The organism is Colwellia sp. 75C3 (assembly GCF_002836255.1).
In the GTDB taxonomy this organism is placed as follows: Bacteria; Pseudomonadota; Gammaproteobacteria; order Enterobacterales; family Alteromonadaceae; genus Colwellia.
This window is the reverse complement of the sequence record NZ_PJAU01000061.1, coordinates 172,066-229,736: the sequence shown is the minus strand read 5'-3', so window position 1 is coordinate 229,736 and position 57,671 is coordinate 172,066. Positions and strand designations below refer to the sequence as shown.

The window sequence follows — 57,671 nt, the reverse complement described above, 5'->3', positions numbered from 1 at the left end:
ATGCCTTAGTGGAGGGTTCTTTAGCTGTTACCGCCTTGCTTAACTTTGATAAGCAATAGCGAATGTCTCCCCAGGAAATGGTATCGCAGCTTTCTCTTAAACGGCCAGTAGAACCTCCATTATCTGTGGTACTCACAATGCCAGCTAAATTTACAAAATCAAAATCATTGATAATTTCCAATAGATGCCCTAAACCGTGGCCTCCACCAATACAAGTCACATTAATATCTGTCATAGATTTATCCTGGTATCTAGTAGTTTACTGTCCACGTCCTAACACCATAATGAGTATAGTTTTGAAAATAATCTTTAAATCCATTAACAACCACCTATGTAGTTTAGTAAGTGATAGCGAGTATGCAAAGTCATAGGCTATTTTAGCTTTAACATCATCAATGCAGGTATCATATCCCTGGTTTACTTGTGCTAAACCGGTAATGCCGGGAGTCATATCGTAAGTACGCTCAGAATAAAATGGGATGGCTTTGTCTAGTTCTATCACTATTTCTGGCCTTTCAGGACGAGGTCCGATAAGTGACATATCACCTTTAATCACGTTGATAAATTGAGGTAGTTCATCAAGGCGAACTTTTCTAAGTAACTTACCGATAGAGGTAAGCCTATTATCGTTACTCGTTGCCCAAACTGCACCAGAGCTGGCTTCGGCATTTGTCACCATAGTACGAAACTTGATCATATTGAAATGTACCACTTTGCCCGCTTTCATTTTACCCACCCTTAATTGACAATAAAAAATGTCTCCTTGTGATGAAAATTTTATCATCAGTGCTATTACCACAAATAAAGGCAGTGTTAATAACAGGCAGCCGATTGAGAAGACTAAATCAATAACTCTTTTAAGTAATGCAATGCCTGGGTGTACGAAACTAATGTGTTTCATAAGTTCTCCTAAGTATCATGCTAAATATAAAACTAAATATTAAGTTAAGTTTTAGTCCAAATTTTTTCTTGTAAACCAAATATGTATTTTAAAGATCCTTTCAAGGCAACCCAGTAACCATTGACTAAATAACAAATCACTCTTAATACATTCAATTTCGGTGAAATATTAAATATATTAATGAGCATAACAAGGCTATATAAGCTAACTTGGCAAGCCAAAATTGATAAGAAAAAATAGTGAGTGGGCACAAGGTATATATTACTAATAAAAATAAATACGAATATAAAAGGCATTACGGCTCTTAAGGCTTTGCCTGAAGCAAAATTTACCGCATTCCAACCATACTTAGGTGATAATAAAGGTAATAAGTAAACAAGTTGTTGAAAATTACCTGCCGCTATTCTTAAACGTCTACGCATATCTTGCTCTAAATTAACGTGCTCAAGCTCAATGGCAACGACTCTTGGTTCATAGATCACCCGATAACCTTGTTTAATGACATTCATTGGGATCAAAAAGTCGTCATTAATGGTATCTACGGGGACTTCTTCATAACATGACTTACGAAGTGCATAAAATGCACCGTGGGCGCCTAATACACTCGCTAAAGTGCTTTCTCTTGATTTAACCATCGACTGATATTGCCAGTAACATTGTTCGCCGGCCGTTCCTTTTTCAATAAACTTATATCCTCCTGATACAGCGCCAACCTTAGGGTTTTTAAAGTGACTGTCTAACATCAATAAGCTGTTTACAGGTAATAATGCCGATACATCGCTAAAAACAATATTGTCATATTTTGCTTTGGCGACACCTTCTTTAAGTGCTGCGACTTTACCGCGGTTATCTTTAAAGTTAATTAATTGCACCTGTAAATCATGGCAAGCGAGTTCAGCCAATGTTTGAACGGCAATATTATGTGTATCATCTTGGCAACCATCACACAGTAAAATCAATTCATAGCGGTCACTTGGGTAGTCAATAAAACTTAAATTTCTAATTTTTTCGGCAATAAATTTAGCTTCATTAAACGCCGGGATAATAATCGAAAAACGGTTTAGTTTTTCGTCTTCGGTACTAAACATATAACGACGTTTTTTAATGACAGTGTTAAGCCTATTTTTATTCTTAGTCATGATCTTAAGCATTAATGGATATATAGCATGATGGTAAACCACTAAAAACAGTGCCACCGCAAAGAGAGTTATCATTATTAGCTCTAACATAGTTTCCACCTTAGTTCAGATTGAGTTAATGAAACGTATTGATTAATCATCTTATCGAGTGAACGTTGTTTTTCTACAAATACTCTAGGTGATTGATTCGTTTTTTGATTGAGTGAGCGTAGAAGTGCTTGTGATAACAATGTCGGATTATTAGCTTCAACAATAATACCTGTTTCACTACATACGGCTTCCTTACAACCGCCAACATTGGTTAATACTGCTGGTATTCCACAGGCTTGAGCTTCCAAGGGCGATAAAGGTAAACCCTCGTTATGTGAAGCAAGACAGAAAACATCAAGTAACGGATAAAATGTGGTCATATCATCAATGTGGCCTAAAAAGAAAACCCTTTGTTGTAAATTTAGTTTAATGACCAACGCTTTTAATTCTTGCTCTAAACTGCCTGTTCCAGCGAGTAATAAGCCGATGTCACTCGGTAAATGGTGTAATGCTTTAATTAGTACATCATGGGCTTTCACTGATTCTAATCTGGCAGCACAACCAATGAACTTTAGGTCTGTAGGTAAGTTCACCTTTGCGCGTAACTTTTTTTTACTGAACTCTGAGGGGGTAAACTTATTGGTATCGATGCCATTAGTAATGACAATCGGATGTAACGATGGCATTAAACGATTAACTTGCTCAGCAACGAAATTAGCGTCAGCAACATAAATAGGCTGAATCAAAGCGATAAATAGTTTTTGTAATAAGCGTGGTTTAGCTTTCGCTAGGTGCCATGCATCATGCTCGGTATGTATAATATGTTTAACGTTGGCGAGTCTTGCTGAAACACCGCCATAGACTAGTGGACCTATATGATGGGTATGAACATACATAGGATTAACCGCTTTAAAAAAGTGTGTTAATTGAGTGAAAATGTTCGCTTGCCAACCGGGCTTTTTGTTTAAACCATGGATAAATTCTTTAACACCATCAATGTTATTCCAATAATATTGGACGTTGTGCTTTTCTAGCGAAATGATGTGAACATCAAAAAATGGCTGAGCAGCTCGTTGAAACTCTAATGCTAAACTTTCTATACCACCGGGTTTTAAGTGTTGTACAACATGAACGATGACTGGTTTCATACGTCTTCTCCTAAAGTTTTCAAACTGTCAAAAGGTTGTGCGCCAATTCTTGGTAATCGGGTTATTACCGGTGTTGAAGTGATTAATTCGAGCTGATATCTTGCGCGGATTGATGTATCTGCTAATTCGGCAAATAAAGCTAAACCGCCACCTAAAAATAGTCCGCCAATAATGCCTGCTAATAAAAATATTGAAAGAGGGGAGTTAGTCGGTGAACTCGGTTTATAGGGTTGATCGATTATTTTGATTCGTTCAGGTTGTTCAAAACGACCAAGTGCACCGGTAATTTTGGCTTTTTCATAGCGGTATAATAAATCACTGTATAAATCTCGTTGAACTTTAAGATCTCTTTCTAGCTCTAATAATTGTCTTTCCATTTCACCGGTTCCGGCCAGTGAACTTTTTAGTGCTCTTGTTTGTTTTTCTATGGAATTAATTTCTTCTCTGATCTTTTCTACCTGACTGTCTGCTAGTTGTAATTCTTGTAATTGCGAAACTAATAATAAGTTTTGATTAGTATCAACTTCACCATCTTGCATGCTACTCGCCACTTCCCATAAACGATTTAAATCTATTTCCGTTATTTTGTATGATGTTTTACTCTGGGATTCACGCTCGTCTTCAAGCTGGGATAATTTTCTAAGGGATGTCTCTACTCGGCTATGCTGGTCAGTGTAGCGAGAGCGTAAAATGGCTAACTCACTTTTAGTTGTTACAATGCTCTGTTCAATCTCACTCATTACCGGATCAACTTGAGCTAGCCGAGTACGAATCGTTTTTTTAGCGGCAATAGCACCAGACAATTCAATTTTACGTTGTTCGAGTAACATACTTAATTGACTAAAACGGTTACTGTTTGCGCTGTAAAGACGAGGTAATTGCTCGGCATTGCTTTGTTTGAAACTTGCTAATCTTAACTCGGCTTTTTGTAAGTCAGCGGTTTTTAAAGTTAACTGGGATGTTAAAAAGGATTCAGAGGCATCAATGGCTGATAACTCGGGCGCTAATAGTTTTTCTAAAAACCGTGCTCTAACTGCAAGCAGAACATCGACGATGTTTTCCGGTGAGTCTGCTTGGTAAACAAGTTTTACCAAGTCTTTACCGATTAATTTAACTTTAAGGGCCGCAGATAATTCTTTAACTAATTGATCCTTTTGAAAGTCAGTGGATTTATCATCGATTAGTGCTAAATCTTGAGCAACGTTAATGAGTGTATGTCGACTATGAAGTAAGGTATCCAACGTGGTCATTCTGTTTTCTAAATCAGTTGCTACTGATAAGTCTTCTAGAAAAGGATTCATTTTGGCGCTTTCTTGTACCAACACAGTGGTATGGGCTTGCCAAGTTCTTGGGGCGATAAAACAAACTATTACTGCGATAACGGGTAATGTGAATGCTGGAAATAGTATTAAATATCTATGACGCCAAATCGCTGACAAAATAAGATGAATATTGATAATTATTGATGTAGTCATCTTAAGCACCAATAACTAAGTTTATAGTGTCAGTGGATAGTTTAGGGGCAAATTTGATGGTTACTTTGTTATTAAAGTGACTAATATACAGACGTAAAACTTCAGCACGCGCCATTGAAAGTGCTAATTGGTCGAGAGTGTTTGTGCCTTTAGCTGGCGCAATGTTAATAATAAAGGTTTGATTCTTGTTAACTACCAGGCTGACAATTCTAATTTTATCATCGTAATCTAACTCTTTATTATGTAATTCATAAACAAAGGTGTAACTTTGGCGATCACTTTTCGGATCAAATTTAGAGTCTGTTAAAGTATCTTGTGGCTCGATTATTTTTTGTGAGTTACGTAATGCTTGAATACTGGTTAAAACACTTTTATTACTTGTTCGGTAATTCTCTGAGTTAGCTTCACGTTCGATTAACGCTACAGAGTCACTTATTGAGGAAGAAACACAACCTGTACAGGAAAGCACGGTAATGACAAAAATAGAGTTTAATGAAAGTTGTTTCATCTGGTGTGTCCTGAGTTAATGATAGTTACGCTTATCATTAGTAATTCATATTACGTGCCACAATGTTTGTTATTGTTATATAAGGGTTTTATCTGATATTGACTCTAGGTAAATGGGTTTTGTCGTACTTTTCGCGTTATGCATTTTAATATGCGACATACATTGATAGATAGAAGAGAGAACGCTCGGGCGAGTTTAGCTAGGGGAGGTTGATAGGGGGCATTAAAAGACAAACTACCTTATTAATATCAATATCGATTAATAAGGTAGTTTGTAACAGGTAGGGCTTAGATTGCTATTTTCCAACGGTTACCGGATTCAGCGATATTCCAGTAAATTGTTACTGGTAGAGCTGCTTCTTCAATAGGCCAAATTTGAGCGACTAGCGCTGATTCTGCATTACTCATCGATAGTGTGAATGGCTGCTCCAAAGTGGACAGTATTGTTCTTAGCTTGCAACTATCATAATTAATTTTTACCTTTTCATTTTCCTCATAAAAATCCGTACATATATTAATAAAGTAACTGACAGTGGTTGATGGTGATGCCGGTAATGTAACGACCAGCTCAGTACTAGAGATAAAATCAAAGTCAGGCTCACTTATTAATTCGCTAGTGGTGATTGTTGGTTTAGTCACTTCTGGTGTTGCTTCTGGTATTAAAACGGGTGCTGGTGGTGATTCAACGGTTTCAATCGGACCACTATCTTCTTCTCCACCTCCACAGCCAGCTAAAGTTATGCCTATGGTTATATTTAATATTATGAGTGTAATTAAATGACTTTTCATTATGTGTATTCCTATTATCCGGCGTTAGGCATTAATAAAGTTTTGAATTAATTGCATTACTTTGAGAAAACCAACTGGTTTCTTTGCTGCCATTACTTTCTACAAAAATTTTAAAATTTGGATAGGCTTGTAACATATCGACTCTTTCGATAGGGTGCTTCCATTCCTCAATTGAACCTGGGTTTATCGCTAATGCCCAGGGCAAGCCAGCGCTTGTTTGGTAGTAATAATTACTGGCAGCTTGTGTTGCATCCTCAGCAACCCCAAACCTACTGACATCGGCTTTAGAGGTGGGTATTTTGTTTTTTAAATGAATCTCTAAGCCTCTACCAGGATGGAAAAACAGATCACCATGATAGGTGGCATCTTGAGCAAATATAAATGGGTTATAAGGGGCTTGTGGAAAATCATTCAAGGCAATAGGAGTGATAAAAGGGACGGTAACGCTGAAGGTCATTAAGGATGAATTAGTACAATCTTTTTCTGTTCTATAATATTTACAGGTTTGAGTTAATTGAATATGTCTACGTAAATCATCAGTAATTTTAATGACTAAATAGTCAGTACCTTCTTCAATGGCACTTAGCTCTTGTAAAACACCATTAATTTCAAAGCGGACTAGGCTGGTGTTTACGTTACTAGGCAAGATATTATCTAATTGAATGGCAAAACCATTGTGATAAGAGGCACCCAATGCCTTTAATTCGCCTTGAAATTCTATTTGTTTAACGTCATATGAATCGGTTAATAATATTGAAGAGTTCTGCAGCATTACCACGTCATTCATATCGTAATCACCCTGTTCAGGCCAGCTGTCTTCAAAGGCAATGTAGTAAGGGGTATCTTGGATTTGGCTATTACCTGCATTGGTTACCAGTACTCTATAGTCTTCCACTTCACCATCTGAAACACCGCCGCTGGCGACGATAGACGTTATTGAAGTGAATCTAACTCGAGTCCAAGTAAAACCATTTAATGCGCTTGCCGGCGTATTGACAAGGAATACCTCAGTTACGTTATCCATATACTTATCGGAGATTAACTTTTCGTTTTCTGAAAATAGACCATCACGATTCCAGTCACCCCAAATATTGAGATAACCAGCCCCTGTTGCTTTGACTTCAATAAGGCTATCACTTCCTGCTAATAAAGGCGTTAGAAAAGTAATGCCATCATCTTCATCTGTTTTGGGATATACATTGGCGTTATGTTCAGTTGTTATCGTGTTACCCAAATAAATATTACTAATACCGTGCCTTGCACCATTACTAAACAGTGTGGTGCCATAACTGTCTGGGGCATCACCATAATCAGTTGTCGCTGCGATTGACTCATCAATAACAGGCGCTACAGCACAACGGGCACCATCGTTTTGTGACGCGCTAGGGCCATAGGCAAAAAATGTAGCTTGTGGGCTTTGATCTTCGATATCGATAATGAAAACAAAACCATCACTGTTACGGCTGATATAAAAATTACCGTCAACATCAAAATAAACGGCACCAAAGGTACCCGTTTCACCAATATTACCTAAGTTAACTAAGTCGCCATTAGTGACGTTGATTTGATAAAGTTGACCATTATTATCGACAGTGTAAGCAAAAGCATTATCAGGGTGAAAAGCGAAGTCAAAAATTGATACCGATAAATTTTGACCATTAATTATTTTGATAACTTGCAGATATTCACTCGACTGTTCATCTAATGACACTTTATATAAGCCATAATCTACCCCTTTTTTATAAAAATAATAGCTATTTTCATTAAGGGCAACATCACCTACAAAAAAGTTGACTCCAGGATTGTTTTCTAGGGTAATGGGCGTAGCTTGGTAGTCATCTCCAATGCGAACTAAAGTGCCCCATTCATATCCCCAGCCATAAATGTAGTTATCATGAAAATTAAATCCAATGGCATTAATTTTATTGGTGGTGCCTAAGTCACTCGATAATAATGAGTAATCACCCGTCACTAGGTTTACACCATAAAGTTTCGCGACAGATTGTTGCATTAAAAATGCGTTTGAAGGGCAACTCTCAAACGGCGCCGCATGTGTTGAACCTTGGAAAATCAACAAACAAGCGAAAAAACAACATTGAATATTTTTTGAAGGTAACATAAAAATAACTCCCAACCCAACTATTAATTTCATAACTAATTACTTGGGTTGCAAGGAGTATTCCATTATTTATTGTACTATTTATCAGGTGGTTAGCTTTAGTGGTTCGCTTCGCTCGCATAATGCAAAGCAATGTATCGCTGTACTACTCCAAAATGCGAACGTCATTTTAGGTTTGTATTTTGAACAGTAAATTATAGATTTCAGCAGGGGGGGAATATTTCCCATTAGCTTAACTTGGTAGGGATATATACAGAGAAGCAACTACCTTTACCTTCTTCGGATGTTACCTCTATTCGGCCATCATGTTGTTTGATTATTCCGTGACTGATGGACAAACCCAGGCCAGTACCTTCGCCTACGGGCTTAGACGTAAAGAAAGGGGTGAAAATATGGGGTAACACGTCTGGAGAAATGCCACTGCCGTTATCTTTAATCTCTATGACGATATCGGAATCGAGTTGAAAGGTTCGAACAAAAATATCACCACTATCAGATATTGACTGACCTGCATTGATGAGTAGGTTCATAAACACTTGATTCAATTTACTTGGGTAAGCATAAATTATAGGCAAGGGGTCTAGTTCAACATGTACTTCACAATTATATTTGAGTTCATTGTTAACCATGTTAAGTGTTGCGGTTAAACCTTCGTTTATATCTGTTTTACTTTTAGTCGTCTCTTCTATGCGTGCAAATGTTTTCAAACTTTGCACGATTTCAGTGATTTTTTCAATACCGCCAATACTACTGGTTAATAAAGCGGGAATATCCTCAAAAATGAATTCAATATCATATTTTGTAGCTAACGCTGCTTGCCACTCTTGTGATGTTTCTTTGGTCAGGTGCTCATTAGTTTCTTGATTGTGTTTTTTAATGTCGGTTAAATATTCATCTAGAACATCGAGATTACTTTTTACAAACCCAAGCGGGTTATTGATTTCATGTGCGACGCCTGCCGCTAATACACCAATACTGGCCATTTTTTCTGATTGAATCAGCTGAGATTCACTCAGAATCAATTCTTCATTAACTTTTGATAGTTTGTCGTAACTGAGCTTTAAAGAACGCTCTCTTTCATGCACTGTATTGGTCATGACGTTGAACTTGGTAAATAAATCTGACAATTCTCTTATTCTAATATTGTCCTGTAGTAACTCAAATTCACTACCTTTATGTAATTCACTTGCTGCTTGAGACAATAATAGCAGGGGTTTAACAAAGTAACGGTAACCAAAAATGTAGGCAAGTAAGCTCGTCGCAAAAAGGGCTAATAAAATTAAGCTACTTAACTTGATTATTGCATCATTTAATTCTTCATTATTAGCGCTGTCGTCGAAAGTAAAACTAAAAACAAGACCAATAGTTGGCCAGTCAATCAAGTGTTTTTTACCGTGTTTCTCTTTGCCAAAAGAGCCTAACTCTTTTCCGTTCCGGGTTATTTTTATCATTAAAACATCGAGTCTATCCTGCAATATATCTTGCTCACCTATATCTTCAAGTGGTATTAATGCCGTTAATATCCCTTCAACATTATTGTTATAAATAATGTTTACCGCTATACACCAAAAGTAGTTGTTATTGAGTTTTTGAATGGCAATATGGCTAGTCACTTTGTTATTAAGTAAATCAGCCAACCAAGGTTCATTCTGATAATTTGGAGATTCTTTATCTTGCTTTGAGAAAATAATATTACCTTCAAAATCCAACAAGTTTTGCTGATAATGATGGCCTAAAATAGTAAGGTCAGCCATAAAATCTTGTAACTTGCCACTATTGGCTGCGGGCTGCATCAAAGCTTGAACCATGATTGGGTAATTTGCCTGATCGGTTAGTAACGTAAGCCTATGTTTGAGGAATAAACGATAACCATTAGAGATTGCCGTTGTTTCCCTTTTAATCAACTGTTCTTGTTGCTGTTGAGCAGAATCTACCACATAGTTAATAACTAAAACGGTTGAAATAAGTGCTAGTGCAAAGCAGCTCAGAAAGACAAAACGGGCTAAAGCAAAAGAAAGACTAGTTTTTTTCATTCAGTACCTTAGTCAAAGAAATGCGAGGTAATAACGTTACACTATTATCAGCTTGGTAATAACCCATAGCATAATCATTTTCATCAAGGGCTTCATGTGCATTAGGGTTAGCTAACGTATAAGTAGAGAAGGGCGTTTGATAATCTTTAATGAGTCCTCGAACTGGTTTTTGTAATTGTTCAAGCGCTGATTTTATCGTGTTGCTATCATGAGCTTTATCACCCGTTAAACCTGACTGCTTAATCGCTGCGATGAGTAGCTTTGTTAGATCGTAAGCATGAACAAAACCTGTTGCCGCTTTAATGTCATTGGCGTTTTTAATTTCTGGGTACATAACTATTGCTTTCGAAAGAACTTGTTGCCCTAATAAAGATTGTGGTTGTGTGAGAAAAGAAAATTGAGTTTGAATAAATTGGAGATCAAGCTTTGCTCTTTTCTCTCTATTGATCACTTCGGGAAAGTCGCCACCGGTAATGCCCCAGTGACTTCTTATCGGCAATTGTAGCGCTGGTTCAAGTGCTAACATAGCTTTGGCAAAGGTTTTTCCTTCATTAGCATTACCGACAAAAAATATTACATCGGCGCCAGATGACTTTGCATTTCTTAACAATATTTTAGCGTGATTTATACCAAGGCCCCAATTAAACCATGTTATGCCCTTTGGTTTAATGTCATTGACAGCCAAGGCTTTCGTCATGGTATTGTTGTTTGAACGACCCCAACCAGTATCTTCTAATAATAAAAAGGGCTTTTTAAAGCCTTCTTTGAGAGCATGTTTACTGATAAAGCTTCCCGCATTACTGTCATCAATAGACAGTCTGAAAATCCAGTTGTTTTTATCTGCGGCCCGGGTAATGGGTCCAGCGGCAGCCCATGGGTTCAAGACAAGAATTTGATTATTATTTATAAACTTTTTGTGTGCTAGTAAAGGTGGTGAATGTAGTCCAGAAAAGATAAGTAGTGCATTACTATCAACAAGAAAAGCTTCTAGGTTTCTCTTACTACGTAGGGAGCTTCCTCTGTGATCTTTGGTAATAACGTCGAACTGATAGCCATTGATGAGGTGATTTTCCTCAGCTAATGCGACATTGATACCTTGTAGTATTGAAATACTGGCGATTTTTGTTCCGGTAAAGTCGGCATCAAGGTAGATGCTATAGCGGTTATTAGCACTTACAGGCAGCGAAACAGCTAAAGCCAGGAATAAAGTAACTAATACCATGACTATATTTTTATTTGTTTGATAGCGGTATTTGTCCATTTTATCTATTCCATTATATAGAGAGAGGTTAGGTAAGTACGAAACATCACTTTTACTATAACAATATAAATAAGTTATAGTAAAAATAAATACATTTTGCGTATATCACATTGGTTTTTCGATGATATTTTATTGGACATTATGTTAATTGAATCTGCTATGGCACATAGCTCTTATTCTGCCATCACCCTTTAATATTATTAAAAATGAATATCACTAAAGCTTGACCTGTGTCTTAGACGTAGGTGTAAACTTGAGGTAGAAAGAGAGTTTATTGCTCTAAACTTTAATTAGGAGGCATGGGATGAAAGTAACAGAATTTGCCAATACGATGAATACTACACCAGATACGGTCCGTTACTATACCCGAATTGGTCTGTTGACACCGACTAAAAGTATCGAAAATGGCTACAAAGTCTTTGGCAAACTAGAAAGGACAAGATTAAAGTTTATACTTAGTGCAAGGCAATTAGGCTTTTCTGTCGAAGATATCACTGACATTCTGACTCAAGCAGATAAAGGTCATAGTGCTTGTCCCTTGGTAAGAGACATTATTGAACAAAGATTGGTTGCCACTGAAAAGCAGTTTCAAGAAGCAATGCTATTGAGAGAAAGGTTAACAAAAGCGATAAATAATTGGCAAGACAAACCAGACAATGCACCGACAAGTAACATGATTTGCCATCTTATTGAAGGAGAAGACGATGAATGAGCTAAAAGACAAAATAGCCAGTGCTAAAACAGCAGGGTCTTGTCACCCTGATAAAAGTCACCTTTCTACTTTTAATCAAGAGCTTACAATCGAAGGGGCAGGTTGCGCAAGTTGTGTCGGTAAAATTGAAAAAGCCTTAATGACAGTGCCTGGGGTTAAACAGGCAACAATGAATTTTGTTTTACGAACTGTAACAGTTACCGGCAATGTTGACACAATTGCATTAATCAAAGCCGTCGAAAGCATCGGATATAACGCAAAATCCACTTCAGATGCCGGTGATGCACAACTACTTGATGAAAAAGAACAAGCGGAACAAAAATATTACCAACGGTTAATGCGCCAAATGTGGATTGCATTGGGTCTAGGAATACCTTTGATGCTTTACAGTATTGCAGGTGGTCCTATGACAGTCGCAACGATATTTGAACGCGGCGTTTGGTTTGTTGTCGGGGTATTTTGCGCTGCCATTATGTACTTTTCAGGTAAACATTTTTATGTCGGCGCTTGGAAATCATTTGTTAATCATTCCGCCAATATGGATACGCTTATTGCCTTAGGTACAGGGACTGCCTGGCTATATTCAATGGTGGTGGTTTTCTTTCCTTTGGCATTACCAGAAATGGCCAGACATGTTTATTTTGAAGCGACAGCAATGATTATTGGTTTAATTAATTTAGGTCTGGCGTTAGAAGTTAAAGCACGGGGCCGTACTAGTGAAGCAATTAAAAGACTGATAGGACTACAGGCAAAAACGGCGCGTGTTGTACGCGACAATAAAGAAATTGATATTGCCATTGAACAGGTGTTGCTCAATGATATTGTGCGTATTCGCCCCGGCGAAAAAATACCCGTTGATGGTATCGTGACACAAGGTCATACCTCAATTGATGAATCCATGTTAACGGGGGAGCCTATGCCCGTTGAGAAGAAAGAAGGGCATGAGGTTGTCACAGGAACACTCAATAAATCAGGGTCGATATTATTTAAAGCGACCCGTATTGGTAAAGATACAGCCCTAGCGCAAATTATCAATATGGTAAAACGTGCTCAAAACTCAAAGCCTCCCATTGGTCGTTTAGCTGATGCGATTGCGGCTTACTTTGTCCCTGTTATCATGATTATCGCTATTGTCAGTGCCTTAGCTTGGCTTAACTTTGGTCCCGATCCAGCCATCGCGTTTGCTGTGATATCGGCCACGACAGTGTTAATTATTGCATGCCCATGTGCACTGGGATTAGCGACGCCAATGTCGGTTATGGTTGGCATAGGTAAAGCAGCAGAAGCCGGTGTACTGATTCGTAACGGCGAAGCATTACAAACCGCGTCCAAGATCACTGCCATGATATTAGATAAAACAGGCACCATTACTGAGGGAGCCCCTAAAGTGACGGACTTTATCATTGTAGATAAAACCTATACTGAAAATACTATTTTAGCGGCGGTTGCCAGCTTAGAAAGAGGCTCTGAACACCCTTTAGCACAAGCCATTGTTGAATCTGCCATTGAACGTGGCCTTAACTTAGATAAAGTTAATGATTTTCAAGCCATTACTGGACATGGAGTATCAGCGACATTCAAAACTCAACAGTTACTTTTTGGCAATCAAAAGTTGATGTTACAAAATGGTATTGCCCTTAACGACTTTATTGAACCAGCTCAAGCACTTGCTGACGAAGCGAAAACGCCAATGTACTTCGCTATAGATAACAAGTTGGTTGCTATTATTGCGGTATCAGATCCAATCAAAAAGGACTCTATATCTGCGATTAAACGTCTGAAAAATAATGGCATTCGCGTCGTGATGATCACCGGAGACAATAATGCGACTGCACTAGCCGTCGCTAAAAAGGTTGGTATCACTGAAGTGTTTGCTGAAGTATTACCACAAGACAAATCTAGAAAGGTTGCCGAATTACAAGCACAAGATGAAATTGTTGGAATGACGGGTGATGGCATAAATGATGCGCCAGCTTTGGCATTAGCTAATGTCGGCTTTGCTATTGGTACAGGTACGGATGTTGCGATAGAAAGTGCTGATATCACCTTGATGCGAGGCTCATTACACGGGCTTGCTGATGCAATTGCCATAAGCAAGGCTACGCTGCGAAATATCAAACAAAATCTTTTTGGAGCCTTTATTTATAACGTTGCGGGGGTGCCATTTGCTGCGGGCGTATTATATCCATTTTTTGGCCTTTTATTAAATCCAGTTATTGCTGGCGCAGCGATGGCTTTTTCATCATTAACCGTGGTGAGTAATGCCAACCGATTACGCTTTTTCAAAGCGAAGGATCATTAGGAGATTCGTTATGATGATGATTAATATTGCAGGATTAGTACTTATTTCATTAATTATTTGGTGGTTCTGGTTGTATAAACCAAAGGAAGTAGAAGTGAGTAGTACTAATGACATTAAGATTGTAGTGAATAATGGCGTTTATCAACCCGCAAGGATAAAAATTAAAGCAGGGCAGCAAACTGTTATTCAATTTATTCGCAAAGACAGCAGTCCTTGTGCGTCTATGGTGTTATTTCCAGATGTTGAAATAACACAAGAGTTACCCTTTAATGGTAACAAGTCTGTATTACTTCCGCCGATGAAGTCTGGAGAGTATCCTTTTCATTGTCAGATGCAAATGTATAAAGGCATACTAATAGTTGAATAAGCCCATTCATTAAGTGATGTTATAACGGATAAATATCACTTTTGAGGAGAATAACATGACTGATTTTGATCACAGAGTAGGTGTTAAAGAAGCAAACTTAGTTATTAGAAATTTACGATTAACCAATGTTGTTGATGCTAACAGAAATGCGTTGATGGAAGATATTGACCATCAATTTGGTATTGATGAGATATCGTATAATAGCACTGACGCTTGTCTTTACCTTGCCTATGATGCGACTAATATTAATCTTGAGGGTATTGAAGACATTATTAAAAAGCATGGCGCTGACATTCACAATGATTGGTGGACACATACTAAAGAGCAGTATTACAAATTCGTTGACCAAAATGTTAAAGATAACGCAAAACATGTGCCTTGGAGTTGTCACAAGCCTCCTTCAGGCGCAGTTAAAAAGCACAAAGAGTGAGTGCATCGTTATAAATAAATAAAGTTAGCCAGAATGTTTCGATTAGATTAAAATACTTTTAATATTTATCCCCTAAGTTACTCAATATATTAGTCTAATTGTTATGTTATGTTATTTGATTGATTTTCGGCTATTATGATTGGTACGATTATATATTCACTTATATTATCAAGTCTTTAAGTCAAATTTTTTGATAAAACCTCTACGTTTCATTCAGGGGAATGAGTAAAATTAATTAAGTTATTAAGATAAACCTTCAACAAAAGGTAGTAGTAAAACTATGGATTACTTTGAACAGTTAGGTGTGAGTAGAGATGCGTCGACCATCGAGATCAAAAAAGCCTATCGAAAACTCGCTAATAAATATCACCCAGATAAAAATAGTGGCAGTGAAGTTGAAGAAAAATTTCAATTAATTAAAAAGGCTTATGATGCAATTTCGGATCCGAAAAAGCGTTCTTTGTATTTGAAAAGTAACTATACCGTCATAACAGATCCCCGAGAGGTTGCTGATTCATTTTGGCACAACGCATTGAGCTAAACGCTAATCAATACACTCTATTAACATCACATTATGCTTAATTTGAAAATACGCAATTAAGGAACACTCTTTGCAATCTGACAAAAACATACCTGATTATTTAACGGATGATTTTTCTATGTACTTAGAAAATATGACCTCGTTAACTGATCCTGAAAACCCTGAATTATTATCCATTTATTTATCGAGCTTATTTGACCAGTTAAAAACGACCCCCTTGTTGTTTACCGGTATGGTTGATCAATTAGCCATGGCTATCACTACAAAAATTAGAATTGATAGTAAAAATTTGGCGTTAGTTGATTTAAGCGTAGAGCCTACATGGGCTGATGTAAAAGCATTCGTTGGCGTGCATGCGGATGCCAGAGATTGTATTACTGAAATGATGAACCATGCAGAGCAAGATTTAAAAACTGCCGTGTTACTCATTCATTATTATAATCGCTATGATGCAACACCAGTAAAACCGGTAGAAGATGATTTTGATCAAGTCGATGATTATGCATCAGATGATTTTGATGAAAACTATTAGCTTTTGAACTTTTATCGCGTTAAACAATAGTTTTCAAAGAACTTTCGTTTTTGAAATATGGATGGCCTTAATTGATAGGATTAGGGCGTCTAATGAACAGTATAAATACCTCTAAGGAATAACCGTGACAAAAAACGCACTCATTCTAGCCACCGATATTATTGAAATCGCTCAACAAAGCGGTAGACGCGCAGGCACTTCTTTAGAGGCAATAGCTTCTGAACAGGGTGATGAAACCATGTTGGCCGTACTAACCGAGATGGATATTTTAACCGTGGCTAAAATTGTTAGAGAACACGATGCCACTATTCCTTCTATCGCCACCTGGTTAATGGATGCTGAGTCAATTAAGCAATTATTAAATGTTGAACCGTCATATTGGCAAAACATTGATGAAGACCACGTGTTTTGTGCTCAAACGGAAGCGCATAGTTTATTGTCACAAATTTTTCTTTCGAGTGATGATGAAGAAAAACAGTTAGAAGTATTAAAAGCCATTGTAGAAGATGATTTTGGCCTTTTATACTTGTCTCTACCGTTTGTCGGTCATGATTTTTCTGAAATTGAAGAAGACGAAGAGCAAACATCAGGCAGTATTGAAGAACTGTTAATGAAAATTAAAACATTAGATGAAGATGCCTACCGTGAAGTCATGGTAGTAAGTACCAATGGTTCGTTAGACAGTGTTGAAAAAGCGTTGAAAGATAATGCTAATAAACAACGCGTTACCTCGGTAGCAATAGATACCGATGACATGTTTGCACCCCTTTAAAATATCATTAAACATCTATTACCATAGTGGTTATGAACAGTTTTATATAAGTAGGATTCATTAATGAGAATTGCAGAATTAAGAAACCATCCGTTTCTACTGTTGGTTTTAAAAGATGGGGAAAGTGAAGGCTATTTTTCCCCTGAATTAGTGCATAAAATTAAACAACAATTAGTCGATATGTCATTGAGAATTGCCTCTGACAATTTATCTATCATTTATGCGGATCAAATCAACAAAGGCTGTGAAATTGTTCTAGGCATTACCAACTTAGGCTTATTAGACCTATGTGATAACGATGCGGATAAAGCCAAAGAGATTATAAAAACCCAAGGCATTGTTTATTGCTTTAGAGCGGGTTGGGCTAAATATGCGCAACTGAAGAAGATATCTCCTTCATACTTTGAAAGTATCTCAATCACCACTTATGCCTTAGCAATCAGCGATACCTCGGATATTAGAGTTTTACATGCCAGCTTAATGAAAGAAGGCTATAAAAGTGCAAAACTTTTAGATGTTTATAAAAACATCGCCGCGAGCTATTGTGCAAGCACTATACTGGTTGATAATGATGAAGATGTGTTGTTGTATGAATTACAACGGTTCCTTAATACGGCTATGGCTTTATTATTGATTGATTCTGATAGAAAAATGTTTACTAGTTCATTATATCAAGAATTTAATACTTATCTTATCAGCACTGATAAAGACGTTTTGCTTGAAAAAATAGAAACTTGTATTGTAAAACTCACCGGGCAATTGTCGGTACTTACTAAAAGCTACTTACAAGAAATAGCATTATTAGATTTTTCGGAATTTAAAAATATCATAGCTCAACAAATTGATGTCGCTATTCATATTCAAGAAATATTAGAACTTCCTATAACTATTGCTAATGAATTACATGATGATTTTGAAGGTGGTTATGATTTTCATGCAGACGATGAAGATGACCTCGCTTATTTAATGCCAGACGATAGGTAAATACGCAAAATAACTATATTAGTTGTATAGCGATATATCGACATTAAAAAAGCCCGTTACGAAAGTGTCGGGCTTTTTTATTTTGTCAGTAGAGTGATTAGTGCCAATCAAACTTGAACTTACAGTTTCTAACGTTTCAATCACACTTACTAAACAGTAAAGCCCATCTACTCGTTTCATAATAACGCCAGAATTTATCAATACATGTCATAAGTAGGTAGGCGCACATGCCAATAAAAATGAAAAGTATTCTTGGGCTGAGTTTTTTACTTGTTGGCGGATGCAGTCAACTTCATCATGTTCATATTGGTGATATAGACCAGTCACAAGGGTCGTTAACCCCATTTACTATTACGGTAAATGAACTAGGCTTTGATGCAGCTAAAGCAGCAGAGATAGGGGCAGGGGCTGCAAAATCAGCTTCAACTAGTGAAGACTTGGAATTAGTCGCTTTTATTCTGGCTATTAGTAATTTTGGTCCTAAAACAGGTAACCCCGTATATAACGATGCTTATGCCGATGAAGTTCTTTCAGAAGTTATCAAAGCATGTCCAAGTAAAAAAATGACCGGATTAACCTCAATACGTGAAGCAACCAATGTAGGACCTGTAAGTGGTGAAGTTGTTCGTATCAAAGGTTTCTGTATTAACTTAATTTAGGGAAGTTCCATGTTAAAGAACACATTATTATTATCAGTATTAGCATTATCACTTACCGGTTGTGTTGGTTTGAATACCGTATCGATGACACAGGTTCCTGCAAAAAGAGATAACATAATCACTACCAAGGCAGCTAGTTGGAATCTATTAGGAATAAACTTTAGTAATGCTTTTGTTGATGAAGCCATTGATGGACTTAAGTCTCAATGCCCTACAGGTAAAATTGAAGGTGTTTATACTAAGCACCAAACTACCGGCTATGTGCTTATGTTTAAAAGAGAAGTTTTTGTATCTGCATACTGTAATGAGGTGTAGTAATGAAAAAGCTATTCGTATTACTTAACGTTGTGATGCTTAGTGCATGTACTAGCAGTGTACATATGTCGCAAGTGGACGTTGGCAACAATGCCTATAACGAAAATGATATTGGTAAAATTATTGAAATCGAAAAATCTCAAAAAAATATCTTAGGTTTTGTTTACAACACAAATTATGTTGATCAAGCTTACAAAAACCTTTTACGTCAATGTCCTAATGGCACCTCAATGATTAATGTTGAGTATTTAACTAACCATGGTTTTCTTAGTTGGACAGATAAAATTCGCATTAAAGCTATTTGCCGCTAACTAACCAAGCGATACTAAAAAACCGTTAACTAAAAAGTTAACGGTTTTTTTTTTTTGGCTTTTTCGGTTTATAATATTAGTTACATACAAACTAAAAGCCTGTTGGTTGTATGTAACTAAAATCAAGTTTTAAATTAGTATGATGTACTGCAAAAAGTTATTTAAAAAATATAAGAATATAAATAACCTGCACCAACAGCCATTGATAATATTACCGTTAAAAATGCAATTATCATTGGATTTTTGAAGATAGATTTAAGTAATATAACTTCTGTTAAACTGGCACCAGCGCTACCTATAATTAATGCCATTACCGCACCAAGTCCCATACCTTTTGCTGCTAATGCTGCACTTAATGGTATTACTGCTTCTGCTCGGATATAGAGTGGAATACCAATTACTGCTGCAATAGGAACGGCAAAAGGGTTGTTTTCACTTGCCACGCTGGCGACAAACTCTGTTGGCATAAAACCGTAAATCATTGAACCTAAGGCGATACCACCAATTAAATAAGGTAATACTTTTTTAAAGTCTGCCCAAGTACTGTGCCAAATCTTAGTCCATTGACTAACTGGCTTACCATTTTTACCACAACTACTCGCACAGCCTTTAGTTTCAGGGGTAATGTAAGCTTCAGGTTTGATGTACTTTTCAAAACCTAACTTCTCTAATAAATATCCTGCCGTGATTGAAACACCCATGGCAACAGTAAAATAGAATGCAGTCACTTTTAAGCCAAAGGTAACGGCAAATAATCCAATGATAATAGGATTAAGTAACGGGCTAGCAAATAAGAAAACCATCATAGTGCCAAAACCTGCTTTTGCTCTTAATAACCCTTTTAAAAAAGGGATAGTTGAGCAAGAGCAAAAAGGTGTGATTGCACCCAGAAAAGCGGCAATGATATAACCTTTGCCATTTTTACTACTTAATATGCTTTGAATTTTACTGGGCGGAATGTATACCTGAAGAACACCTACGAGGTAACTAATCAGTAAAAAAAGTATGGTTAATTCTACTGCTAAAAAAGCAAACATGTTTAAGGTATCAAATACCATTTGTTGTGTAATTTTCATAATAAAACTCTTTATGTAATATGATTCGTTGTTTCTAGATTCGTCGAATTATAAAGAAATAACTTTTAGTGTCAATATATTTCTAGTAATATCGAATTATAAGTTGAATGAAACTATTAGAAGAGAATATTATGGAAATAGAAGTTATTGCCAAAGCTTTAAAAGAATTAGGTCACCCGACGCGGTTAGCAATATTTAAACGCTTAGTAAAATCAGGAGAGCAGGGTATTGCTGTGGGTGAGGTACAAGCAGAATTAAAGATACCAGGTTCAACATTATCCCACCACATATCTAGTTTGGCTTCTGCTGGATTAATTAAACAGCGACGAGAAGGTCGAGTACTTTATTGCGTGGTTGAATATGAAAAACTACTTTCTGTGATTGCCTTTCTTCAAGATGAATGTTGTGTAGATGAACAATTGTCCTGAAAACTTTTTAAGAAGCCATTTTAGTCATTAATTTCTTACCTTAAGCGCTTTAATTATCACTGAGCGGGTAATAACTGAATAGATTTAGTATTTAGTCTGTTATTGCTCTATAAAGCTCAGCTATAACAGCGTAGGATCAATCTACTTTAGATAAAACTTAGGTTTGCACTTATACCAATAGGTATTAGGCGCACTAACATTAAAAATTATGCAATTAACAGCAAAAGCATCACTTACTAACGCTTTACTTATTTCTATTTGTACGCCTGACTTTAAAGGTGATGAGGCAACAGAGTCACTTGCTGAGCTAGCACGTTTAGTGACTACACTCGGTTTTAAAGTGGTCGGCACCCAGTCGCAAAAGCAAAGTTCGACTAAAAAAGTTAATGTACTAGGTTTAGGTAAATTGGCCGAAATTGCGCATCTTACCGGTAACCAAGGTGTCGTTGAAGGCGAAGAAGATGAAGATCAATTTGAAGAAATGGTTGATGAATCAGACTTCTTAATTAACCGTTCAGATATCCCATCAGACAATCTTCCGTTTGCTTGTGCTGATGTGGTGGTCTTTGATTGTGATCTAAGCCCATCTCAGTTGCGTAATGTTGAAAATCAATTAGGCGTAGAGGTGTTTGACCGTACCGGCATTATTATTGAAATATTTAGTCGCCATGCCCGTACTAAAACAGCGAAATTACAAGTAGAAATTGCTCGCCTAAATTATGTAGCGCCAAGACTTCGCGAAACATCATGTGGTGATAAAGAACGTCAAATGGGTAAAGGCGCCGGTGAAACAACGCTAGAGCTAAATCGCCGAGCCGTACGTGACCAATTAGCAGAACTTAAGCGTGAATTGGCAAGTGTTCAGCATGAAATGAAAGGCCGACGTACCCAACGTTCTGAGCTGTTTTGTGTCGCTTTAGTTGGTTATACCAATGCAGGTAAGTCATCGATGATGCGCGCGATCACCGGTAGTGACGTTGAAGGTGAAAACAAACTTTTTGCTACACTTGATACCACAGTACGTGCTTTGTTCCCTATCACTCAACCGAGAATATTAGTGTCAGACACGGTTGGTTTTATTAAAAAGCTACCCCATGATTTAGTTGCCTCATTTCATTCAACTTTAGCAGAAGCACAGGATGCTTCATTACTATTATATGTAGTAGATGCTTCTGATCCGTCGTTTCGTGCGCAACTCGACGTAGTACACGAAGTACTGAATGAAGTTGGTGTTGAAGACAGTAAAAAATTACTGGTACTGAACAAATCAGATCAACTTAGCATTGAACAACAACAAGCATTAATGGAAGAGTTTCCAGATGCCATGATCACATCCGCGCGTAATCCGGCTGACGTGAGTAAATTGCATAAATATATCGTTCAAATTGCTCAGGAAGAGATGATTGAAGAAGAGATTATTGTTCCTTACACCGCTAAAGGTATTATGGGCGAGATTCGATCAAGCATGAGTGTCACTAAGGAAGATTATGAGTACGAACATATTAAGGTCACGGTACGTTCAAATGCGATTGATTTAGCAAGATTGAAAAAGCGTATGTTGAGTATTTAATAATAGCAATGATATAAGTTTGAAATAGTGTACTTTTCAAAATATTAGGCCTAGTTATCTTACGATAACAGGCCTATTTTTTTAGTGGTATAAGTGAATATATTGCTATTATTTGGCTGTGCAGACGATAGTAACTTTTGTACTCATATCATAATAAAGCTAACATTTCAGCGGTCAGCACGTAACATGTAATACGCAACGCGTTACTTGTAATACGGTATTATTTCGGCTTTTTCCACTGCTTTAACGTGACGCCTAAACGGTCTACCCACCAATTGATGGCATCTTTTGCATCGTCTAAGGAATCAATCATTGTACTCAGATCTTTATTGCCCGCTTGGCGGTCTATAGCTGCCATGAAAGGTTTATCTGTCATCGAATCACTGATTAAAAGCTCGATGGTGGCACTACCAACATTAGTATGTTCACCCGTTGCAATTTTCACTATGGTAGAAATCCCTAAGCCGATTGGTAATATACTGCTGGTCATCGCAAGAATGGGATTGGGTGTTTCGACATTACTGATCGCAATTCTCAATCGAAGTGTTTTATCACTTGGTTCACTTACTATTTTTTTAGTTTGTGAAATTTTATCTTTTAAACGAGCCACCATATATTCTGAGAGCTCATTGATTTCATCATCTTCTAATTTTGTGTCTGATTCGTTGACCAAAACATAGACCCGGTCAATAATGACACTGTCATACTCATCAAACTTTGCTTTTATTCTTTCAGGGCTTCTCAAGCCAATACGAGCCCATACTAAATCTACTCCACCTTCAGGACCTGTTTGAAAGTCTTCAAATGAAGTGAATTTAGTTGCATGGTGTAATTTTCCGTTCGCACAACCAAACATCAACATCGCAGTAAACGAGATGATTATTAGTCGTAAAAATTTAACAGTCATAAATTTTCCTATCAGCGTGATTTTATAGCGTATTGTAAATATAACCAAAACAGATGGAGATATATACTACCGTGGGAGTTGTTTACTTTTTTTATACCAAGGAAAGCGTTAATACTTCTGTATCTCAAATACATGCGGGTCAAAAATGAATTTTAATTCCTATTTGATAATTAATGCCATCTTCCCCTTGCGCAACAAGACTACTAGACTGCGTCGAGATATCGGGATTTAAAATTTCTGCATCCAAAAGATTACGCACTACGGCATATAACTCAACAGTCGATAGTCGAGCGGTATAATTAATATTAACAATACTATAGCCGTCTAAATTGTGACGCGCTCCTATATATGAAATATCTCCACCTATGCTATGTATATCCCAAATGTCAGTACTTGCACCAATACTCAGGGTGAGTTTAGGTGTGTTTAAAGCGGTTGGATCATCAGGTAAAATTTTATTGCCTTCTTTTTGATAAGCTAAATTGATAAATAATTTACTGTCAAGACTGGCCATTTGAAAATCAATTTCAGCACCTTGTCGTTTAAAACTGCCTTCATTAAAAAATGAAACGGCACCATCAGGTTCGCTAAATCTTCTTTCTATGAAGTCTTGCGCTTCTAAAGAATAAATATTTGCTACAAATAATAGGTTCGATCTTGAATAGGAATAGGCAAGATCAAAAGTACTTACTATTTCAGCGGTTAGTGCTTCGTTTCCCACGACATTACCAGGTGCATTGATACTCGTTTGCGTTGGATTAGGGGAATTAAAACCTGTCGAGTAGAGTGTTTTCAATGATTGGTACTCATCAAATTTATAGACAATACCCGCTCTCGGTGTTGTTTTTATTCCGCTTAATTCGTTATCGGTAAATCTGCCGCCAATAAGAAAGCGCCACTTTTCTAAACTGTAGTCTACTTGAGCATATGCAGAAAACTCATCAACTTTACCTTGTTCAAGTGATGTAGCGAGTGGCGTACTCGGATCGTCTAATAGATAGACGCGATAATTGCCCATTGACCGTGTTTCTTGCTCAACACCTACCACCATATCGAGTGATTCATCCAAAGTGTAAGCAAAACTTCCCCCAACCCTAAATCGATAGTCGTTTTTACCGTTATTATCTTTTTTACCCAATAAACCGACTCCAGGAGCAAATAAATTGTCTATCTGTATGTCAAAGGTGTAGTGGTTATAGTCGGTAAAGATAGTCGTTTTGCTATTATCGCTACTCCAACTATTCTTGATATGAATTAATTCACCCTTGGTGTCTAACGTTAAGGGTTGTAATGTATTTTCCCCTGTTACACCATCGTTAATACCAACGGTAGTGTCGGAAAAAGCTTGTAGAAGAAGATTAAATTCGTTGTTGGTATAGCGTAATAATCCCGATTGTCTTTCTAAATAACGTTCGACATCGTCTGTTACCAATCCTACGGTGGGGAATACCTCATTGTACGTGGCAGTATAGCCATCCTCGACTCTGTATTCTGCCGCAATATAGATGGCTGATTCATCCCCGAGCGCTAAATTATAATAGGCACTACCTTCTTTTAGGCCATTTGAACCTAACTTTAATGATGCGGTACTATCACCTATCTCTTTTCTGGTGATGACATTAAATACACCAGCCGATGCTTGTGTTCCATAAAAGACAGCCCCTGGGCCCCGTATTACTTCTACATGGGAAATTGACTCCCACGGGACCCCCTCCATTGGAATGAGTGAGTGTGAAGGTTGGTGATAAGGAATGCCATCTAGCAGGAAAAGTACTTTTTGATTAAACGCTTCATCTATGCCCCTAATTTGAACGGAGGCCCAGCCAGGAAGGGAGTCCTGCACAATAACGCCAGGAATAAAATTAAACATTTCTCTTAACGTTGTAATACCCATCTTTTCTAAATCGGTGCGATTGTATCGAGAAACGATGGCAGGTGTTTCAATAACTGTTTCGGTTTTTATAGAGGCAACAGAAACTTCTACATTGAGTAGTTCTTTCAACGATAGGTCAAATACCTCATCTGATTCATCTGTCTTAGCAGAAGCGTTGAATAACACAAAGTATAAAATTGAGACTAGAATATTTATTTTTACATTCATATTTCGGCTCTCACTATTCCTATGCACTTATAACTTAGGCACTAGCCATGTCATTACTTATTCCTACTACGCTTTATTCGAACTAATTATAAGCAATTAGTTCGGTGGCATTAGGAACTTCTACTACCAATATTCAGGGTATTAAATGGTATCGTTTGACCTCACAAGTGTTAACTAGCAAGGTTATTATTAATTGTAGCTGAAAATTTTTTAGCAAATATATATATAACTAAAATCAAGTGGAATTACTAAAAATCCCTGCAATACTTAAGTCAGATTTATACTGGGATTATACGTATATAGTGTGTATTGATGTCAAATTTATGCTCTCATTACACTGATAAATATAATAAAACTCAGGGAATACAATGTCCGAAAATAATATGAAATTTATTGAAAGTTTAAAAGGTCGTATTTTACTTTATTTAACGCTGCCTACTATTGTCATCATTGTCACCCTGGTAGGAATTATCGCGAACGCTTCTTATTCATCTGAACGTCTTCAAGCTGAGTTTTCGTTAAAGCAAGCAGAACAACTTGTTTATTTAGAAATAGAGCGCCGCAATGCCAGTGCTGTTAGAACGGCAAAATGGTAGCAAGATCGGTTGAAGAGCAGAGTATTACCAGTGAAAAAATCAACCGAAATATTATCGTTATAAAAGATTCTACCAGCGATTTTGCCTCTTTTGCGACAGCTGATTAATTATCATTATAAAAAGACAAATGTACTGATGTAAATATCGAGTGATCTAATATGAAACAAGCTAATTCCGATGTGATTAATGAGTTTGGCATCAAAAACTTAGATGAAGATCATCAAGCTATTTTCCACTATATTGAGCAGTTACAAGACCTTGTTAACGAGCCTAAAAATCAAGCCTATGCTGTTGGTATACTAGAGCGGCTTCTTAGCTTTTTTTTGGCACATGTAATCAACGAAGAACAGCAATTACAGCAATATTTACCCACTAATATAGTAGATGAGCATATTTTACTACATCAAAGCGAGCTTGTTCTGTTAGATAAAAGTATAAAATCTTTAAAAGTTAAGCTGACAGCAAATAATATTCAAACAATAGCTGACCAATTAAATCAAGAATTTAAAAACCATATATATCGGTATGATAGAAATATTATACAAAAATTGATTAAAGTAAAAAGGGCTAAACTCTAGGACCTCTATCCAGCTGAAACATGGTCTGTTTTAAATTTATCAATACAAATGATGTACTTAGAATGGCAGTGGAAATAGTTAAGTGATTGATATTAATGTTAGATCGATTATTCAGTAAGGTATGTTGTTTTTTGGTGGGCAGTTTTGTCTTGGTTTATTTAATTAAGGCTAGCAAGCGCTTGTTTATACTTGCTAGCCTTTTTTGAACTGTTGATATAAATTTATTTAAAAATCTATCGTCTTAACATCACCTTTAACGATCTCTACTGTTGTTTTGTTTCCAGCAGGTGAAGGGATTGTTAAGGCATTATATTGAATATTGTCATCAATATCTGTACCGCACATTAAAGCGATAGTGTAACTTCCTTCAGCTACAAAACCTATGCTGTAAGTCCCATCAACTGCCACTAATGTTGATATAAGAGGCGCTGTTGCTGTTGGTGTTTCACCTTCAAAAGTTTCATCCTCTGTATCATAACTATCTCCTAATTCGGTCGGATTCCCTTCATACAGATAGACAATACAGCTACCTAAGTTCGTATGATCAGAAGAAACATCACCTTTTAATGTTCCATATTCACTTACAATGTGAACGCCATGAGGCTTAATGATATAACCATTTTTTGTTGGGTTATTACCGCGCATCACTAATGACTCACGTAAATTAAATTCGATAGTATAAGCGGGAGTGTCTCCTATTTGAATTGAGGTTGCTGAAACTTCAAAGTCTCCTAAACGTAATCTAGAGCTCGGTACTTTAATAGAGTATTCAGTAGCATCATTATCAAGTAGGACATATGAGCCGGAATCTACAACTAACAATTCCATAGAGTAAGTGCCAGGAAGCATAGTTACACCTTGAGCTTCATCAACAATTTTTAGTTGGTCAGGGCCTTGAAAGTCAAGTAGGTTAATTTTAATGGTTTCTACAACTTCATCATTTTCATTAGTGAATGTTGAAATTACTGTGGTTTCTGTGCCAGCAATAGTAATCTCATCTATTTCAATAAATACTGCATCGGCTTCATCAATTGGTGCGTCACTAATGCCTAAGGAAAACTTTGCTTGCTCTGGTGAATCGTCACTATTATCACTATCGCCACATGCGGACAGGACAAATATAATCGGGGTGAATAAGAAAGGGATAAGAAATTTTTTATTAATCATGATATTTACCATTATTGTTACTTTAATTAAACCATCTAAGACAAAGAAAGTCATGTTGTACAAAACAGATGTTTTGCCGCTTTATTAGTACATTAGCGAAACTCGCTGATAGACATTTTCAATATAAAAATGACACTGATTATTTTTTAAATTTCATTTTGTCTTTAAAAAAAGTATTAACGACAAGATGATAATAATATAATTTATTATAACATGGAATAATTAAAACTAGCGGTTAACAAATTATTATACAAATTTTAAGTTGCACCTTTGTTCTAATTCATAGTGAGTATAAGGTAGGAGATATTGATTCTGCTAATACTGCAAAATGAACAGATAACAAGGATGAAATTTTAAGTAAGTTGTACTTCATTTAATATTCACCTTTAGCTTTGAAAGGCATAAGATATCTAAAGTCGTGACAAGTATCATGAAAACTAAAACTGCGTTAGACAAACTAAGATTTTTCTACGATAGTTATGACATGTCAGGACAAATTTTGAAAGGTGTTAAAGTTGACAGCTGAAATTCTAACTACCGTAACTATTATTTATTATAATGAAGACTGCTTAGAGCTAAATCATGTAGTTAAAGAGTACCCAAAAAACACATCTGGTCGGGTTATTATTCCACTAGAATTTAAAGAGGGTAAGTCTATTGTTGCAGTCTGCCTTGGTGAGATAACGATCCTTAATAAACTGGGTGATAGAGTTATGTCAATTGGCATTGAATAGTAAAGTTTTATTAATAAACTTTCTTTCATTCTGTGCCATCATCCTACCGGCATTCAGCCACACTAAAATTATTCGTTAGATTGAGTCACTAATATTGAAGACGTTACCGTTTTTTATTATGACGTATTAAGGTCAGTAGCTTATCTAGGGATAGACATACAACTTCTTAGCCAAGTATTAGCACTAAGGTTATCAAAGAAAAAACGATGCTCCACGCCAGCCTCAAGGTAAGCTTTTGTGCACATGTCCTGAGTGGCTGACGGAGTATGGGCATGCTGCAAGTTAATGGCAACAGCACGTACTTGCACTGTTTTTAAATAGTTGGTGAAGTATGCCATCGCTTCAGGTGTCGCAAGTGCCTCATCACGGAGTATGACTAAACTGGTATAATTATCCATATTTAGCTGTGGCCTAAAAGACGCTAACTTCTTTGCCATAAGTTCAAAAAACTCAGTATTACACGGTCCTTCAATATCCATAGAAATCAGGTCATTATCTAGCTTGATATCGATACTTCCGTGTGGATAAAAATGAGGTTTCAGCATGTCATTCTCAGATAGAAATAAAAATAAGATTCAGTAAACTCCATAATATCAACAATGAGTTAATGTTACGTTGGAGTTAATATACTACCGATCTTCATGAAGTTCTAATTTTAAAATGATTATCGCTAAAACAGTACTATGACCGTTATCAATCAAGATGCATGTTTCAGGGTGCTTGAGCAATTTTAATTCTCACTGAAACCTATGTTTTATCCTTTATCGTAAGGACTGATGGAAGATAAAGAGATGACTTGTCGATTAAAAACCTTACCATCAACTTCTTTTAAGCTCAGGGTGATTTTTGGATCGATTTGTTGCCAATCAATGAGTAATTCTCCGTAATTAACTTTGCTAATAAAATTCCCAACACGATGTATATTGGGGCTTACTTCTTTCCATTCTTCAGTTAAACCAGAGCTAGTGACTTCCCATAGTGGGTAGTCTAGATCAGTTGTTACCTTAGACATTTCTCCCCAATGAGTATCACCACTAATGATAATAACGCCATTGACCTGATGCTTTTTAATTAAAGCAAAAAGACGTTCTCTGTCATGAGGAAAATTTGCCCAAGATTCCCAACCTGTAAATTCAGGTAATAATTGTAAACTGGACGCTATTATTTTAATTTTGGATGGTTTTTGTAATTCGGTTTCTAGCCACTGCCATTGGGTTTCACCTAACATCGAAGCATTTTTTGCTAAGTTAGGGCTGTAAGGCCCCATATTTTTGACCTTACGTTTAGTTTGGTAATCGTACTTACCTACAGTAGTGAGAGTATCTCTGTTCCAGCGTAAATCAGGTAAAATAACATGCACGCTGTTATCTGATTTACCAGTCATATAAGCGGTATAAATACCGTGTTTTTGCGTATAGCGTGGAGAGTCTTTCGGCTCTTGCCAAAAATCTAACATCAGTTTTCTTGATTGCTCTTTTTGTGCGTACTCTGCACCGGCATCATTTTCACCAAAATCATGATCATCCCAAATAGCTATAGTTGGAGTAGCTAAGCGAAGTGTCTTGATATCAGTATTATTTCCTAGTCGTTGATATTTATCGGCCATTTCTTGCATGTTTTCAGTGTCACCATAAATATTATCACCCAGAAAAACAAACAGATCAGCATTTTCATTATTAATAGCCTTTAAAATAGGCATGTCTTTATCTTGATGTGAACATGAGCCAAACAGAATTTTCTGTGGGGTAATGTCTAATTGAGATAAGGGGGTAGCTTGCGTTGTTATGGCAAAGGTCAAAGTAGCGGTGATAATTAGTGTAGTGAGAAAATGTTTCATTAGAAAACCTCTTTGATAATTGAACCAGCTTGAGGGTTGAACGCTTTGGGATCTTCACCTAACAAGGTTAACGCGGTAGCCGCAATTTGCTTTTGTTTAACCTCTGTTATGGTTTGTATTTCACCGCGAGCATTAACACCAGGACCCATGGCGGCAAACCAAATATTCTCTGATCCAACAATACCTTTGGAGAATGCCTTAAGATTTTTCATCGTGTTTTGTACGGCTAGTTTTGAGGCATGGTGTTGCCAGTCATCGCTATTACTGCCTCGGCCATGATCGGTTGTTATCATTAATACTGTATTGTCTTTATAACCCTGAGTTGTTTGCAGTGTATGCCATAAATCTGCGATAAAGGCATCGGTTTGATGTGCAGAAGTTAAGTAGCTATCGTAATGGCCATCATGAGCAAAGTCATCGGTCTCACCGAGGGAAATTATCATTACCTTAGGTTTAACGGTTAATAAATAGTCTTTAGCGTAACGATAAGTAAAGCTATCTAAACGGACATTATGCCAAGGGCTAGGAATTTCTTTTTGTAAGTTATTTAGCAGTTTTGCTTCGTCAGATAAAGGGTAACCCTTAGCAGAGTCAAATCCGGCGTTAATATGAAGCTGGCTACGTTCTTTATTTAAAATATAGGGAAATACATCCCAGCTACCAAAGGCGGCCAGTTTTTTCTGATAACCGTCTTTGTTATTTAGCCATTCTAAAAAAGAAACTTGCGGGTTGAGTATTTTGTCATTGCTGTTGATTGAAGTGTCGACCACACCGGTAAAAATTTCACTGTAACCCGGTGAAGAAAAATGCCAAGGGTTTGCAATAGACATGTTTGAGCCGATATTACGGTTACCAATGACCATGCCATTTTTGGCAACGGTATCCCAAAAAAAAGGCATCAATAATTGTCGACGCTTAACGTTGTTATCGTGCCAAAATTTGTCTCTAATGTGATGGCTATCACGAACAAATTTTTTATTATTCAGTAGAGCAGGGTCTGCTCCAGAAAATAGTTCTTGCCAGCGAAGTCCATCTATTGTCACCAATATTAAGTTTGTCTTTCTTACACCATGATTGTCGGTATTAGCGTTTGCATTAACGGTGCAAGTAAAGCAGCTAAGCAATAGTATTATAGAGAGGGTTTTAAGCATGTTTAGATCCATTATCGAATAGTTTAAATGCAACAAGCCAAATAATTACCTGAACAACTGGTGTTACTTGACTTGCGCATCAATTTTTTATTATTAAGACTTAGAAGTTAGCGGCAAAAGTCATCGATGCGGTGCGAGGAGCACCAATGAAGAAGGTTGTGCCGTTACCCGTTCCCGTTGATAAATAACTTTCATCGGTGATATTGGTAATAACAAAAGAGATATCAATAGAGCTAATCGTGTGTCCGCTAAATGGAATAAAGTAACCCGCATTAAAATCAAAAGTGGTGTATGACGGCGCATCACCACGTTCACCGGTATATTTACCCGAGGCACCAACACGGAAATCACCTTGGGTATAATCGCTTGATAATACAAACATGTCGTCAACGGAATCTAGCACTTTATCACCAGCGCTAAATCCTGGGGCGTCACCGACATAACGCGAATCATTATTGGTGTAAGATGAATACAAGTTCCACTGTTCATTTAAACGGTAGTTCACACTTATTTCAAAACCGTCTGACTCAATACCGCCTACATTAAGATATGAGCCATTGGTGCCTATGTTGTAATCAATACCATCGCTATCACTACCTGGGGCAATGAAAGTAATTCTATTTTCAAAGTCAATGGTGTAGTAGGTTGCCGAAAAACTAATATCATCATTATTATAACGTAGGCCTAAATCAATATTTTCAGCGGTTTCTGGCTCAATATCTTCAAGGGTTGAAGCATCTCGCTCTAATACGCCGTCTTTAATTGCAGAGAAGTTTTCACTATAACCAGCAAATAGCTCAATGTTATTACTTACTTGGTAAATAGCACCGGTACTAAAGAGTACATCTGAGTCGCTGTTAACTTTCCCTGTTTGTTGACCTGAAAAACCATCAGTTTTTTCAATATCGACTAAATATTTTTGTACACCGAGATTCAGTGATAAATCACTAAAATCTAAGGTGTCTTGAAGATAGAACTTTAAGGTGTCGGTTTGAAATTCATTACTATATTGTGTCCAATAAGGCGTTGCATCAAAGTGATGATAAACACGCGCATCAATAACTTTATGCCAATCTCTCGACTCAGTACGTTCATTTGATTCGGCCCATAAACCAAATTTAATATCGTTCATAGCAATAGACCATTGTGCATTTGCCGTAAAACCGACGCGGTCTTTTTCATAATGAGTATGACGATATGACATCACCGGAACAGCACTTGCGTTGTAGCATGCCGGATGTAAAGCTGAGCCAGAATCCCATGGCCAAGTGTAGTTTTGTTCACAACCATCCGCAGGTGCTAATGGTGTACCATTTTGATCGGTAAACCCATAAGAAGAGTCTATTGAACCCCCTTGATTAGTTGGGTTGCCTTCACTATCAACGGCAGAAACTAAATACGGAGGGATCCAATCACCTCGACCTTTGTTTTTATGTAAGTACGGCGTGATTTGAAAGGAAGCATTGTCAGATAGCTGATAATCAAATTTCAAATAACCTAAGGTATTCTCGCGTAATGTTGACCAACCCTCGGCAAACATTTGATCAAAGTGAGGAATACCGGTCCAGTTCCACGTTAACTGATCCCAATCAGGTGTTTGGTTGAACTGATCTATGCTAACTGAATTGTAATTATCTTCATCGGCATCATCATAAGATAATCGCCCCGTTATACTTAAATTACCAAGATCAGTGATAAATTTTACTTCAGCGTGTTCTCTTTGCATACCACCGTTTGAACCCTCACCAACCCAACGACTGGTAGAGGTTGATGAATAACTCATGTAAGCGTAGGTATTATCGAAAATTCGGCCGGTATCATGGCGGATAAAATAACGTGAGGCGTCATGATCGCCATCGGTATAGGCCATTTTTGTTGCTTGCTCAAACAAAGGGTCCGCACTAACAAAGTTAAATGTGCCGCCCAGAGCTTCGAGTGATGCTGACGAAATATCAGACGTTCCTTGCGATACTTCAATGGTATTCATATTCTCACTATCTAAATAACGGTTGGCTTTAGCGCCACCACCATAGTTAGAGCCGCCATTTGGAATACCATCAATCGTCATGCCAAGCTGTTGTTGATTACCATCAATAGTGAAGCCGCGCATAGTAATTGATGTTGACCAATCATCACCACCAAAGGCATCGCCTTCATTGATACTAATACCCGGTAGGTTGTCCATAATAGCGAGTATGCTGCTAGCAGGAGATTGTTGTCTTATCATCGACGATTCAACCACGTGATTTGCATGTGATAGCTTTTTAGCAACCACAGTCACTTCTTCCATTGTTGCTTCTGATTCGCCATTTTTCTGAGATTCAGCCGCTAGCACAGGTAATGAAAAAGCTGAAACAATGGCTAAGGTAATAAGGTTTTTTGAATAGTTAACAGTCATGTTGTCCCCAAAATTTAGTGTTTAGTGTTTAGTGTTTTAATTGCGGGGAAGTATGCTTAATGTTTATGACGGATTATCGATGAAATAATGACGTAATCATGACCGTTTAGCTGGTAAATTGTGACAGGAATGTGTCTTTATTGTTACTTAGTGTGTTGTGTCGGTGCGGGGTTTTCCTATTGTATCGTTAAAAACTAAGACTATTACTTAATTAGATTGTGCATTAAATGTAGCGTAAAAATGAGGAACTAAATTGAGTTGTCTGCTTTTTATACTGGGTTCGATTAAATTTTGTTATTGAGCAACGAAAAAGATCATTAATGACGCATCGAAGTTGACTATGTTACTATATTACTTACATTTTTTACTTTTATAGTTGTACTTTTGTAAAATAATTATTATATTATCCTCAGTTATTATAAGGATGATTTAGCAGTTGTTTTTGTTAAGTAAAATTATAACTTCTCTAAAATATTCCTAGGTTACACTCCTTTACAGATTCGACGGCCATCAGGAACTGAAATGGCCAATAATGTCGGCATCACGGCCGTGCTCCAACCATCTTCACAACAGAATCACATACTACTAAAATGTTGATTAAATCTACTATCAAGGAAGAAAAAACTGTGTTTAGTAAGGTACTCTTAAATTTATCGATACTTTTATTATTAGCGGGCTGTCAGTCGGTATCTAACAATACTCAAAAAGATGAAACGCCTGAGCAATTACAATCGTTTCCCTATGATGCAAAGTTGATAGGAAAGGATATTGTTGATCTACAGTTGGCACTAAAAGATAGAAATCTATATATGTCGAGTGAAGGGCGGGTAAAACTCTTTTCTACTGGGCAGTGTAATATTGATATCGTTGCCCATAGAGGAGATTTTAGAGAGCCTGAGAGTAGCGAACGCGCTATCACTAGCGCAACGGCTGATGACTTTAACACCATTGAAATTGATGTGATGCAAATTAAAAGTGGTTTGTGGGTAAATCACCATGACATGGCTACTGGCCGAGCGGTTGTTCACTATAGTGGCAAAAGCTATAACTTGGCTAAAATGTCAGACAAAACTTTTTCCGGATTACGTTTACGAGATAAAGAAACGAATAGTTTACTCGAACAGCGACCTATCACTGCTTACGAATCTTTTACAGCCTTTGCCAAAGCTCATAAACCAGGACAAATACTCAATGTTGAGGTAAAAAGCCAAGCTAACGGAGCGGAGCTAACTCAATTAGACCACATGTTACGAAAAACCATCGGACAAAATTCATTTTATTACTCCTCATTAAACCTCGAAACCTTAAAAAAACTACGCGGGATTAATACAACAGTTTACTTAGGTTTTATTCAAGCACCTCACCCAGACAGTATCGCTAAATTAAAAAGGGAATTGAGAAAAGGGGTTAAAAAGGATGAACTCTACCAACGCCATAGCAGAAATATTGAAGCCCTTGGTAATTACGGTACACGAAGATATAGTCAAACATACAAAGATTACACCTCGTTATCAGCACTTAGTAACTTACAAATAAAGCTGGGCTCAAATTCTGGTCTACACATGGACATTCGTAGCTACGCCAAGGCGACGTCTGTGAAAGGCCGGTCCAACCGATTAGGAATGAAAGTATATAGCTATTCAATCAATGGCACTGACTACCACCAAGGTAAGCTGTTAGCATTAAATAAGTCGCTATTACCTGATGGCATCATTATTGATGCGACGCCATACCGTTTATGTCAGCAACTTTTCAATGCTTCAAAACCTTTAAAACTTCATAAGCCAAACACTAGCATAGGTCGTTACATCAAAGGCTTACCTCAAGATGCTGACTTTGATAAATTTGAACAAATGCTTTCATACATAGACGAGGGGTATTACGTATCTATGGCCGAAGGGTTAAAACGCATTGGTGCAGATAAAAATAAATCAGTCTTTAAACCAAATGAAGATAAAAAACCCATAGGGTTGTCTTTAGATTTTCCAACGATCAAGGATGAGAAAATGGATACATCGACAGGTAAAGCAATACGAATAACCATACCGAGTGTTGAACAATGACCGACAATAAAATAAGTCCTTTTGCTGAAAGTTTACTGAGTAGTGCGCCAACGCAAAAAAAAATGCAGGCCGCAGAAAAAGAACTTAAAAAAGTACAATCTCAGCAGCATAAAAAACAAAATAAAACGGATAAAGACGAAGTAATACAAGCACAAATCGCCATGGTGGGAAAACCGTTTTGGTGGATGGTGTTTATGTTTATTTGTTCGGTTCTTTACTTGTTTCCTGAAGCCGTATTTAACGCGGCTTTAACCGATGTCGCTGGCGGTAAAAGCTCAACTGAAGAAGACTTAAGAGCGGTTGAATTGTTTGGTCGTACCATCAGTGGTATTGGGGTAACTTTATTATTGGCAGACATGTTATTAAAAGGCAAACATGTGGCTAAAGTAGGCAAAGCTTTTGGTTTGTTTTTATTGATTGGTGTACTCGTTTGGCCAACAGTTTTCTTTGGACAAAAATGGTTGGTTGACCATTTTATTGTTGATACATCATCAGCTGAAGATCGCCAACAAGCTTATTTATCTCAAATTATTCGTAGTGCGCTTATTGAACGTTCTGTTGAATTTGAAGGAATAAAATATGATCCTGATGCAGAGCATACCGCACTAGAAAAAGCCTTTCTATCTATCTTTGGTGGTTTAGTTTATGCGGATGATAAAGTGGTTAGCGGTCTTGAAAAACGAAAACATCGCATTATGGAAAAATTCGTTAATGACCATGCAATGTCTCGATTCGATGAACATTACGGTAACTATAATGACTTTCGAAGTCGCTTACGTAGCCAATACAAAGAATATGCTAAAGCTTCAAACGATTATAACCAAGAGCTAGCATCATCGCCACGAAGAGCCGATACCTATTGGCTAGAAGTACAAAATGAAATCAAAGATGGCTGGGGGCAATACCAAAAAGGCACCAGCTCTTATGAAGCTAGAGTCGAGTCTAGAGCCCAAAAAATAGCCCCCAAGGTCTATGATTATTTTGAGCGCCGTGAAAAGTGCGACGATAAGAAAAAGAAGTACCGCGCAAAATGTTATGCGAAATATGACGCGTATTACGACAAAGAAATCAAAAAATATCAAATACCTTATATTCCGGCCAATGATTGGTTAATCCGAGAAGAAATTAGTTCCGCTGACAACTTTGGTACCTCAGTTATCGCCGGTGTACTTACCGGAGGACTTTTTACAGCGCTGCAAGCGGCAAGCCTAGCGACAGGTGGTGATGGGGGAATGAAAGATCATCGCATGGTTTATACCAATGATGTGAAACACTATAAAAGCGTCTTAATGGTTAAAATGGAAGCTGATTTTGTCAAAGAATCAGGTGGTTATCCGTTAGGTATTAATTCACTAGATACCTTTAGAATGCATGATGTCACCAATAAAAAAGTAAAAATCAGTTTGAGAAATAAAGGACTAAAGCTACTCAATAATTGGTCGCTTTTACAAAGAGCTGAGTTTGATACGGCGGTGGCGGTAAAAGTGCGTCAAGAAGCCGATAAAAAATGGAATAAAGGCATTAAAAATAGCAGTATTCCGCCAAATCTACCGTGGCAAAAATTCCAAATACAGTCAGATGTACAACATAAAATAAAACAACAGATGGGCGAATTATACGTAAAACCAATGTATGCCGACTGGAATAACGTTCAATTTAAAAAGAATGTTATTGATGTGAACGTACAACGAAAAACAGCAGAGTACCTTAAAGTATTAAAAGCTCAAAGGGTTGAATTTGAAGATGGTGGCGCATTTGAATCTACCGGTAAATCGGCACTTAGAGCAATTATTGTTCCGCCAATCTCTATGGGTATTAGTTTACTGTTAGTGTTGCTGACCGTTTTAAAATTGCCAATCAAAGCAATAGAATTAGTCAAAGTGAAAAGGGCAGTCAAAGGACAAGAAACCGTTAAACAAAAGAAAAGGCTTAATGCGGCTATTTCATTTACCTTAATTAGCTCAATTTTTATTGTGCCTGTGTTGCTTGGTAATAATGAATTTACTAAACCCGGTTCAACGGTAAATTACTTCTTTCACCAAATGGAAAAAAATGATTCTGCAACAGTATCATTTGCACTGAAATGGTTGCTCATCACTCAACCCCTAGTTCAACCTATTGGCTCAGCTATTGATAATACCCTCAGTATAACAAAGGGTTTTGACAATATAAGTGGACCAATAAGTCGCTTCGATTTAAGGCTTTATAACCATGAAGACGAGTCGGTAGGTAATGAAAATGTCTCTTCTGTGTTATTACCGTTAACGGTTAAAACAAATGTCGATTCGGCAAAAATTAGCATTATGAACATCAAGCCGAAATACAATGCGGGTATGTTATTACCTGCTGGGGCATATGATGTAAAAGTTTCGGCAAATGGCTATGATCCAGTTCGCCAATGGATTTACCTGAAAGCAGAAAACAGTAGTTTTAAGATAAATTTATAACTGTATAACTGTATAACTGTATAACTTTATATTAGGTTCAGATAGGAAAATTTTATGTATAAAATAATAGCGACGGTAATTTTAACCTTCTTACTGTCCGCGTGTAGCAGTTTGCAAATTAGTGAAAATGATATCAATGACAAAGTAAAAGATTGGATTGGACAAGGTAAAAAAATATCCTTAGGTAAGTCCGCTTTGCTTCCGGTGTTAATGCTTAAAAATGCACAATTTTCACTAATACCTGAACGGGTAAAGTTAAACATAAAGGCTTCCGTAGAAATGAATAACTTTTTAGGGCGAAGAACCCTCGCTAGTGGTTTTATTGCTATGTCCGGGGTGCCTTATTTAGATAATGAATCTGGAAAAATATATATTAAACAATACAGTATTGAACATATTGAGATGATGACTCCTGATGGCCAAGCTTGGTCTGTTAAGGGGGCAATGTTTGATAGTGTGAAAGACAATATTGTTAACTATGTAGATAACATACCGATTTATGATATTAACAAAGATGAAAAATTATCTGGCGTAATTTTATCCCAAGTGAAAACTATTGAATTGAAACAGGGCCACATCAACTTGGTTATGTAATACCAATCAAAGTCCTAAGTGATTTATTTACAAGGTAAATAGGAATATACAATGAGCAACTTAGAAAAATACCAAGCATTTGTACGAAAAAATGGTAAAGAAATTACCGGTATTGATGTACCCGTTGTGTTAAGTGACGAAGAAAATAAACAATCTGATTTGAAGTTTACCTTTGGCTGGACCATAAGCATTGGTGTAAGCCATCATGATCACGGTGCTTATCGTCCTTCAGGCTCTGGTACTGTTTTTTGTGGTAGAGGCTCTGAAGCAAGTAACCAAGCCCATAGTGATGCGAAAAAGTACATTAGCGGTCAAGATCCTCTGTTTAATGACCGAATGAAAAAATGCCTTTGTACTAATGTAACCAAAAACTTTGTTTTAGCAGACCAAAACCTACATTCATCTGCGGAGCAGTATGTCGGCCAAGACCCTTGCCATAATTGTGGCGGAAGCGGTTCAAACTCTTGTTATTCATGTAATGGACGTGGTGATAAATCCTGTAGCTCTTGTAGTGGTTCAGGGCGTAAACAAGTTCAAAAATACGATCATCAGAATGAGCGAACAGTGTATTCAACCGAAAGTTGTAATGGCTGTTATGGCTCGGGGAAAACACGTTGTGGCACCTGCTCTGGTACAGGTTCAATAACGTGTAACACTTGTAATGGCGGTGGTTACTTATATTGCAGTTATACCATTGACGGTAACGCAGAACGTTCTACTAAGTGGTTATTTGAAAATACAGATTATCACGCTTGGTCAGATAATTTTGTTAAAAATCAAGCATTGCAGATTGTTTATTCGATGAATGACATTCAAGAGGTTGATGCGGGTGATACCTTTGGCGGTTGTACTTTCTTCTATGCAATGAAAGCGGTTTTACCCACCTTACAATTTAAAGCCGATGTTAAAGGCGGCAGTACCCATTTACAATTTGCAGGTCGGAATAACTTAACTCACGATGCCGGTGGTGTATATGATCCTGCTGTTTGGAGTATTGGTCAAAAGCTTGGGTCGGGCGATAAAGAAATAGATATTGAAGTGTTGGCTGTGCCAGCGATAAAAAGTATTGTCGAAGCCAGTGAAACGAAAACATCCCTTGATTTGGTCAGTCAAAATTGGGTGTCTTCAGATATTCGAGATGCGGTTGTTACCAACTATCATGAGTTAGTAGCTCAACTGAAAAAGGCCAGTAATAAAGGCATTGTCAGCAAAATGTTCACAGGCTTGTTTAAAAATGCCTACTTATTGGTCATGTTTGCTGCCTTTGTTGCGTTATTACTACCAGGGTTTGCCAATGATGTTAATGAACGCTTTAATTTATGGAATTATAGTAACCTGATTGAGGCCTATTTTAATGGCTACTATAGGTTATTTGGCGTGCATCAAGAGTTAAGCTTTAGAATGCAGCAGGGAGTTAACATTGCCGTTGCGTTATTTGCTTTTTGGTTAGTCCATAAAGCTGTTAAGAAGTATTATTGGAAACGTCTTGGGAAATTTAAAACCTTTGTTATCGCTTTAATCATAACCCTTGCCATTCCTTTTGCGGGTCTTACAACGTATTGGGCAATGATTAATGTTATTAATTACAAATTTAATTTTGAACACTTATTTTTGGGTGGTTCATTATTTGTTAGCATTTACTTTTTCTTTTGGGCGTTTGCGAAACCGAAAAAATGGTATGTTAAACCACTTACCGCTATGACGGCATTTGCCATCATTATTGCTGTGCAATGGGTATTGATGACATTGAATGGTCCGGTTGATATAGCAACACTGAAAGTGGCTAACGCGCCTTACTTGAAAGAATTATCAACTATGATAATGCCAGCGATGCAATACATCTTTCTCAATGGTGGCGAAATTATCTTAATGACGGTGTTGTTTACTTATTTTGCAACGCGCAGACGTTTTTGGTTAAAGACCAAGGCTACGGTATCTGAATATAATAGCCCGGTATTATTAAAAAGTATGAAGATGGATTAATACTAATTTGATTAAATTATTACTCACTTGTGCGGGTTACAATACGACATGTCAGCATTGCTCTCAATCCCAATAACCAGTTATTGGTCAATTGAGGGCCTTGCCCTGATTTATTTTTCCACTGAACAACAAGAACATAAACTTAATCAAACGGATATAACTGTTAGGCTAGTTAGCTTTCTCGGGTAACTTAATAACTAAAAAAGCCTGTAAGGGCTTTTTTATTCCCTTTGAATAAGTAGCTTATATTGAGATATTGGTGCTTTAGCTATTGAGTCACGCTATAATTTTCCAGAGGTTAATTTAATACGCCTTAACCCTTCATCAAGTAACCACATCATTTCTTTAGTATCAATTTTCTTACTGAAGGCAACATATATATCGCTCTGATGATTCACCTGTCCCTGTTTTATAGATGAATGTTTCAAGCCCATACTTGTCATTGTATCTTTGGCGACCTCATTAAATATTATCGCCATATCAACGCGTTTTTTATTGAGAAGTTGGATAATTTGTTGCTGACTTCCTACTCTTACTTCTTTAAATCTGTGACTGTTTTTATGGTACGTATCACCATATTCATAGCCCAATATTAAAGCGATTGTTGTGCCTTCGGGTATGGTCGTTGCCGATGAAAAGTCTAATGTTGAGTCTTCATGATAATAAAAAGAGGCTTTAGTTTGGAATAGTGACTCTTCTCCAAAGTTAAAATCACCCTCGGTATTAGCTTGTTTAGTGACATTAAATGCACCATCGGCACTACCAATTTTCACCATATGCAACGCTCTTGCATAAGGCACCACTATAAATTCAACTTCTACATTGACAGCGTGATAGGCCTTTTTAATGATCTCTTTAGATAGACCATTACCTTGGCTATCAGAATACGGAGGCCAGCTATTTTCTACAGCAAGCGTCACTTTACTGTGAGAAGCGCTATTAAAACTGGTACAAACAAGCATAAGGATAATTACTAGACGAGTTATCATATTGATTCGAAGACCATAACTTATATTGATGAATTGAATTGAGTTGAGAACAGTTAACGATGTTAATGTTAATGTTAATAATGCAGTGTAAATTTAGCGGGGGGATAGTAGCGTGTTTTTTCCTTGAGGTTAACACTTAATTACAGGAATATTAGTTAAGCGCTAACTTTGTACTGATGAACATGTGATGCAGCTGTTTAGTCATTGATCTCAAATGACAAACTGTAGCGCTGGCACATTTTGTTGATATATGTTTTATTTACAATTTAGTACAAGCCGCAATTGGATGAATCACAGCTTTGGTGATTTTACCGTACTGAAGTTTAACCAGAGGTTGATTGATATAACCGGAAAATCGTTGTGTTCTCCACTGGGGTAATAAAGCAGGGTCGGTGGTTAAATTAGCAATGAGTCCGGTGGATTTCTGTACTTTTACCTTATTTTTACCATAAATATTATTTGTAGTGTCGGCCGGTAAATCATTAGCAAAGGTTTTCTCACGACTGGCGGCTACAATGCAAATTCTGTTTTCAGCTGCGCGAGATAATAGGTTGTATTCAACTTCGCATGGCTCTTGAATATCAAAAGGTACGAGTAATACATGGATGCCCTTTAAAGCGGCAATTTTAACTATTTCAGGTATGTTAGCGTCATCTGCGGTAAGCATAGCAAGGCTGATTTTTCCCTGCTCTAATGGTAATTCAACGATATTCAAGTCATCACCAAGTTCCGTCCAATGATACCTTTGACAAAAATGCAATTGAGCTTGTGTTGCTAACAAACCTTGTTCGCTTATCAGCACAGCTTGATGTTTTCCTTCAATAACTAAACTAGTGCATAGGTATTGAAAAGGTCTTAAGACAGCGCTGACTTGCTCAATTAGCAGATTGCTTAATTCTGCTATCTGATTTCTTTGCTCAGAATCGTTAGTAATGGTTTTATCGTCGATAAAGAATAATTCAGGTAATTGAATAATGTCTGAGAGGTTATTTTCAATGTACTGACAAACGTCTTCAATAGCCTGTTCGTTAGACTTGTATGTGGCAAATATTGCAACATTGGCAGTGACGGGGACTTTATTGTCATCGACAGACTGCACAGTTTTTGATGCTGACAGCGCTTGGTAAAGTTTTGGACGTAGTTGTTTAATATGTTGTGTGCCGTCAGGGCGGAGTTTGTTGTTTAGTCCGACCGCTGTTCTTGTTTCAGTTATAGCGTCAGTAAAAGATAAATCAATATCAGCAAAAACGAAGCCTTCTTCATTATTATTAAGCTTTGCTAGTACCTTACCGTCAGGAGATACTATTTGGCTTTGACCAGCACCAACTCGAGTGCTAGCAAGGTCGTCATATGGCTGATCTTGAGGTTGCTCAACGGGGATGAGTGAGCCAACTTTATTTGCCGTCGCTAAAAATACGTTATTTTCAAACGCTCGGGCAGGATCATGTAAGTGACTTTGATCTATTGCGAATGAATTAATTGAATTACACAGTAATTGCGCACCACTGGAGCCTAATGCCCGTGCTGCTTCAAATGACATGCTATCGCTACCCGTTAACAGCCCAAGTTGTCCAAAAGGTGTTGTTACCACTTCAGGAGCTTTAACCGCGCTAATGAAAAAATAAAGTTCATTCGCGGACAAGTTTTGTTTATCCACTTGATGAATCAATTTTCCAAGGGGGGAAAATAAACATGAGGTAATACTAATATTTGATTTTGTTTTTGAACCAACTAGCCCGTCTTGCTCATTTTGTTGCAAGTCATGGCTATCATCACGTCGTAAGGTGACATTGAAAACAATGTAACAATCATGTTTTATCGCTTGATCTGCTATAGCGTTTAGAAAAGGTCCATCAAGTGCTAACGCTTCATCCCAAGCTTGATTATGATCGGCATAACAACCTTGAGCACTACCAAGGAGAAAATCTGAAAAGAGAGTATTACAAAATTCAGGTAGTACGATTAGCGAAGGTTGGCATGTTGCCGCCTCATTTATCATACGAATACAGCTTGCTAGATTTTCTTGAGGATTTGAACTGGTGGCAAACTGTGAAACGGCTACTCGCATGATTTATATTTTCCAGGTAACTTATGATTGTTTGAATTTAGCAGTGTAAATGCTTTATGTTTATCTGAGGGATTTTACATTAAAAACTTGCGGTGTGAGGCTATTTTCATTGATTTTTTCTAGTTTGAGTAAAGACGGCTGATAATTCATACAATATTTAATCAGCGTCTTTTAAGTTTAGATGAAAATGACTGTGTACAAACAAAAAACATGCTTGGTTATTGTTACTTAACCAAAGTGATTAAAAGCCATTTTATTACCATCACAATCACGGAAGTAAGCACCATAGAAAACATCAGGTATACGCTGTCCGGGTGCACCATCACAGGTAGCGCCTAACGCAATTGCCTTATGGTACATCTCATCACATTGCTCTTTTGAACCGGGAGCAATTGCTATCATATTGCCATTACCACAGCTTTGTACTTCTTCGTTATATGGAATACAAATGGCTAGCATGGGTTCGGACATACTTTTACCAATAAATATAATACGTTCCATTTTCACCAAGGTTTTCGCACCAATAGGAGATAATAACTCATTATAAAAGGCTTCTGACTTCTCTAAATCTGTAACACCTATGGTTGAATAGCTGAGCATATTTATTCCTTTTTTATGGTTAATTTTATTTATGGTAGTTACACCATTGACTACAACAGGTTAATTAAATCATGTCAATAATCTAACTGAGTTATAAAAATATTACATTGATAATGATAGATGGGAAGCTTTACTACAATAGCGTTTAGCTCATCTAACAACGCTATATCCATGTATTTGTACGCCAGTAACATAACAGCTAGGCATTAGTCAGTCATCTCTTGGTTTGTTATGTCACCATCGCCGCAAAATTAGTGGATAGCTTCTATAGTTAAAGAGTACAAAACCTATAGGAGATAAAGCAATGAATTTAGCCAAGATAGTACAACGTGGTTGGGAAGCGGTTGGTACTGGGGATTTTGATAGCTTAGTAACTGACTATGTGGAAGAGATGACATTTATCATGCCGGGACAAGCCGATGTGCTAAAGGGACGACAAGCGTTCCGTTCTGCTCTGAATGGTCTTGGGGAGATGCTGCCTCCAGGTTTCGAAATAACAGGGCTGCGTCAGATCGAAGGCGAAAATGAAGTCGTCTCAATTGTTGAGTGGAAATCAGATAATATGGCAGCATCTCAGCTGTCGGTCTTGTTCAAATTTGAAGGTGGCAAAATCTATGAGGAGCGCTGGTTCGTCGACACTCAACAATGGCACAGCGTATTCTGAGTTAGTTACAAAATAGACATAACTTTAAAGGTAAATATACAGTTGGCTGTTCCACTCCAATGAGTGCGACACTGCAGTCGGACTAGCTTTAGCAAGGATGATGTCAGAATTAACGGCTGTTGATTTTAACCTGCTATATTTAATGAGCGATAATCGGAATCTCGGCATACTTAACAGTGCGCTGTGATGTAACTCTTGTCTACATTTGAACAAGGAAATAAACATGAACTTTAAATTACTGATCGCCCTAATATTAACGGCTACAGCGTTTAGCGTAACCGCTGCTAGTTGGGATAAAAAGCAAACAGAAGTATGGGATGTTGTTGTAGCCTCATATAAAGATATTGAAAAGCGCGATAATAATTGGACCGATAAATGGGTAACTAAAGACGCTATGGTGTGGGGCAGTAGTACCCCAATGCCACGTAATCGTAGTTCGGTAAAAAGGTGGGAAAAATTCCAATTTCAAGATGGATCAGTTAATAACGTTGCTGAATATAGTCCAGCGGCGATTGTCGTTCATGGTAATACTGCTGTCGCTCATTACTATTATTCTAATGGCTCTACCTCTAAAGAAGGTAAGCAAAGAGTAACCCATGGTCGATGTAGTGATATTTTAGTCAGAGTTAACAAATCATGGAAATTTGTTGCTTGGCATTGTTCAGACGAACCAAAGAAACATTAATCAATTCTAACTTTATATTTGGCTTATCACCTTTGGGATAAGCCAAATATCTCCTGTGGACTTCGTTGAATATATCTTTATAACTAGAAGGAATAGCAAGAATTATTGTTATTCACCTTTGTGTTGCTATACTGAAATTTGGATCTATTGTGCAGGGATTAGCATTGATGATTAAGACACTTCTATTTTATTCGTTTTTGACTTTCCCAAATATTCTACTATTTATTTACGCCTCGTATAGTACTTTACTCTAGGCGTAACACTCTACACCCCTTTTAAATGGACTTATAGAATCATGAAACTAAAAATCAAATTATTAATTACCTTCTTATCTGTTTCGCTAATACCTATGATCTTAATGGGAGCTATAGCAAGTTATGTCTCAAGTAGTGCTATTGAGAAGCAAGCGTTTTCACAACTGGTTGCGGTTAGAGAAATTAAAAAATCACAAATCGAAGGTTATTTCGAGGAACGAAAAGGCGATATTGAAGTACTCAGCGGGACTATTCAAAAGGTATTAGATTTTAGCTCCGCCGCTGCTTTAAACGCTTCTGCACATGATAATCATCAATATTTTGAAACCTTTATTAAAGCGTATGGTTATTACGATTTTTTCATCATCGACAATAGCGGTGGTATTTTTTATACGGTAACAAAAGAAGCGGATTACCAAACTAACTTAGTGGTTGGTCAATATAAGGATTCAAATTTAGGACAATTATTTAGACGAGTAAATGACAATAATACTTACGGAATGTCCGACTTTAGTCGTTACGCCCCTAGCAACGGTGATCCAGCAGGATTTATAGCATTACCTTTTACCACAAGCACAGGTGTATCTGTTGTGATTGCATTACAATTATCTATTGAAAAAATAAATGGAGTAATGCAAGAACGCGCTGGAATGGGCGACACAGGTGAAAGTTATCTTGTTGGTAGTGATTTGTTAATGCGCTCAGATTCTTTTCTTGATCCTAAAGGGCATTCAGTAACGGCCTCTTTTGCAGGTAACGTAAAACAAAATGGCGTAAACACTGAAGGGGCAAATTTAGCCATTGAAGGTAAGACAGGGCAAAAAATAATTATTGATTATAATGGTAATCCCGTTTTATCTGCATACACAGCTATTGAACTTGATGGTATACGTTGGGGCTTGTTATCAGAAATTGATGTTGCGGAAGCGTTTGAGCCCATACAAACACTTTATTGGAATATAGTCACGATTATCTTACTCTTTATTGTGGTGATAGTTGGAGTAGCCCTTTCAATTACCAAATCAATTATTACGCCATTAGGTGGTGAGCCGGGTGAGATGAAAAGCATCTCTGAGACAATTGCTAAAGGTGATTTAACGGTTGATTTTGATACGGCTCGCGAGATGCAAGGTGTTTACGGGTCAATGAAACAGATGGCTAATCATCTGCTAGGTGTTGTCAGTGAAATTATTGACAACAGTAATAACTTAGCAAGTTCGGCGGAAGAAACTAGCGCATTAAGTTTACAGTCTTCAGTCAGCTTAGAAGCACAGCAATCAAGTATTGAACAGGTTGCTACCGCTGTGGAAGAAATGTCTACGAGCATTAATGAAGTTGCAATGAGTGCCACCAATGCAGCAAATTCTGCACAAGCGGCACAACATTCTTCCAATGAAGCAAATAATAAGCTGAGACAAACAATTAGTGACCTAGGACAATTAGATAACGAAATTAGCAGTGCTAGCGCAGTGATTCAAACCTTAGAAACGGATTCACACGAAATAGGCTCAGTGCTTGAGGTGATACGTGGCATAGCAGACCAAACGAATTTGCTGGCACTTAACGCTGCCATTGAAGCGGCAAGAGCCGGTGATCAAGGACGAGGTTTCGCCGTTGTTGCTGATGAAGTCAGAACATTAGCTTCAAAAACACAAGAATCAACTAAAAACATAGAAGACATGATTGGAAAACTGCAAAGTGCTTCAAATGATGCGGTAAAAGCAATGAAAACGAGTCGTTCGGTATGTGAACACACATTATCCAATGCACACACCACGGCTCAAATGATCCATACCATGAATGGCGAGATAGGCAGTATTACTCAAATGACAGAGTTGATTGCAACAGCTGTTGAAGAACAGTCCTGTGTATCAAATGAAATAGCGCAAAACATTACCACAATCAGTGATGTTGCCTATGAAAATTCAGCTGCAGCGACACAGGTATCAACTGCGGGGCAAGATATTAGTGTCATCGCTTCGAAGTTAAATCAGCTAACACAACAATTTACAGTGGCTTAGCTTTAATAACTAGCTATTTACTCTTGGGTTGCTTTAAGGGAATAATTAACACGTTATTCCCTTTATCATATCTAACTTTAGGAATAGATTCGCTCTAGTTAAGTCATATAGGTAAAGTCATAGTGGCAGTGTATTACCTTATATTACCAGGTGATTTATTTTATAAAAAATCACGACGACATTCATGCAAACATCAAGAATAAATAAGGAAGTGCCCGAAAGGGCTAATAAGATGGCTATCATTCAATATCAAATGAGTAATAAATATCACTCGATTGCTCAATACCACTAACGATCTCTAACCATAATCGATTAAGTAGATACAATCTGACCGTCAATTCATTAATTGGCTCATATACACCAATACCATATTTCAAATAGACACGATTACCGATATAACCACTAATAATCGCTTGGGTGGTATCGCCTTCACCTTCGGTATCTACGGCAATATTATTAATAAAGGGTATTTCTTCTAATCGATCAAATAAACCGACACTGTTAGTGACGCCAAATCCAATCAACATACTTGCTGCCGCGGTACTACTACCACCACCAGAATCTAAACCGCGACCTCTTGCTAGATAAGATAATATTTCAGGCGACTCCATATTTGGTGTAGAGAACAGCTGTATATCTAGAGAGTCAGCTAAGCCGGTTATCTTAAGGCCGACTTCTATATCTTCCGCTTTAATATGTCTACCCGCTCGTAAATTAAAATAGGGATTAGTGATTGGACCGTTAAAGGATAATTCCCCTTTATCGATAGTTAATTTCTGTCCATAAGCTTTATATGTTCCCTGGTCGGATTGAATACTTCCAAAAAGTTGTAAAGGTTTATTTTGTTGCTGACTTACCTGCAACTGACCAAACAAGTTACTTTCGAGTCCTTGTCCTGAGATTTTGAATTTTTTCCCTATATTAATTCTCACATTGGTTTCAATATCAAATCCAGACTGTTCTTTAAAAACCTTTTTACCTTGCTGATCAATAATAATGACATCATCACTCAGGTTAATCATACCTTCAGGCAGTTTTTCAATATTATACGTTCCTTTTAGTACATCTAAGTTACCCGTAATTTTTAGTGCTTTATCTTTGAGCGAAAAGTTTAATTTTGGTGAAATTTCCATCAATAACTGAGGCGGGAATACTAACGGCAAGTGCTCAGCGTTAAGGTCTATATCCATAGTGAAAAAGTCTTGCCACGCGAGTTGACCATAGAGTGTTGCTCTATTTTCTTTTATGCATAGGTCACCCAAAATCTTGGCCTGGTTATTCTTTATTTGCAGTTCAGCGCTAATATTTTCAAGCTTATTGGGATTTTGACTTAATAATAACTCTCCACTATCTAGTGCTAAGTTACCGTTTATTAATGGTTCCTTTATTGTCCCGTTAACCGTTAGCATCGCAGATAAATGACCTTGTAAACTAACTACATTGCTGATAATCGATTGAAAGGGCTCTAAATTAAACTGATTAAGTTCTATTTGAGCATCGATAAGGAAATCATCAACAAAGGTGATTGTTGAGTTTGTTTTAATAAGCACTTTTTCTTGGACATCTTGTAACTGAAATTTACTCGTTAAGTGTGTTTCGTTAACGGCGAACGAAAATGTACCTTGATGCCACTGAGAAACTTGTTGTTCATTGAACTCATCATTTACTTTTATGTTGCCAGAAGAAAAATCAAAATAGGCCATTGCTGATATTGCTTGGGTGGGCGACCATTGTGCTTTTATATCACCTGAAATTTTACTTTTAAGCTGCACTTCTTTCGGTAATATAAATTCATCCATTAACGCTAAATCGAGATTTAGCGTTAATGTAACATCACCAGATTCACCAGCCCAAGTATTAACAGGTAGACAGATCTCAAGACCTTTAGCTAACCAACAGTGTTTATCGATTAACAGCTGCTGTTTATCCACATCAAAATTAATCGAAAAGGTGTCGTCATTACGTAAAGTCTCTTGTTGATAAGTTAAAACCGAGTGTTCAATAGTGCTTTGCCAATGGTTTAGCGCCTCATGCCACTGGCCTGATAACATTAAATGCCCTGTAATGATACCTTGCCAATCAAGCTGTAATTGATGTTGATAAAGGTCTCCTGAAAAATCTAGGGTTATGTCTTCAATAGTTAGGGTGTCGCTTTTATCTGTAATATCCAACCGTTTATTTTTTACCGTTAACTTCGTTTTATGGGCATTAAATGGCTGATAACTGCCGGCTACTGAAAATAAGGGGCTATAAAACTGCTGCCACTGTAGATTATTAAACTTGGTATCAACCGTAATGATAGGATCTTGTTTATTTCCGCTTATAGTAAAGGCACTGATAAAAGAGCCGCTCGCCGGGGTGTACCAGCGAGAAATGTTAGCAATGTCCAATTTTCCATTAACATGCCAGTTATTGTCGTCGAATGTTTGTAACGTCAACTGGTCCTTATCAAAAACAATGAGCAATTCACCTTGCTGTAAATCACCTGAAGAGAAGTAACCAGATTGATTTACAGCGATGTCACCTTGAATGATAAACGGATTATTATTAAGGGTGCCAGAGACATCGGTATCATTTACAGAGAGTGACCATTGCGATGCTGACCAAGTGCCGGTACTGGCTATTCGTCCTAAAAACCGACCATTGATAACATCAGGCAATAGAGTTTCGATATCTTTCGCCAGAGCTTCGGTATTTTTTTCTGCTTTAGTGCGGGTGTTAATATCTTTATTGATGTCTGTGCTTTTTGGGGATACTAATGCCTTAAGGTTAATTTTCGGTAAAGTAAAACCAGAAGAATCAGCAAATAATTGCCAACTTGTTGCTTTTGACTGAAAATCAATATTGCCGTGTAAGTTTAATTGGTTGTTAGAGTCTTTCTCGTTAAAGACTAATTCATTAACTGTGATTAAACCTTGTTGATGTCTGGCTGATAAGTCTAATTGAGCATTTCTATAACCGTAACTATTGAGATGGCTGCGTAAATTAATTGTTTGTTGAACTAAGTCACCAGACATATCTAAGGAAAGTGATGACGGCTTTGCGTATTGAGCTAAAGACGATGGCAGAGGGAGTTTATCGGCTGATAATTGTAGCTTAAAGGGCAGTTGGGGATGTGATAAGTTAACGTGTCCTTGACTGCTTAAAACAAGGCTGCCCTTACTGGTAACATTTGCTGTTAAATCATCAAAGGCACCTTGTAGTGATAGCTCTATGGTTGAGTCAGACGCCTCAGGCCAACGTGATATTTTATGTAGCTCAACTTTTAACCGAGTATTTATTTTATAAGGCGGTATAAGTTGAGTTTTTAGCGCTAAATGGTTTATTGCATAGTTTACCGTTGAAGTTGAAAAGTTGGTAATATCAACTTCACTTTTGACCCAAGTGCCGGAAAGCTGGCTCTGTTGGTATGGCCATTGTTGACCCTTTATTAATGAATTATTGTTCTTCTTTTCAGGATCGACGATGCGTAATTCATCAACTAACAATTGTTGAATGTTTAATGATATGGGTAAGTTAACTTCAGGTAAGTTACTAAAAAGTGAATAGACTGCATTCCCAGTAGCTTTGACACTGTTTTTACTTATGCTTTTTGAAGCAGTCGTTGTTATCGTTTTACTGTTAGCCTGCTTATTACTTTCTACCGAGATGGATAATCGCTTAGCGCTGGGTCGTAATATGTTAAATTGACTGTTATTAATCACTACTTTTGCGGTGAATTGCTCAATATCGACTATTGTTTGGTTAATAATTAACAGGCTTTTGGATATATCGACTGCCTGCGCTTCAATGGCAAAGGGCATAACAAATAAACTACCATCATTAACTTTTTTAGCTTTATCTGTAGATTTTTTATCGTTGTTATCACTAAAATAAGTTAATGAAAAGCTAGCCACTTTCAAAGTATCAATACATAATGTTTTGCGCCAGCTGCAAGAAAAGTCAATCTTGGTACTTACATCCTTCACATGAATATTAAGATTTTTTAGGCTCAATTGAAAAGAATGAAGTTCAATATCTCTCACTAATGCGCCGGCCTTATAGTCAAAGTTAATGCCGTCAATATTATTCAGTAAACTAACCGTTACCCTTGTTCCCCAAGGGGTGGTCAATAAAATAGTGCATAAAAAAAGTAATAGCGTTAACCACTTTATTACTTTAAAAGTTAACCTACGCCAGATCACAGTTCAGCACCTAAATTGATATGAACTCGCCATTTTTTACTGTCAGTACCATTAAAAGGGTAAGCGAAATCAAACTTTACCGCGCCCACCGGTGAGATATAGTGCATACCTGTTCCCACAGAATATACGGGCTCAAATTCGCCTTTATTGGCGGCGCTACCACCATCAGAAAACAAGGTCACTCGCCATTTATTGTTCAGGTAATATTGATATTCTAAACTTGCCACCATTAAGCGAGTACTACCGACAACAATAGGTACTGCTTGTTCAGGATCGGATGAGGAGGGAATAGTTGAACCAATAGATTGATAGGAATATCCTCTAATGCTTTGATCGCCACCAGCATAAAAACGTAATGAGGGCGCTAACTCTGCATCCCTATCAACATAAATTGCACCTAGTTCTGCACGTGCAACTAATCGGTGGCTAGCAGCTAAAGTCGTAATATAATTCCATCGGCCATGTATCTTAAAAAAACTATTATCTGAGCCTGCTTTCAAATGGGCGCCTTCAATATTATACGTTTGACGAAAGCCTTCACTCGGATCTAAGGGGGGACCTGAGCGTATCGTTTTTGACCAAGTGATACCAGGGATAAGGTAACTTGCGGCATCTAACTCCGACCAATCAATATTCGGCGCATTCTCATCAAGCTCATACTTCCATACCTCTTTATGATAACGACTATATATTTGCCTTTGCCAATTATTGTTACTCACTAGTCTACCCATTTGGGTTGAAAAGAATTTCGTTCTAAGATCCGCATAATCCTCATTTTCTATGCTGATTTGAAATTGAAGTAAATCTCTGCTTGGATGACTCAAAGGAATACTATAAATGAACCTACCTGTAGGGTTTAATTGGGAATATTCAAATTTAGTTTCTTGAAAGTGACCATATTTATTGATTAACGGAGTTCGCCAAGCCGCGGAAAGTCGATACTCAGTATCAGTTGCATACCCTATGCCCAAATCAAATTGGTGACTTTTAGCCGGTGTGAGTGAAACATTAATCGGAATGGTATAGGTATGATTACTTTCATCTTGAATTTTTTCACCGGGCACTGCAATGATGCTAGCAAAATACTGAGTAGATTGCAGTTGATGCTGTAGCTGGTGAAAAGCAGTTGTAGTGTAATACTCATTCCTCTGAAAGGGGATTATGCTTGATAACAACTCAGGCTCTAGATCAAAATCATTAAAGGTTACGTCGCCAAATTGAAAACGCGGGCCACTCTTATAGTGCAAAGTAATATCAGCATATTGAAATTGTTTTTTAATGGCTATGGTACTTTCCGTTAATTCACCATTGAAATAACCACGCTGCAACGCTAACGAAATCAAAGCAGATTTTAACGCTTCATACTTGCCCTGGTGAAGTATCTGACCTTGTACAATCTTATGATTATTAAGTAATGTTTGAAAGGCAGGGTCACGACTGGCTTCACCATCAAGGGTAACAACTACTTTGTCGAGTAAAGTAGGGGAGTTTAATGTTATGTTCAGCTCAAACTGCCATGACTCTTGTTTTGTTTGTTTTGGCTTGGTTTTATTGGTACTACTTTTTTCAGTAGCACTTTGACCGTTATTAACCTTGGCAATAATCTCTGCTTGATAATAGCCTAATGCTTGCAGTGCTTGATAGCTGTTATCTTTGGCACTATAAATAAAAGCAGAACGCTCTAAATCACTCTCGGGTAATTTACCTAAGTGGGCTCGTATATTATTGTGAACAGCTTTTGGCAGTTTACCATTTAGCGTGACCACTAAATTACTCGCGTAAGCCGTCTGATTTACAATAAAAATAATAAAGCTAGTAACTAATAACCTAGAAGAAAACATTAATCGGTAAGCCAATAATCAGTGGAGTTCATAATTCTAACAGCGCTACCTATTCTAGCGGCCATTAACTAACTGGTATTATAGTTATTATCGCATAAATACCAAGATAAAAGCGACACAGATAGACTCATCATATTGATTACCATCCAATTGTATCAGCTTATCTGTATAGGGGGCTATTTAAGGTAGGCCTTTTGACAAGCGGTTAATAATGCCTGCTAAAAGCAACTCTACATTATCGAAATCTAAAATTATCTAAAGTCAGTACCAATGTCGATAATTTACAATATAAATAGTATTTGTTCACCGGAGAGTTAGCTTTAGAATAGATATAAGAAACGTCACGGGCTGTTATCTAGTCGATTGAATAACGAAGGAGAAATATACACTGCAGGATTGTAATCAATTATACTAACGTTAGTCATGAATGATACTGGCATAGGTATTAATCAAGATGAACAAGCACATATATTCAATGCTTTTTCACAAGTAGAAATATCTACTACAAGAAAATACGGAGGCACTGGCTTAGGCTTGTCAATTGTTAAACAATTATGCACGCTAATGGGGGGAGATATAACATTAGTCAGCGAGAAAGGAAAAGGAAGTTCATTTACTGTAACGTTAGAATTACCTCAATCAATACAACCCACAGAAATAAAACTAGATAATAAAAATGAAATACAACAATCAAACTACGAAGGCGTAAATATTCTTGTTGTGGAAGACAACAAAATAAACCAAGTAATAGCACAAAAACAATTAGCTTCTTTAGGGGTAACCTGTGATGTAGCGTGTGATGGACAAGAAGCGCTAACATATCTTGAGCATAATAAACCCAAGTTAATATTAATGGACTTACAAATGCCTATTATGGACGGGTTTACCGCTTCACGCTTGATTAAAGAAAATAGTAACCTTACCGATATCCCTATTATCATCTTAAGCGCTAGTGTTGGTAAAGAGGATAAAAAAAGGGCAGCAGACTTAGGCATTGAAGACTTTATTAATAAGCCATTTAAACAAGCTGATTTACACTATGTATTAAATAAGTATGTGCTGAGTAGTGTAGTGCAGAGTTAGCCTCTAATATATCCAACAGGAAGAGACCAAGGTTTGTAGCAAGTAGTGATTATGTTTTGTATTGTCTTGTTGTAATGGAGCCACGAACGTATTGAGATAACGCTCTTATGACTCCATTTAATTCTTCTTTGACAAAGCTAACTGAATTGTAATTTTGTCTTTGTTACGTCTTAACGATAAAACGCTTCAACAGTGCCTTTGATTTTCATCATAAGCGGTTGTCCGCGACGGTCTAATGCTTTTTTAGACGGTACTTTTACCCAACCTTCACTGATGCAATATTCTTCAACATCGAAACGCTCTTTGCTGTTTAGCAAAATGCCAATTTCGTGTTCGAATACTTCTGCCACATGATGTGGGCTACGGGAATCACCTGAAAGACGATCTGGTAAAGCTGGTTGTGGTTTAGTGTCACTCATGTTGCTGACCTGTTGTAAATAAAAAGTGCGCTATTGTAGGCAATATAGGGCTAGCGCTCAATAGCTACCGTAATAAATGTTAGTCACTGCATCCATTATTATAGATCAAGTGGGTCTAATCTTATAAAAAGCATAGTTTGTGCTTATGTTTTTATCTAAGGGAGCTTATACGAAGTTGATTATGTCGCTTTATTATCGAAACAGCCTTTTAGCGAGAACAGCATGCCTTTTTTAAGTCCATCAACATACCACTGTGATCTAAAGGTCCCTTCGGCTTTTTCACCGCGCATAATACCGCTAGCGGCATAACGGAATTGAGTAGGGTTTTCTTTTACTTGTTGGCACATGGCACGATTCTTTACTTGATAGCCCTTCGCAAAACCAACAGGCCATTGACCACCAACAAAGAGTAATGTTATCACTGTAATTAATGCAATTTTACCTTTTTTCATTGTACTCACCCTATCAATTATATTTTCAAACTTAAGAGACAACATCATACGTCTTTATAATTAGTGATACTTAGCCATATACGCCAAAAAAGAAGCAATCTACGCCATAGTAGCTTAGGTACTATGAATATAGGGCTTTGCCGATTTCTCGGTTGGAACTGGAACTACATAAAGGACCTATCATGGATAGTCGGTCGAACATTTGGCCTTTTAATGTAGATTATTTTTAGATATAGCCATAACTTTGTTAACAAACAGCGTTTATGAACAAAGGTTATAACCCCATAACCTTAACGCTATAGCTTTCAACTATACTTATTTCAGCGTTATTTTAACGATGGAGCAAATTATGTCTAACGAATATCCTTGGGCTTTGTCTATGCATCAAATAGAAAGCTGCAATTGTAGTCACGGGTGTGGTTGCCAATTTTCGGGTTTTCCCGATAGTAAAGATGGCAGTTGTGAAGCTATTCTCGGTTTTAAGATAATTAAAGGCCATTATCAAGATTTAGATCTTTCGGGTTTAAAAATGGTTTTTGTCGCCATGTGGCCAAAAGCTATTCACCAGGGTAATGGTAAAGGCGCTTTGTTTATAGACAATGCCGCCAATGAAGCACAAGTCACTGCACTTGCTACCATAATGTCTGGACAAGCCGGAGGTATGCCTGTTGAAGCTATAGCCTCAACTTTTACTGAATTTGAAGGGCCTATCGTATGTGATATAGATATGGACCCACAAGATCATACTTCAACAGTTTCTATTGCAGGAGTACTCGAGATGGGACAAGTTCCCTTGATTAACCCTGTAACTGGCGAAGAAAATCACGTACATATTAGCTATCCTGAAGGTGGTTTTATGTGGAATGATGGTTTTATAGGAACAACGTCGGTATTAAAAATAAACCGTGGTAACTTGGCTTTTGATTATCAAGATACTTTTGCCGCCAAAGCTATCTCAAACTGGCCCAATGCCTGATAGTCCCCGAAAGAATCCCCTTGAACATATTTGTTTTGCTGCTCGCATTCAGCGAGCAGCCATTTCTACCACGATATTAATCGCAATATTAGCTAGCTGGTATTATATGCTTTATGACATGAGCATGAATATGGCTCCGGTTGCTATGTGGTCAGCATTTGATATTTCGTTACTTATAATGATGTGGGCCATTATGATGGCAGGTATGATGTTGCCATCAGCGCTCCCAGTTATTATGTTAGTCGAAAGCATTAATAAGAAACGTAAAACCAATGGACTCAGCTACACACCAACCTTATTTTTTACGCTTGGATATTTACTTACTTGGTGTTTTTATAGTTTACTCATTGCCATTTTACAGTACGCTTTACACCATCTTGAATTACTTAATAACATGATGGTAAGCGATAATAATATTTTCAGTGCGGGATTACTCATTATTGCAGGAAGTTATCAATTTTCGTCATTTAAGCAGCGT

The 57,671-nt window shown here is 37.3% G+C and carries 51 protein-coding genes (2 of these 51 only partly in view); 26 read left to right on the top strand and 25 right to left on the bottom strand.

What is annotated here, in order from left to right; translation table 11 throughout:
* The 10 genes from yvcK to CXF85_RS22185 form a co-directional block, all read right to left on the bottom strand.
* Positions 1 to 235, bottom strand: the beginning of a protein-coding gene (gene yvcK, locus CXF85_RS22230) for a uridine diphosphate-N-acetylglucosamine-binding protein YvcK (RefSeq protein WP_101230833.1). It extends 674 nt beyond the left edge of the window; the window shows 235 of its 909 coding nt (coding positions 1-235); its start codon is at positions 233 to 235; its stop codon lies beyond the left edge, outside the window.
* A 24-nt stretch (positions 236 to 259) separates the two neighbouring features.
* Positions 260 to 901 (bottom strand): sugar transferase, encoded by a 642-nt coding sequence (locus CXF85_RS22225; RefSeq protein ID WP_101230832.1) that lies wholly within the window; start codon positions 899 to 901, stop codon positions 260 to 262.
* A 44-nt stretch (positions 902 to 945) separates the two neighbouring features.
* Positions 946 to 2,130: a glycosyltransferase family 2 protein gene (locus CXF85_RS22220; protein WP_101230831.1), complete on the bottom strand. Its 1,185-nt coding sequence runs from the start codon at positions 2,128 to 2,130 to the stop codon at positions 946 to 948.
* Complete coding sequence (locus CXF85_RS22215; protein ID WP_101230830.1) at positions 2,124 to 3,218, bottom strand: glycosyltransferase; 1,095 nt, start codon at positions 3,216 to 3,218, stop codon at positions 2,124 to 2,126. Before CXF85_RS22215 ends, CXF85_RS22220 begins: the two co-directional genes overlap by 7 nt.
* Positions 3,215 to 4,693 carry a GumC family protein gene (locus tag CXF85_RS22210; protein WP_101230829.1) on the bottom strand — a complete coding sequence of 493 codons (1,479 nt, stop codon included), beginning with the start codon at positions 4,691 to 4,693 and terminating at the stop codon, positions 3,215 to 3,217. Before CXF85_RS22210 ends, CXF85_RS22215 begins: the two co-directional genes overlap by 4 nt.
* A 1-nt stretch (position 4,694) precedes the next feature.
* Positions 4,695 to 5,201 carry a hypothetical protein gene (locus tag CXF85_RS22205; RefSeq protein ID WP_101230828.1) on the bottom strand — a complete coding sequence of 169 codons (507 nt, stop codon included), beginning with the start codon at positions 5,199 to 5,201 and terminating at the stop codon, positions 4,695 to 4,697.
* A gap of 287 nt (positions 5,202 to 5,488) precedes the next feature.
* Positions 5,489 to 5,989: a hypothetical protein gene (locus CXF85_RS22200; protein WP_101230827.1), complete on the bottom strand. Its 501-nt coding sequence runs from the start codon at positions 5,987 to 5,989 to the stop codon at positions 5,489 to 5,491.
* Between the two features lie 31 nt (positions 5,990 to 6,020).
* Positions 6,021 to 8,108: an LruC domain-containing protein gene (locus CXF85_RS22195; protein WP_157829165.1), complete on the bottom strand. Its 2,088-nt coding sequence runs from the start codon at positions 8,106 to 8,108 to the stop codon at positions 6,021 to 6,023.
* A 227-nt stretch (positions 8,109 to 8,335) separates the two neighbouring features.
* Positions 8,336 to 10,141 (bottom strand): sensor histidine kinase, encoded by a 1,806-nt coding sequence (locus CXF85_RS22190; protein WP_101230825.1) that lies wholly within the window; start codon positions 10,139 to 10,141, stop codon positions 8,336 to 8,338.
* Complete coding sequence (locus CXF85_RS22185; RefSeq protein WP_232771305.1) at positions 10,128 to 11,402, bottom strand: ABC transporter substrate-binding protein; 1,275 nt, start codon at positions 11,400 to 11,402, stop codon at positions 10,128 to 10,130. Before CXF85_RS22185 ends, CXF85_RS22190 begins: the two co-directional genes overlap by 14 nt.
* A 304-nt stretch (positions 11,403 to 11,706) precedes the next feature.
* On the opposite strand from CXF85_RS22185, the gene CXF85_RS22180 reads away from it, so the two are divergent.
* From CXF85_RS22180 to CXF85_RS22130, 11 genes are all read left to right on the top strand, one after another.
* The gene (locus tag CXF85_RS22180) at positions 11,707 to 12,114 is read left to right on the top strand and encodes a MerR family transcriptional regulator (RefSeq protein ID WP_101230824.1); all 408 of its coding nucleotides are present in this window, start codon (positions 11,707 to 11,709) and stop codon (positions 12,112 to 12,114) included.
* Complete coding sequence (locus CXF85_RS22175; RefSeq protein WP_101230823.1) at positions 12,107 to 14,416, top strand: heavy metal translocating P-type ATPase; 2,310 nt, start codon at positions 12,107 to 12,109, stop codon at positions 14,414 to 14,416. The genes CXF85_RS22180 and CXF85_RS22175 overlap by 8 nt, the downstream gene beginning before the upstream one ends.
* 10 nt (positions 14,417 to 14,426) lie before the next feature.
* Complete coding sequence (locus tag CXF85_RS22170) at positions 14,427 to 14,783, top strand: cupredoxin domain-containing protein (RefSeq protein ID WP_101230822.1); 357 nt, start codon at positions 14,427 to 14,429, stop codon at positions 14,781 to 14,783.
* A gap of 55 nt (positions 14,784 to 14,838) precedes the next feature.
* Positions 14,839 to 15,213, top strand: coding sequence for a hypothetical protein (locus CXF85_RS22165; RefSeq protein WP_101230821.1), 375 nt, complete (start codon positions 14,839 to 14,841; stop codon positions 15,211 to 15,213).
* Between the two features lie 280 nt (positions 15,214 to 15,493).
* The gene (locus tag CXF85_RS22160; RefSeq protein ID WP_101230820.1) at positions 15,494 to 15,754 is read left to right on the top strand and encodes a DnaJ domain-containing protein; all 261 of its coding nucleotides are present in this window, start codon (positions 15,494 to 15,496) and stop codon (positions 15,752 to 15,754) included.
* Positions 15,755 to 15,824: 70 nt separating this feature from the next.
* Positions 15,825 to 16,286: a hypothetical protein gene (locus CXF85_RS22155; protein ID WP_101230819.1), complete on the top strand. Its 462-nt coding sequence runs from the start codon at positions 15,825 to 15,827 to the stop codon at positions 16,284 to 16,286.
* Between the two features lie 124 nt (positions 16,287 to 16,410).
* Positions 16,411 to 17,058: a hypothetical protein gene (locus tag CXF85_RS22150; protein ID WP_101230818.1), complete on the top strand. Its 648-nt coding sequence runs from the start codon at positions 16,411 to 16,413 to the stop codon at positions 17,056 to 17,058.
* Positions 17,059 to 17,121: 63 nt separating this feature from the next.
* Positions 17,122 to 18,042, top strand: a complete 921-nt coding sequence (locus tag CXF85_RS22145) for a hypothetical protein (RefSeq protein ID WP_101230817.1) — start codon at positions 17,122 to 17,124, stop codon at positions 18,040 to 18,042.
* A gap of 227 nt (positions 18,043 to 18,269) precedes the next feature.
* Positions 18,270 to 18,701 carry a hypothetical protein gene (locus CXF85_RS22140; RefSeq protein ID WP_101230816.1) on the top strand — a complete coding sequence of 144 codons (432 nt, stop codon included), beginning with the start codon at positions 18,270 to 18,272 and terminating at the stop codon, positions 18,699 to 18,701.
* Between the two features lie 9 nt (positions 18,702 to 18,710).
* The gene (locus CXF85_RS22135) at positions 18,711 to 19,016 is read left to right on the top strand and encodes a hypothetical protein (RefSeq protein ID WP_101230815.1); all 306 of its coding nucleotides are present in this window, start codon (positions 18,711 to 18,713) and stop codon (positions 19,014 to 19,016) included.
* 2 nt (positions 19,017 to 19,018) lie between these two features.
* Positions 19,019 to 19,327, top strand: coding sequence for a hypothetical protein (locus CXF85_RS22130; RefSeq protein WP_101230814.1), 309 nt, complete (start codon positions 19,019 to 19,021; stop codon positions 19,325 to 19,327).
* A gap of 161 nt (positions 19,328 to 19,488) precedes the next feature.
* Here CXF85_RS22130 and CXF85_RS22125 read toward each other — a convergent pair whose 3' ends face one another.
* A complete protein-coding gene (locus CXF85_RS22125) occupies positions 19,489 to 20,403 on the bottom strand; it encodes a permease (protein WP_198555737.1) in 915 nt (304 codons plus the stop codon).
* A 131-nt stretch (positions 20,404 to 20,534) separates the two neighbouring features.
* On the opposite strand from CXF85_RS22125, the gene CXF85_RS22120 reads away from it, so the two are divergent.
* Both CXF85_RS22120 and hflX read left to right on the top strand, forming a co-directional pair.
* Complete coding sequence (locus CXF85_RS22120; protein ID WP_101230812.1) at positions 20,535 to 20,831, top strand: ArsR/SmtB family transcription factor; 297 nt, start codon at positions 20,535 to 20,537, stop codon at positions 20,829 to 20,831.
* A 208-nt stretch (positions 20,832 to 21,039) separates the two neighbouring features.
* Positions 21,040 to 22,401 carry a GTPase HflX gene (gene hflX / locus CXF85_RS22115; RefSeq protein ID WP_101230811.1) on the top strand — a complete coding sequence of 454 codons (1,362 nt, stop codon included), beginning with the start codon at positions 21,040 to 21,042 and terminating at the stop codon, positions 22,399 to 22,401.
* Between the two features lie 220 nt (positions 22,402 to 22,621).
* Here hflX and CXF85_RS22110 read toward each other — a convergent pair whose 3' ends face one another.
* Together CXF85_RS22110 and CXF85_RS22105 are read right to left on the bottom strand one after the other, a co-directional pair.
* On the bottom strand, positions 22,622 to 23,308 hold the full coding sequence (locus CXF85_RS22110) for a DUF3313 domain-containing protein (RefSeq protein ID WP_101230810.1): 687 nt from the start codon (positions 23,306 to 23,308) through the stop codon (positions 22,622 to 22,624).
* A 139-nt stretch (positions 23,309 to 23,447) separates the two neighbouring features.
* On the bottom strand, positions 23,448 to 25,436 hold the full coding sequence (locus CXF85_RS22105) for a TonB-dependent receptor (protein WP_157829164.1): 1,989 nt from the start codon (positions 25,434 to 25,436) through the stop codon (positions 23,448 to 23,450).
* A gap of 341 nt (positions 25,437 to 25,777) precedes the next feature.
* Between CXF85_RS22105 and CXF85_RS22100 the strand changes: the two genes are divergently transcribed.
* Together CXF85_RS22100 and CXF85_RS22095 are read left to right on the top strand one after the other, a co-directional pair.
* A complete protein-coding gene (locus tag CXF85_RS22100) occupies positions 25,778 to 26,005 on the top strand; it encodes a hypothetical protein (RefSeq protein WP_101230808.1) in 228 nt (75 codons plus the stop codon).
* A gap of 158 nt (positions 26,006 to 26,163) precedes the next feature.
* Positions 26,164 to 26,583, top strand: a complete 420-nt coding sequence (locus CXF85_RS22095) for a hemerythrin domain-containing protein (protein WP_101230807.1) — start codon at positions 26,164 to 26,166, stop codon at positions 26,581 to 26,583.
* Between the two features lie 225 nt (positions 26,584 to 26,808).
* On the opposite strand, the gene CXF85_RS22090 is transcribed toward CXF85_RS22095, so the two are convergent.
* A complete protein-coding gene (locus CXF85_RS22090; protein WP_101230940.1) occupies positions 26,809 to 27,750 on the bottom strand; it encodes a DUF4382 domain-containing protein in 942 nt (313 codons plus the stop codon).
* A gap of 515 nt (positions 27,751 to 28,265) precedes the next feature.
* Between CXF85_RS22090 and CXF85_RS22085 the strand changes: the two genes are divergently transcribed.
* Positions 28,266 to 28,484, top strand: a complete 219-nt coding sequence (locus CXF85_RS22085) for a TIGR02922 family protein (protein ID WP_101230806.1) — start codon at positions 28,266 to 28,268, stop codon at positions 28,482 to 28,484.
* 140 nt (positions 28,485 to 28,624) lie between these two features.
* On the opposite strand, the gene CXF85_RS22080 is transcribed toward CXF85_RS22085, so the two are convergent.
* From CXF85_RS22080 to CXF85_RS22065, 4 genes are all read right to left on the bottom strand, one after another.
* Complete coding sequence (locus tag CXF85_RS22080) at positions 28,625 to 29,029, bottom strand: hypothetical protein (protein ID WP_101230805.1); 405 nt, start codon at positions 29,027 to 29,029, stop codon at positions 28,625 to 28,627.
* 209 nt (positions 29,030 to 29,238) lie between these two features.
* A complete protein-coding gene (locus tag CXF85_RS22075) occupies positions 29,239 to 30,321 on the bottom strand; it encodes an alkaline phosphatase D family protein (protein ID WP_101230804.1) in 1,083 nt (360 codons plus the stop codon).
* Positions 30,321 to 31,472 carry a sulfatase-like hydrolase/transferase gene (locus CXF85_RS22070; protein ID WP_101230803.1) on the bottom strand — a complete coding sequence of 384 codons (1,152 nt, stop codon included), beginning with the start codon at positions 31,470 to 31,472 and terminating at the stop codon, positions 30,321 to 30,323. The genes CXF85_RS22075 and CXF85_RS22070 overlap by 1 nt, the downstream gene beginning before the upstream one ends.
* 100 nt (positions 31,473 to 31,572) lie before the next feature.
* Entirely contained in the window at positions 31,573 to 33,870 is a 2,298-nt protein-coding gene (locus CXF85_RS22065) for a TonB-dependent receptor domain-containing protein (RefSeq protein WP_101230802.1), read from the bottom strand.
* 626 nt (positions 33,871 to 34,496) lie between these two features.
* Here CXF85_RS22065 and CXF85_RS22060 point away from each other — a divergent pair.
* From CXF85_RS22060 to CXF85_RS22045, 4 genes are read left to right on the top strand one after another with little or no spacing between them, the layout of a single operon-like run.
* Positions 34,497 to 35,933, top strand: coding sequence for a glycerophosphodiester phosphodiesterase (locus CXF85_RS22060; RefSeq protein ID WP_232771304.1), 1,437 nt, complete (start codon positions 34,497 to 34,499; stop codon positions 35,931 to 35,933).
* Positions 35,930 to 38,380, top strand: a complete 2,451-nt coding sequence (locus tag CXF85_RS22055) for a hypothetical protein (protein ID WP_101230800.1) — start codon at positions 35,930 to 35,932, stop codon at positions 38,378 to 38,380. The genes CXF85_RS22060 and CXF85_RS22055 overlap by 4 nt, the downstream gene beginning before the upstream one ends.
* 54 nt (positions 38,381 to 38,434) lie before the next feature.
* The gene (locus CXF85_RS22050; RefSeq protein WP_101230799.1) at positions 38,435 to 38,974 is read left to right on the top strand and encodes a DUF1439 domain-containing protein; all 540 of its coding nucleotides are present in this window, start codon (positions 38,435 to 38,437) and stop codon (positions 38,972 to 38,974) included.
* 51 nt (positions 38,975 to 39,025) lie between these two features.
* The gene (locus CXF85_RS22045) at positions 39,026 to 40,957 is read left to right on the top strand and encodes a DnaJ-like cysteine-rich domain-containing protein (protein ID WP_101230798.1); all 1,932 of its coding nucleotides are present in this window, start codon (positions 39,026 to 39,028) and stop codon (positions 40,955 to 40,957) included.
* A gap of 281 nt (positions 40,958 to 41,238) precedes the next feature.
* On the opposite strand, the gene CXF85_RS22040 is transcribed toward CXF85_RS22045, so the two are convergent.
* The 3 genes from CXF85_RS22040 to CXF85_RS22030 all read right to left on the bottom strand — a co-directional run bounded on the left by CXF85_RS22040 (position 41,239) and on the right by CXF85_RS22030 (position 44,614).
* A complete protein-coding gene (locus CXF85_RS22040; protein WP_101230797.1) occupies positions 41,239 to 41,946 on the bottom strand; it encodes a substrate-binding periplasmic protein in 708 nt (235 codons plus the stop codon).
* Between the two features lie 259 nt (positions 41,947 to 42,205).
* Positions 42,206 to 44,014: a nitrilase-related carbon-nitrogen hydrolase gene (locus CXF85_RS22035; protein ID WP_101230796.1), complete on the bottom strand. Its 1,809-nt coding sequence runs from the start codon at positions 44,012 to 44,014 to the stop codon at positions 42,206 to 42,208.
* A 228-nt stretch (positions 44,015 to 44,242) separates the two neighbouring features.
* Complete coding sequence (locus CXF85_RS22030) at positions 44,243 to 44,614, bottom strand: VOC family protein (protein WP_101230795.1); 372 nt, start codon at positions 44,612 to 44,614, stop codon at positions 44,243 to 44,245.
* Positions 44,615 to 44,918: 304 nt separating this feature from the next.
* Between CXF85_RS22030 and CXF85_RS22025 the strand changes: the two genes are divergently transcribed.
* From CXF85_RS22025 to CXF85_RS22015, 3 genes are all read left to right on the top strand, one after another.
* Positions 44,919 to 45,278: a nuclear transport factor 2 family protein gene (locus tag CXF85_RS22025; protein ID WP_101230794.1), complete on the top strand. Its 360-nt coding sequence runs from the start codon at positions 44,919 to 44,921 to the stop codon at positions 45,276 to 45,278.
* Between the two features lie 223 nt (positions 45,279 to 45,501).
* Entirely contained in the window at positions 45,502 to 45,963 is a 462-nt protein-coding gene (locus CXF85_RS22020; RefSeq protein WP_101230793.1) for a nuclear transport factor 2 family protein, read from the top strand.
* A gap of 295 nt (positions 45,964 to 46,258) precedes the next feature.
* Positions 46,259 to 48,238: a methyl-accepting chemotaxis protein gene (locus CXF85_RS22015; RefSeq protein WP_101230792.1), complete on the top strand. Its 1,980-nt coding sequence runs from the start codon at positions 46,259 to 46,261 to the stop codon at positions 48,236 to 48,238.
* Positions 48,239 to 48,477: 239 nt separating this feature from the next.
* On the opposite strand, the gene CXF85_RS22010 is transcribed toward CXF85_RS22015, so the two are convergent.
* Together CXF85_RS22010 and CXF85_RS22005 are read right to left on the bottom strand one after the other, a co-directional pair.
* Complete coding sequence (locus CXF85_RS22010) at positions 48,478 to 52,422, bottom strand: translocation/assembly module TamB domain-containing protein (protein ID WP_101230791.1); 3,945 nt, start codon at positions 52,420 to 52,422, stop codon at positions 48,478 to 48,480.
* Positions 52,419 to 54,263 carry an autotransporter assembly complex protein TamA gene (locus CXF85_RS22005; protein ID WP_101230790.1) on the bottom strand — a complete coding sequence of 615 codons (1,845 nt, stop codon included), beginning with the start codon at positions 54,261 to 54,263 and terminating at the stop codon, positions 52,419 to 52,421. Before CXF85_RS22005 ends, CXF85_RS22010 begins: the two co-directional genes overlap by 4 nt.
* A 423-nt stretch (positions 54,264 to 54,686) precedes the next feature.
* On the opposite strand from CXF85_RS22005, the gene CXF85_RS22000 reads away from it, so the two are divergent.
* A complete protein-coding gene (locus tag CXF85_RS22000; protein WP_101230789.1) occupies positions 54,687 to 55,346 on the top strand; it encodes an ATP-binding response regulator in 660 nt (219 codons plus the stop codon).
* Between the two features lie 170 nt (positions 55,347 to 55,516).
* On the opposite strand, the gene CXF85_RS21995 is transcribed toward CXF85_RS22000, so the two are convergent.
* Both CXF85_RS21995 and CXF85_RS21990 read right to left on the bottom strand, forming a co-directional pair.
* Entirely contained in the window at positions 55,517 to 55,765 is a 249-nt protein-coding gene (locus tag CXF85_RS21995; protein ID WP_101230788.1) for a DUF3297 family protein, read from the bottom strand.
* A 179-nt stretch (positions 55,766 to 55,944) separates the two neighbouring features.
* On the bottom strand, positions 55,945 to 56,217 hold the full coding sequence (locus CXF85_RS21990; protein WP_101230787.1) for a hypothetical protein: 273 nt from the start codon (positions 56,215 to 56,217) through the stop codon (positions 55,945 to 55,947).
* 349 nt (positions 56,218 to 56,566) lie between these two features.
* On the opposite strand from CXF85_RS21990, the gene CXF85_RS21985 reads away from it, so the two are divergent.
* Complete coding sequence (locus CXF85_RS21985; RefSeq protein ID WP_101230786.1) at positions 56,567 to 57,193, top strand: DUF1326 domain-containing protein; 627 nt, start codon at positions 56,567 to 56,569, stop codon at positions 57,191 to 57,193.
* Positions 57,186 to 57,671: the 5' portion of a DUF2182 domain-containing protein gene (locus CXF85_RS21980; RefSeq protein ID WP_198555736.1), read on the top strand. It continues 279 nt past the right edge of the window; only the first 486 of its 765 coding nucleotides appear in the window; the start codon lies at positions 57,186 to 57,188; its stop codon lies off the right edge, out of view. Before CXF85_RS21985 ends, CXF85_RS21980 begins: the two co-directional genes overlap by 8 nt.

Coding starts and splice junctions, on each gene's coding strand:
- CXF85_RS22225 (WP_101230832.1), bottom strand. CDS start 901: ATGAAACACATTAGTTTCGTACACCCAGGCATTGCATTACTTAAAAGA.
- CXF85_RS22220 (WP_101230831.1), bottom strand. CDS start 2,130: ATGTTAGAGCTAATAATGATAACTCTCTTTGCGGTGGCACTGTTTTTA.
- CXF85_RS22215 (WP_101230830.1), bottom strand. CDS start 3,218: ATGAAACCAGTCATCGTTCATGTTGTACAACACTTAAAACCCGGTGGT.
- CXF85_RS22210 (WP_101230829.1), bottom strand. CDS start 4,693: ATGACTACATCAATAATTATCAATATTCATCTTATTTTGTCAGCGATT.
- CXF85_RS22205 (WP_101230828.1), bottom strand. CDS start 5,201: ATGAAACAACTTTCATTAAACTCTATTTTTGTCATTACCGTGCTTTCC.
- CXF85_RS22200 (WP_101230827.1), bottom strand. CDS start 5,989: ATGAAAAGTCATTTAATTACACTCATAATATTAAATATAACCATAGGC.
- CXF85_RS22195 (WP_157829165.1), bottom strand. CDS start 8,108: ATGTTACCTTCAAAAAATATTCAATGTTGTTTTTTCGCTTGTTTGTTG.
- CXF85_RS22190 (WP_101230825.1), bottom strand. CDS start 10,141: ATGAAAAAAACTAGTCTTTCTTTTGCTTTAGCCCGTTTTGTCTTTCTG.
- CXF85_RS22185 (WP_232771305.1), bottom strand. CDS start 11,402: ATGGACAAATACCGCTATCAAACAAATAAAAATATAGTCATGGTATTA.
- CXF85_RS22180 (WP_101230824.1), top strand. CDS start 11,707: ATGAAAGTAACAGAATTTGCCAATACGATGAATACTACACCAGATACG.
- CXF85_RS22175 (WP_101230823.1), top strand. CDS start 12,107: ATGAATGAGCTAAAAGACAAAATAGCCAGTGCTAAAACAGCAGGGTCT.
- CXF85_RS22170 (WP_101230822.1), top strand. CDS start 14,427: ATGATGATGATTAATATTGCAGGATTAGTACTTATTTCATTAATTATT.
- CXF85_RS22165 (WP_101230821.1), top strand. CDS start 14,839: ATGACTGATTTTGATCACAGAGTAGGTGTTAAAGAAGCAAACTTAGTT.
- CXF85_RS22160 (WP_101230820.1), top strand. CDS start 15,494: ATGGATTACTTTGAACAGTTAGGTGTGAGTAGAGATGCGTCGACCATC.
- CXF85_RS22145 (WP_101230817.1), top strand. CDS start 17,122: ATGAGAATTGCAGAATTAAGAAACCATCCGTTTCTACTGTTGGTTTTA.
- CXF85_RS22140 (WP_101230816.1), top strand. CDS start 18,270: ATGCCAATAAAAATGAAAAGTATTCTTGGGCTGAGTTTTTTACTTGTT.
- CXF85_RS22135 (WP_101230815.1), top strand. CDS start 18,711: ATGTTAAAGAACACATTATTATTATCAGTATTAGCATTATCACTTACC.
- CXF85_RS22130 (WP_101230814.1), top strand. CDS start 19,019: ATGAAAAAGCTATTCGTATTACTTAACGTTGTGATGCTTAGTGCATGT.
- CXF85_RS22125 (WP_198555737.1), bottom strand. CDS start 20,403: ATGAAAATTACACAACAAATGGTATTTGATACCTTAAACATGTTTGCT.
- CXF85_RS22120 (WP_101230812.1), top strand. CDS start 20,535: ATGGAAATAGAAGTTATTGCCAAAGCTTTAAAAGAATTAGGTCACCCG.
- hflX (WP_101230811.1), top strand. CDS start 21,040: ATGCAATTAACAGCAAAAGCATCACTTACTAACGCTTTACTTATTTCT.
- CXF85_RS22110 (WP_101230810.1), bottom strand. CDS start 23,308: ATGACTGTTAAATTTTTACGACTAATAATCATCTCGTTTACTGCGATG.
- CXF85_RS22100 (WP_101230808.1), top strand. CDS start 25,778: ATGTCCGAAAATAATATGAAATTTATTGAAAGTTTAAAAGGTCGTATT.
- CXF85_RS22095 (WP_101230807.1), top strand. CDS start 26,164: ATGAAACAAGCTAATTCCGATGTGATTAATGAGTTTGGCATCAAAAAC.
- CXF85_RS22090 (WP_101230940.1), bottom strand. CDS start 27,750: ATGATTAATAAAAAATTTCTTATCCCTTTCTTATTCACCCCGATTATA.
- CXF85_RS22080 (WP_101230805.1), bottom strand. CDS start 29,029: ATGCTGAAACCTCATTTTTATCCACACGGAAGTATCGATATCAAGCTA.
- CXF85_RS22075 (WP_101230804.1), bottom strand. CDS start 30,321: ATGAAACATTTTCTCACTACACTAATTATCACCGCTACTTTGACCTTT.
- CXF85_RS22070 (WP_101230803.1), bottom strand. CDS start 31,472: ATGCTTAAAACCCTCTCTATAATACTATTGCTTAGCTGCTTTACTTGC.
- CXF85_RS22065 (WP_101230802.1), bottom strand. CDS start 33,870: ATGACTGTTAACTATTCAAAAAACCTTATTACCTTAGCCATTGTTTCA.
- CXF85_RS22055 (WP_101230800.1), top strand. CDS start 35,930: ATGACCGACAATAAAATAAGTCCTTTTGCTGAAAGTTTACTGAGTAGT.
- CXF85_RS22050 (WP_101230799.1), top strand. CDS start 38,435: ATGTATAAAATAATAGCGACGGTAATTTTAACCTTCTTACTGTCCGCG.
- CXF85_RS22045 (WP_101230798.1), top strand. CDS start 39,026: ATGAGCAACTTAGAAAAATACCAAGCATTTGTACGAAAAAATGGTAAA.
- CXF85_RS22040 (WP_101230797.1), bottom strand. CDS start 41,946: ATGATAACTCGTCTAGTAATTATCCTTATGCTTGTTTGTACCAGTTTT.
- CXF85_RS22035 (WP_101230796.1), bottom strand. CDS start 44,014: ATGCGAGTAGCCGTTTCACAGTTTGCCACCAGTTCAAATCCTCAAGAA.
- CXF85_RS22030 (WP_101230795.1), bottom strand. CDS start 44,614: ATGCTCAGCTATTCAACCATAGGTGTTACAGATTTAGAGAAGTCAGAA.
- CXF85_RS22025 (WP_101230794.1), top strand. CDS start 44,919: ATGAATTTAGCCAAGATAGTACAACGTGGTTGGGAAGCGGTTGGTACT.
- CXF85_RS22020 (WP_101230793.1), top strand. CDS start 45,502: ATGAACTTTAAATTACTGATCGCCCTAATATTAACGGCTACAGCGTTT.
- CXF85_RS22015 (WP_101230792.1), top strand. CDS start 46,259: ATGAAACTAAAAATCAAATTATTAATTACCTTCTTATCTGTTTCGCTA.
- CXF85_RS22005 (WP_101230790.1), bottom strand. CDS start 54,263: ATGTTTTCTTCTAGGTTATTAGTTACTAGCTTTATTATTTTTATTGTA.
- CXF85_RS22000 (WP_101230789.1), top strand. CDS start 54,687: ATGAATGATACTGGCATAGGTATTAATCAAGATGAACAAGCACATATA.
- CXF85_RS21995 (WP_101230788.1), bottom strand. CDS start 55,765: ATGAGTGACACTAAACCACAACCAGCTTTACCAGATCGTCTTTCAGGT.
- CXF85_RS21990 (WP_101230787.1), bottom strand. CDS start 56,217: ATGAAAAAAGGTAAAATTGCATTAATTACAGTGATAACATTACTCTTT.
- CXF85_RS21985 (WP_101230786.1), top strand. CDS start 56,567: ATGTCTAACGAATATCCTTGGGCTTTGTCTATGCATCAAATAGAAAGC.